This is a genomic window from Pseudomonas sp. QC2, from assembly GCF_002859085.1.
GTDB classification, from domain to species: Bacteria; Pseudomonadota; Gammaproteobacteria; order Pseudomonadales; family Pseudomonadaceae; genus Aquipseudomonas; species Aquipseudomonas petroselini.
The window spans coordinates 284470-337708 of record NZ_PKKS01000024.1 but is presented as its reverse complement, the minus strand read 5'-3'; the positions used below and the strand labels follow the sequence as shown (position 1 = coordinate 337708).

The 53239-nt window shown below is 60.3% G+C and carries 50 protein-coding genes (1 of these 50 cut by a window edge); 26 read left to right on the top strand and 24 right to left on the bottom strand.

Annotation, left to right across the window (positions count from 1 at the left end; genetic code table 11):
• Positions 1-276: 276 nt before the first annotated feature.
• Positions 277-1476 (bottom strand): tyrosine--tRNA ligase, encoded by a 1200-nt coding sequence (gene tyrS / locus QCBJ_RS26635; protein WP_102061918.1) that lies wholly within the window; start codon positions 1474-1476, stop codon positions 277-279.
• Between the two features lie 208 nt (positions 1477-1684).
• Here tyrS and QCBJ_RS26625 point away from each other — a divergent pair, with 208 nt between their 5' ends.
• Positions 1685-3103: a peptidoglycan DD-metalloendopeptidase family protein gene (locus QCBJ_RS26625; protein WP_102061917.1), complete on the top strand. Its 1419-nt coding sequence runs from the start codon at positions 1685-1687 to the stop codon at positions 3101-3103.
• Between the two features lie 3 nt (positions 3104-3106).
• The gene (locus QCBJ_RS26620) at positions 3107-4198 is read left to right on the top strand and encodes an anhydro-N-acetylmuramic acid kinase (protein ID WP_015886145.1); all 1092 of its coding nucleotides are present in this window, start codon (positions 3107-3109) and stop codon (positions 4196-4198) included.
• Between the two features lie 76 nt (positions 4199-4274).
• Here QCBJ_RS26620 and erpA read toward each other — a convergent pair whose 3' ends face one another.
• Complete coding sequence (erpA, locus tag QCBJ_RS26615; protein WP_003176443.1) at positions 4275-4625, bottom strand: iron-sulfur cluster insertion protein ErpA; 351 nt, start codon at positions 4623-4625, stop codon at positions 4275-4277.
• A gap of 165 nt (positions 4626-4790) precedes the next feature.
• A complete protein-coding gene (gene argC / locus QCBJ_RS26610) occupies positions 4791-5825 on the bottom strand; it encodes an N-acetyl-gamma-glutamyl-phosphate reductase (protein ID WP_046035025.1) in 1035 nt (344 codons plus the stop codon).
• Between the two features lie 136 nt (positions 5826-5961).
• On the opposite strand from argC, the gene hemJ reads away from it, so the two are divergent.
• From hemJ to coq7, 6 genes are all read left to right on the top strand, one after another.
• The gene (gene hemJ, locus QCBJ_RS26605; RefSeq protein ID WP_015886147.1) at positions 5962-6390 is read left to right on the top strand and encodes a protoporphyrinogen oxidase HemJ; all 429 of its coding nucleotides are present in this window, start codon (positions 5962-5964) and stop codon (positions 6388-6390) included.
• Between the two features lie 24 nt (positions 6391-6414).
• Positions 6415-7377, top strand: coding sequence for a nitronate monooxygenase family protein (locus tag QCBJ_RS26600; RefSeq protein ID WP_015886148.1), 963 nt, complete (start codon positions 6415-6417; stop codon positions 7375-7377).
• A gap of 68 nt (positions 7378-7445) precedes the next feature.
• Positions 7446-8408, top strand: coding sequence for a DUF805 domain-containing protein (locus QCBJ_RS26595; RefSeq protein WP_015886149.1), 963 nt, complete (start codon positions 7446-7448; stop codon positions 8406-8408).
• Positions 8409-8471: 63 nt separating this feature from the next.
• Positions 8472-9260: an SDR family oxidoreductase gene (locus QCBJ_RS26590; RefSeq protein WP_015886150.1), complete on the top strand. Its 789-nt coding sequence runs from the start codon at positions 8472-8474 to the stop codon at positions 9258-9260.
• A 46-nt stretch (positions 9261-9306) separates the two neighbouring features.
• Positions 9307-9645, top strand: coding sequence for a histidine triad nucleotide-binding protein (locus QCBJ_RS26585; protein ID WP_003194682.1), 339 nt, complete (start codon positions 9307-9309; stop codon positions 9643-9645).
• 117 nt (positions 9646-9762) lie between these two features.
• Positions 9763-10410 (top strand): 2-polyprenyl-3-methyl-6-methoxy-1,4-benzoquinone monooxygenase, encoded by a 648-nt coding sequence (gene coq7, locus QCBJ_RS26580; protein ID WP_015886151.1) that lies wholly within the window; start codon positions 9763-9765, stop codon positions 10408-10410.
• A 72-nt stretch (positions 10411-10482) separates the two neighbouring features.
• On the opposite strand, the gene QCBJ_RS26575 is transcribed toward coq7, so the two are convergent.
• Positions 10483-10905, bottom strand: coding sequence for an OsmC family protein (locus QCBJ_RS26575; protein ID WP_015886152.1), 423 nt, complete (start codon positions 10903-10905; stop codon positions 10483-10485).
• Between the two features lie 247 nt (positions 10906-11152).
• On the opposite strand from QCBJ_RS26575, the gene crp reads away from it, so the two are divergent.
• Positions 11153-11797, top strand: a complete 645-nt coding sequence (gene crp, locus QCBJ_RS26570; protein ID WP_015886153.1) for a cAMP-activated global transcriptional regulator CRP — start codon at positions 11153-11155, stop codon at positions 11795-11797.
• On the opposite strand, the gene QCBJ_RS26565 is transcribed toward crp, so the two are convergent.
• From QCBJ_RS26565 to QCBJ_RS26500, 14 genes are all read right to left on the bottom strand, one after another.
• A complete protein-coding gene (locus tag QCBJ_RS26565; protein WP_102061916.1) occupies positions 11794-12489 on the bottom strand; it encodes a lipoate--protein ligase family protein in 696 nt (231 codons plus the stop codon). The two genes, crp and QCBJ_RS26565, sit on opposite strands and share 4 nt — an antisense overlap.
• A 161-nt stretch (positions 12490-12650) precedes the next feature.
• Entirely contained in the window at positions 12651-13487 is an 837-nt protein-coding gene (trpC, locus tag QCBJ_RS26560; RefSeq protein ID WP_102061915.1) for an indole-3-glycerol phosphate synthase TrpC, read from the bottom strand.
• Complete coding sequence (gene trpD / locus QCBJ_RS26555) at positions 13484-14533, bottom strand: anthranilate phosphoribosyltransferase (RefSeq protein ID WP_015886156.1); 1050 nt, start codon at positions 14531-14533, stop codon at positions 13484-13486. The genes trpC and trpD overlap by 4 nt, the downstream gene beginning before the upstream one ends.
• A 9-nt stretch (positions 14534-14542) precedes the next feature.
• Positions 14543-15136 carry an aminodeoxychorismate/anthranilate synthase component II gene (locus tag QCBJ_RS26550; RefSeq protein WP_015886157.1) on the bottom strand — a complete coding sequence of 198 codons (594 nt, stop codon included), beginning with the start codon at positions 15134-15136 and terminating at the stop codon, positions 14543-14545.
• A gap of 10 nt (positions 15137-15146) precedes the next feature.
• Positions 15147-16628 carry an anthranilate synthase component I gene (gene trpE / locus QCBJ_RS26545; RefSeq protein WP_015886158.1) on the bottom strand — a complete coding sequence of 494 codons (1482 nt, stop codon included), beginning with the start codon at positions 16626-16628 and terminating at the stop codon, positions 15147-15149.
• Between the two features lie 70 nt (positions 16629-16698).
• Positions 16699-17517, bottom strand: coding sequence for a phosphoglycolate phosphatase (locus QCBJ_RS26540; protein WP_102061914.1), 819 nt, complete (start codon positions 17515-17517; stop codon positions 16699-16701).
• Complete coding sequence (gene rpe / locus QCBJ_RS26535; RefSeq protein ID WP_046035020.1) at positions 17514-18188, bottom strand: ribulose-phosphate 3-epimerase; 675 nt, start codon at positions 18186-18188, stop codon at positions 17514-17516. The genes QCBJ_RS26540 and rpe overlap by 4 nt, the downstream gene beginning before the upstream one ends.
• A gap of 84 nt (positions 18189-18272) precedes the next feature.
• Complete coding sequence (locus QCBJ_RS26530) at positions 18273-19421, bottom strand: iron-containing alcohol dehydrogenase (protein ID WP_102061913.1); 1149 nt, start codon at positions 19419-19421, stop codon at positions 18273-18275.
• A 217-nt stretch (positions 19422-19638) separates the two neighbouring features.
• A complete protein-coding gene (locus tag QCBJ_RS26525; protein ID WP_093542394.1) occupies positions 19639-20463 on the bottom strand; it encodes an ABC transporter permease in 825 nt (274 codons plus the stop codon).
• Between the two features lie 12 nt (positions 20464-20475).
• Positions 20476-21723 (bottom strand): ABC transporter permease, encoded by a 1248-nt coding sequence (locus QCBJ_RS26520; RefSeq protein WP_015886163.1) that lies wholly within the window; start codon positions 21721-21723, stop codon positions 20476-20478.
• 205 nt (positions 21724-21928) lie between these two features.
• Positions 21929-22969 (bottom strand): ABC transporter substrate-binding protein, encoded by a 1041-nt coding sequence (locus QCBJ_RS26515; protein WP_015886164.1) that lies wholly within the window; start codon positions 22967-22969, stop codon positions 21929-21931.
• A 43-nt stretch (positions 22970-23012) separates the two neighbouring features.
• Positions 23013-24125 carry an ABC transporter ATP-binding protein gene (locus QCBJ_RS26510; protein WP_015886165.1) on the bottom strand — a complete coding sequence of 371 codons (1113 nt, stop codon included), beginning with the start codon at positions 24123-24125 and terminating at the stop codon, positions 23013-23015.
• A gap of 214 nt (positions 24126-24339) precedes the next feature.
• A complete protein-coding gene (locus QCBJ_RS26505) occupies positions 24340-24969 on the bottom strand; it encodes a response regulator transcription factor (RefSeq protein ID WP_015886166.1) in 630 nt (209 codons plus the stop codon).
• Positions 24970-24987: 18 nt separating this feature from the next.
• The gene (locus QCBJ_RS26500; protein WP_102061912.1) at positions 24988-26982 is read right to left on the bottom strand and encodes a histidine kinase; all 1995 of its coding nucleotides are present in this window, start codon (positions 26980-26982) and stop codon (positions 24988-24990) included.
• Between the two features lie 77 nt (positions 26983-27059).
• On the opposite strand from QCBJ_RS26500, the gene QCBJ_RS26495 reads away from it, so the two are divergent.
• On the top strand, positions 27060-28034 hold the full coding sequence (locus tag QCBJ_RS26495) for an alpha/beta hydrolase family protein (protein ID WP_102061911.1): 975 nt from the start codon (positions 27060-27062) through the stop codon (positions 28032-28034).
• An 82-nt stretch (positions 28035-28116) separates the two neighbouring features.
• On the opposite strand, the gene QCBJ_RS26490 is transcribed toward QCBJ_RS26495, so the two are convergent.
• The 3 genes from QCBJ_RS26490 to QCBJ_RS26480 are packed head-to-tail and all read right to left on the bottom strand — an operon-like array spanning position 28117 to position 30582.
• Positions 28117-28884 (bottom strand): TerB family tellurite resistance protein, encoded by a 768-nt coding sequence (locus QCBJ_RS26490; protein ID WP_064054222.1) that lies wholly within the window; start codon positions 28882-28884, stop codon positions 28117-28119.
• Between the two features lies 1 nt (position 28885).
• Complete coding sequence (murU, locus tag QCBJ_RS26485; RefSeq protein WP_015886170.1) at positions 28886-29560, bottom strand: N-acetylmuramate alpha-1-phosphate uridylyltransferase MurU; 675 nt, start codon at positions 29558-29560, stop codon at positions 28886-28888.
• On the bottom strand, positions 29557-30582 hold the full coding sequence (locus tag QCBJ_RS26480) for an aminoglycoside phosphotransferase family protein (RefSeq protein WP_015886171.1): 1026 nt from the start codon (positions 30580-30582) through the stop codon (positions 29557-29559). The genes murU and QCBJ_RS26480 overlap by 4 nt, the downstream gene beginning before the upstream one ends.
• A gap of 130 nt (positions 30583-30712) precedes the next feature.
• Here QCBJ_RS26480 and QCBJ_RS26475 point away from each other — a divergent pair, with 130 nt between their 5' ends.
• From QCBJ_RS26475 to QCBJ_RS26425, 11 genes are all read left to right on the top strand, one after another.
• The gene (locus tag QCBJ_RS26475; protein ID WP_015886172.1) at positions 30713-33523 is read left to right on the top strand and encodes an LPS-assembly protein LptD; all 2811 of its coding nucleotides are present in this window, start codon (positions 30713-30715) and stop codon (positions 33521-33523) included.
• Entirely contained in the window at positions 33498-34838 is a 1341-nt protein-coding gene (locus QCBJ_RS26470) for a peptidylprolyl isomerase (protein ID WP_043205983.1), read from the top strand. The genes QCBJ_RS26475 and QCBJ_RS26470 overlap by 26 nt, the downstream gene beginning before the upstream one ends.
• On the top strand, positions 34835-35824 hold the full coding sequence (gene pdxA / locus QCBJ_RS26465; RefSeq protein WP_046035017.1) for a 4-hydroxythreonine-4-phosphate dehydrogenase PdxA: 990 nt from the start codon (positions 34835-34837) through the stop codon (positions 35822-35824). The genes QCBJ_RS26470 and pdxA overlap by 4 nt, the downstream gene beginning before the upstream one ends.
• Positions 35821-36633, top strand: coding sequence for a 16S rRNA (adenine(1518)-N(6)/adenine(1519)-N(6))-dimethyltransferase RsmA (rsmA, locus tag QCBJ_RS26460; protein WP_015886175.1), 813 nt, complete (start codon positions 35821-35823; stop codon positions 36631-36633). Before pdxA ends, rsmA begins: the two co-directional genes overlap by 4 nt.
• Before the next feature lie 106 nt (positions 36634-36739).
• A complete protein-coding gene (gene apaG, locus QCBJ_RS26455; protein ID WP_015886176.1) occupies positions 36740-37120 on the top strand; it encodes a Co2+/Mg2+ efflux protein ApaG in 381 nt (126 codons plus the stop codon).
• Positions 37120-37971, top strand: coding sequence for a symmetrical bis(5'-nucleosyl)-tetraphosphatase (locus QCBJ_RS26450; protein WP_015886177.1), 852 nt, complete (start codon positions 37120-37122; stop codon positions 37969-37971). Before apaG ends, QCBJ_RS26450 begins: the two co-directional genes overlap by 1 nt.
• 9 nt (positions 37972-37980) lie before the next feature.
• Positions 37981-38310: a thiosulfate sulfurtransferase GlpE gene (gene glpE / locus QCBJ_RS26445; protein ID WP_046035015.1), complete on the top strand. Its 330-nt coding sequence runs from the start codon at positions 37981-37983 to the stop codon at positions 38308-38310.
• Positions 38311-38594: 284 nt separating this feature from the next.
• Positions 38595-40517 carry a PrkA family serine protein kinase gene (locus QCBJ_RS26440; RefSeq protein WP_003194732.1) on the top strand — a complete coding sequence of 641 codons (1923 nt, stop codon included), beginning with the start codon at positions 38595-38597 and terminating at the stop codon, positions 40515-40517.
• A 113-nt stretch (positions 40518-40630) separates the two neighbouring features.
• Positions 40631-41902, top strand: a complete 1272-nt coding sequence (locus QCBJ_RS26435; RefSeq protein WP_015886179.1) for a YeaH/YhbH family protein — start codon at positions 40631-40633, stop codon at positions 41900-41902.
• A complete protein-coding gene (locus tag QCBJ_RS26430) occupies positions 41899-43464 on the top strand; it encodes a SpoVR family protein (protein ID WP_015886180.1) in 1566 nt (521 codons plus the stop codon). The genes QCBJ_RS26435 and QCBJ_RS26430 overlap by 4 nt, the downstream gene beginning before the upstream one ends.
• 63 nt (positions 43465-43527) lie before the next feature.
• A complete protein-coding gene (locus QCBJ_RS26425; protein ID WP_102061910.1) occupies positions 43528-44757 on the top strand; it encodes a multifunctional CCA addition/repair protein in 1230 nt (409 codons plus the stop codon).
• Positions 44758-44914: 157 nt separating this feature from the next.
• Here the strand turns inward: QCBJ_RS26425 and folK are convergent, their stop codons facing one another.
• Together folK and folB are read right to left on the bottom strand one after the other, a co-directional pair.
• Positions 44915-45433: a 2-amino-4-hydroxy-6-hydroxymethyldihydropteridine diphosphokinase gene (folK, locus tag QCBJ_RS26415; RefSeq protein WP_064054226.1), complete on the bottom strand. Its 519-nt coding sequence runs from the start codon at positions 45431-45433 to the stop codon at positions 44915-44917.
• On the bottom strand, positions 45424-45777 hold the full coding sequence (gene folB, locus QCBJ_RS26410) for a dihydroneopterin aldolase (RefSeq protein WP_015886183.1): 354 nt from the start codon (positions 45775-45777) through the stop codon (positions 45424-45426). Before folB ends, folK begins: the two co-directional genes overlap by 10 nt.
• A gap of 74 nt (positions 45778-45851) precedes the next feature.
• Between folB and plsY the strand changes: the two genes are divergently transcribed.
• The gene (gene plsY / locus QCBJ_RS26405) at positions 45852-46421 is read left to right on the top strand and encodes a glycerol-3-phosphate 1-O-acyltransferase PlsY (RefSeq protein WP_015886184.1); all 570 of its coding nucleotides are present in this window, start codon (positions 45852-45854) and stop codon (positions 46419-46421) included.
• 33 nt (positions 46422-46454) lie between these two features.
• On the opposite strand, the gene tsaD is transcribed toward plsY, so the two are convergent.
• A complete protein-coding gene (gene tsaD, locus QCBJ_RS26400; protein WP_015886185.1) occupies positions 46455-47480 on the bottom strand; it encodes a tRNA (adenosine(37)-N6)-threonylcarbamoyltransferase complex transferase subunit TsaD in 1026 nt (341 codons plus the stop codon).
• Between the two features lie 202 nt (positions 47481-47682).
• On the opposite strand from tsaD, the gene rpsU reads away from it, so the two are divergent.
• The 4 genes from rpsU to QCBJ_RS26380 form a co-directional block, all read left to right on the top strand.
• Positions 47683-47898, top strand: coding sequence for a 30S ribosomal protein S21 (rpsU, locus tag QCBJ_RS26395; protein ID WP_002551877.1), 216 nt, complete (start codon positions 47683-47685; stop codon positions 47896-47898).
• A 441-nt stretch (positions 47899-48339) separates the two neighbouring features.
• Entirely contained in the window at positions 48340-50310 is a 1971-nt protein-coding gene (gene dnaG / locus QCBJ_RS26390) for a DNA primase (protein WP_093542407.1), read from the top strand.
• 67 nt (positions 50311-50377) lie between these two features.
• Entirely contained in the window at positions 50378-52228 is a 1851-nt protein-coding gene (rpoD, locus tag QCBJ_RS26385; protein WP_015886188.1) for an RNA polymerase sigma factor RpoD, read from the top strand.
• 121 nt (positions 52229-52349) lie between these two features.
• On the top strand, positions 52350-53239 hold the 5' portion of the coding sequence (locus QCBJ_RS26380) for an EAL domain-containing protein (protein ID WP_015886189.1). Its footprint extends 2854 nt past the window's final position; only the first 890 of its 3744 coding nucleotides appear in the window; it begins with the start codon at positions 52350-52352; its stop codon lies beyond the right edge, outside the window.

The following is a 53239-nucleotide window of genomic DNA, read 5'->3' as shown; positions in this document are numbered from 1 at the left end:
CGCTTCCGATCTCTCGTTAGCGGGAGGCGAATTCTACAGCGTTACACGCTGCTGTCAACACCTCTTTTTCTCCGCTTTCGACCGAGAGGATCGAAACGTTAATAGAGCCAAACAACACTGCCCTACCAACTCCTTCTGGGCTTCGATGAACTGAAGCAACTCGCTGTCGAATCCTGCGTAACTCTTTGTTTACCAAGGAGTTTTGCGTTTCGACTGCGCCGGAAGTGGGGCGAATTATAGACAGATATAATTCGCCGTCAACACTTAATTTCGGGTTTATTCGGATTTGAGCGTAATACGCGCAAATGCCTTCTTCCCCGCCTGGCAAACGTGGGTGCTACCCAGCTCGCATATAAAGGTACGATCTACGACCTCGCCATCTACACGCACACCACCCGAACCCAACAGGTCACGTGCTACCGCCGAGTTCTTCACCAAACCTGCTTTATTAAGGACGGCAGCGATTGGCATCGCTTCAGCAGCAGACAGCTCGATCTCCGGCAAATCATCCGGCAACTCGCCGTCCTTCATGCGATTGCCCGCAGCACGGTGAGCATTAGCCGCTGCTTCTTCGCCATGGAAGCGCGCAACAATCTCTTCCGCCAGCTTGATCTTCACGTCACGCGGATTGGCGCCTGCCTCTACATCAGCACGCAGCGCATTGATCTCATCCATCGAGCGGAAGCTCAGCAACTCGAAGTAACGCCACATCAGCGCATCAGGAATCGAAACCAGCTTGCCGTACATCACGCCCGGGGCTTCCTGGATACCAACATAGTTACCCAGAGACTTGGACATCTTCTTGACGCCATCCAACCCCTCCAGCAACGGCATAGTCAGAATGCACTGGGCCTCCTGTCCATACGCACGCTGCAGCTCACGCCCCATCAGCAGGTTGAACTTCTGATCGGTACCGCCGAGTTCAACATCCGCACGCAACGCCACCGAGTCGTAACCCTGAACCAGCGGATAGAGGAACTCATGAATGGCGATCGGCTGATTGGTGGAGTAGCGCTTGTCGAAGTCATCACGCTCAAGCATGCGTGCGACGGTGTACTGGGAGGTCAGGCGAATAAAATCCGCCGGCCCCATCTGATCCATCCAAGTGGAGTTGAACGCCACCTCGGTCTTGGCCGGATCAAGGATCTTGAATACCTGCGTCTTGTAGGTCTCGGCGTTATCGAGAACCTGCTCGCGAGTCAGCGGAGGGCGCGTGGCACTCTTGCCGCTCGGATCGCCGATCATCCCGGTGAAATCACCTATAAGGAAGATGACCTGATGCCCCAGCTCCTGGAACTGGCGCAGCTTATTAATAAGCACGGTATGGCCCAGGTGCAAATCCGGCGCAGTCGGATCAAAGCCAGCCTTAATACGCAGGGGTTGGCCACGCTTGAGCTTTTCGATCAGCTCGGCCTCGACCAACAGTTCTTCCGCACCACGTTTTATCAGCGCTAGCTGCTCTTCAACCGACTTCATAACAGACCCGCAAGGCTCAGATTCAAAAGGGAACCAACCATACAAGATCAGGGACTAATTACAAGTTTTGCCCTGCGAACGGACACCGTTCAGCAAGCCCAGCGTTCGCGAGCTTGCGCCACAGATGATTTGGTTATATTTTATACAGTTATTTCATCTTCATCATGTCATTCATCTTTTCCATTTCATCTTCAAAGTCAAATTACCTATGACCACTGAACCGTCTAAAGCGCCGCCGCTTTACCCGAAGACCCACCTGCTCGCCGCAAGTGGTATCGCCGCCCTTCTCAGCCTGGCACTCCTGGTATTCCCTTCCAGTGACGTAGAAGCCAAACGAACATCCCTGAGCCTTGACTTGGAAAGTCCGGTTGAACAACTGACACAAGATCAAGACGCTTCCGACGCACAACAAGCCACAAATGCTCCAGTGGACTCACCGTTCGCCCAGATAGAAAATAGCCCGGAAGACACACAGCAAGCCGCTCAGACCCAGGCCGCGCCGACTGTAGACACAGCCAAGAATCCCCAGCACCGCGAAGTCATCGTTGGCAAGGGCGATACGCTCTCGACGCTATTCGAGAAAGTCGGTATCCCCGCAGCCACCGTCAACGAAGTACTCGCCAGCGACAAACAAGCCAAGCAGTTCACCCAGCTCAAACGCGGTCAAAAGCTGGAATTCGAACTGACACCCGACGGACAGCTCAACAACCTGCACAGCAATGTCAGCGACCTCGAAAGCATCACCCTGACTAAAGGCGCCAAAGGCTTTGCCTTCAACCGCGTCACCACCAAGCCGGTGATGCGCTCCGCCTATGTACACGGCGTAATCAACAGCTCGCTGTCGCAATCCGCGGCCCGCGCCGGCCTGTCCCACAGCATGACCATGGACATGGCCAGCGTGTTCGGCTACGACATCGACTTCGCCCAGGACATCCGCCAAGGCGACGAATTCGATGTGATCTATGAGCAGAAAGTCGCGAATGGCAAAGTGGTCGGCACCGGTAATATTCTCTCCGCACGCTTTACCAACCGTGGCAAGACCTACACCGCCGTGCGCTACACCAACAAACAAGGCAACAGCAGCTACTACACCGCCGACGGCAATAGCATGCGCAAAGCCTTCATCCGCACGCCGGTAGACTTCGCTCGCATTAGCTCGCGTTTCTCCATGGGTCGCAAGCATCCAATTCTGAACAAAATCCGCGCCCACAAAGGCGTCGACTACGCTGCCCCGCGCGGCACGCCAATCAAGGCGGCCGGCGACGGTAAAGTGCTGTTGGCCGGACGCCGTGGTGGTTACGGTAATACCGTGATCATCCAGCATGGGAACACCTACCGCACCCTGTATGGGCACATGCAAGGCTTCGCCAAGGGCGTGCAAACCGGCGGCACCGTCAAGCAAGGCCAGGTGATCGGCTACATCGGCACTACCGGCCTGTCCACCGGCCCGCACTTGCACTACGAATTCCAGGTTAATGGTGTGCACGTCGACCCGCTGGGCCAAAAACTGCCAATGGCCGATCCGATCGCCAAGGCCGAGCGCGCTCGATTCATGCAACAGAGCCAGCCGTTGATGGCGCGCATGGACCAAGAGCGCTCCACCCTGCTGGCTTCGGCGAAGCGTTAAGGTATGTCGCTCTATATAGGCGTGATGTCCGGGACCAGTCTCGATGGCCTGGACATCGCTTTGATCGAACAGGCCCCGGCGATCAAACTGATCGCCACGCACTACCTCCCCATGCCGGATACCCTGCGCACCGAGCTGCTCGCCCTGTGCGCCAGCGGCCCGGATGAGATCGCCCGCTCAGCAATCGCCCAACAGAAATGGGTGAACCTGGCAGCACAGGGCATTCACGCATTACTCGTTCAGCAACACCTCAAGCCCCAGGACATCCGCGCGATCGGCAGCCATGGCCAGACCATCCGCCATGAACCCGCCCGGGGCTTTACCGTGCAGATCGGCAATCCGGCCTTGCTCACCGAGCTGACCAACATCACCGTGGTCAGCGACTTCCGCAGCCGCGATGTCGCCGCCGGCGGCCAGGGCGCCCCGCTGGTCCCGGCATTCCATGAAGCACTGTTTGGTGAACGCACCGGCAACCGTGCCGTATTGAATGTGGGCGGTTTCAGCAATCTCAGCCTGATCGAGACCGGTAAACCTGTAGCCGGATTCGATTGCGGCCCAGGCAATGTGCTGTTGGATGCCTGGATTCACCAACAACGCAGCGAGCACTTTGATCGCGATGGTCAGTGGGCTGCCAGCGGCAAGGTTGAGCCCCAACTGCTCAATGCCCTGCTCAGCGATCCATTCTTCGTGGCCAAGGGCCCCAAGAGCACTGGGCGCGAAGTGTTCAACCTGGAATGGCTGCATCAACACCTTGGCCGTCTCCCCGCATTCGAACCTCAAGATGTGCAGGCCACGCTGCTGGAGCTGACCGCGCTCACCATCGTCGAGTCGTTGCAGTCCGCCCAACCCCAGACAGAAACACTGCTGGTGTGTGGCGGTGGCGCTCACAACGCCACGCTGATGAATCGCCTGGCAGCCCTGCTACCGTCAACCCACGTCAGCAGCACCGCCACCTATGGCGTAGACCCCGACTGGGTCGAGGCAATGGCCTTCGCGTGGCTGGCCCATTGCTGCCTCGAAGGCATCGCGGCCAACCGCCCGAGCGTCACCGGCTCACGCGGGCTTCGGGTGCTGGGCGCGATATATCCCGCCTGACCGCCCCCATAATCCGTAGACAGCAAAACGCCGCTTGGCCTATCAAAGCCAAGCGGCGTTTATGTACTGCTATAGATCAGATCGAGAACGAAGACCCACAACCACAGGTGGTCGTAGCATTAGGGTTCTTGATCACGAAACGTGAACCCTCCAGACCTTCCTGGTAATCCACCTCGGCACCTGCCAAGTACTGGAAACTCATTGGGTCCACGACCAGGCTTACGCCCTCGCGCTCAACGATGGTGTCATCATCGGCCACATCTTCATCGAAGGTAAAACCGTACTGAAACCCTGAACAACCGCCGCCCGTAACGAATACGCGCAGCTTCAAGCGATCATTACCCTCTTCATCGACCAGGCTCTTCACCTTGTGCGCAGCACCGTGGGTGAATTGCAAAGCCGTGGGGGTGAAGGATTCAACGCTCATGCTGATAATCTCCCGGCGTAGCGCCGCCATATGCGTAATGACGGGCATTATCCGCTTCTCCTAGAAAAGCGGTCAACTATTGTTACGGTATATCAATCTGCCTAGCCGCCATCAAAAACACAAAAGGCCCGATCATCGGGCCTTTTGCGCAACCACCTGAAAACCTTAAGGCAGCATGCCCGCGTGGGACAGGCCCAGCTTCTCGTCCAGGCCAAACAGGATGTTCATGTTCTGCACCGCCTGGCCCGACGCGCCCTTGACCAAGTTATCAATCACCGACAACACCACGACCAAGTCGCCATCTTGTGGACGGTGCACCGCAATCCGGCACACGTTGGCACCGCGCACGCTGCGGGTTTCCGGATGGCTGCCGGCAGGCATTACGTCGACGAACGGTTCGTTGGCATAACGCTTTTCGAACAGCGCCTGCAGGTCTACCGAGCGATCAACCACTGTGGCGTACAACGTGGAATGAATGCCACGGATCATCGGCGTCAGGTGCGGCACGAACGTCAGGCCCACGTCCTGACCGGCGGCACGCCGCAGCCCCTGGCGGATTTCCGGCAAGTGGCGATGCCCTTTTACCGCATAGGCTTTCATGCTTTCCGACGTCTCGGAGTACAGCGAACCCACCGCTGCACCACGACCGGCGCCGCTCACACCGGACTTGCAGTCCGCGATCAAGCGCGAGGCATCTGCCAACCCGGCTTCGAGCAACGGCAGGAAGCCCAGCTGTGTGGCCGTTGGATAGCAACCCGGCACCGCGATCAGGCGCGCCTGCTTGATCTGCTCACGATTGACCTCCGGCAGGCCATACACCGCTTCTTCCAACAGCTCTGGCGCACCGTGAGGCTGGCCATACCACTTGGCCCACTCATCAGCATCCTGCAAACGGAAATCCGCCGACAGGTCGATCACCTTGGTACCAGCAGCCAGCAGTTCACCGGCCAATGCATGGGCCACACCATGAGGCGTGGCAAAGAACACCACGTCGCATGCACCCAGGGTGCTGATGTCAGGGACACTGAACGCCAGGCCGTCGTAATGGCCTCGCAGGTTCGGGTACATGTCGGCCACGGCCAGGCCGGCCTCAGATCGGGAGGTGATGACCACCACCTCAGCTTGCGGATGCTGAGCCAACAGACGCAGCAATTCGACACCGGTGTAACCCGTGCCGCCGACGATACCGACCTTGACCATAAACCTGCCCTCAACGAACCCACTGGAAAGCCGTCGATAATAGGGGCCGCATCGTCCTGCGACAACCGTCAACGTGACGTACGGGCGCATGAGCCACTACTATCTTCAGTTACCGTGAACCTGGGAATAACTAAAAATGCTTTATCTATGGGTCAAAGCCTTCCACATCGTCAGCATCGTCTGCTGGTTTGCCGGGCTGTTCTACCTGCCGCGCCTGTTCGTTTACCACGCCCAGAGCGAGGACGCCGTCAGCAAGGAGCGTTTCAGTGTCATGGAGCGTAAGCTGTACCGCGGCATCATGGGCCCGGCGATGCTGGCTTCGCTGGTATTCGGTATCTGGCTGATCGCACTCAACCCCGGCATCTTTCAATCGGGCGCCTGGATCCACGCCAAGTTGACCCTGGTGGTGTTCCTGATCGGCTACCACCATATGTGCGGCGCACAGGTAAAACGTTTTGCCCGTGGCGAAAACACCCGCAGCCATGTCTTTTATCGCTGGTTCAATGAAGTGCCCGTTCTGATATTGCTGGCTATCGTAATTTTGGTCGTGGTCAAACCGTTCTAACTTCAATGACTCGGGGTACCTCCAATGTCGCTGCCCGCTCTGCTTGAACACCGTCTGCGCCTGCCCGTCGTGGCTGCGCCGATGTTCCTTATCTCCAACCCGCAATTGGTCCTGGCGTGCTGCCGCAACGGGGTGGTAGGGAGTTTCCCGGCGCTTAACCAACGCGAAAGCAGCGGGTTCAAGGCCTGGCTTGAAGAAATCGAAGCGGGCCTGGCACAACTGGATAATCCCGCGCCCTACGCCGTCAACCTGATCGTGCACAACAGCAACCCGCGCCTGGAGGCGGACCTGGCGATTTGCGTCGAACACAAAGTGCCGATCGTCATTACCAGTCTGGGCGCCGTGAAGGAGTTGGTGGACGCCGTGCACAGTTACGGTGGCCTGGTGTTCCACGACGTCACCACCCGCCGCCACGCCGAGAAGGCCGCCGAAGCCGGCGTGGATGGCCTGATCGCCGTTGCGGCCGGCGCCGGTGGCCACGCCGGCACCTGGAGCCCTTTCTCGCTGATTGCCGAGATCCGCCAATTCTTCGACAAAACCCTGCTGCTGGCCGGCTGCCTCAACCATGGGCACGAGATTCTCGCCGCCCAGTTGCTCGGCGCAGACTTGGCCTATTTCGGCACGCGGTTCATCGGCACCACCGAAAGCCACGCCCCGGATGCGTATAAAGAGATGCTGCTCACATCGCGCGCCGCCGACATCGTGCACACTCCTGCTGTCTCCGGCGTGCCCGCGAGCTTTATGCGCCAGAGCCTGGAAAACGCCGGTTTCGATCTCGCCGCCCTGCAAGGCAAGGGCGAGGTCAACTTTGGCTCCAAGCTCAAGCCGTTGAGCGACGAGGCCAAGGCGTGGAAGACTGTATGGTCTGCCGGCCAAGGTGTCGGTGAGATTGATGATTTACCCAGCGTCGATGAACTGGTTGCTCGCCTGGATGCCGAATACCGCAAGGCACGCGAACAAGCCGCTCAACTGCGCTGGCCACGCTGACCCAACCGCAAGGCCTGCCAATTACACAGGCCTGCCCTCCTCCCTGAATAAGTGACAAGGAAGCCCGCATGAGCGACAACCGTTTCAAGATTGTGTTTGATGGAGCCTTGCTCCCGGGTGTCGAAAGCACCACGGCCAAACTGAACCTGGCCGAGCTGTTCAAGAGCGAAGTCGAAGCCATCGAGAAGCTCTTCACCGGCCGCACGGTCGCGCTCAAACGCGACCTGTCCCGACCGGACGCCGAAACCTACCTCACTGCGCTGAAAAACGCTGGGGTCGATGCACGTATCGAAGCCGAACAGCCCGTGGCCTTCAGCCTCGCCGAAACCCATGAAACGGATTCCGGCGCTTCCGACTTCTCCCGCCCGGCCGCCTCCCCCTACGCACCGCCGCGTGCCGCGGTAGGTGAGCACCTGCCGGAATACGCCACCCTCAAGGTTTTCACTATCCACGGGCGTATTGGCCGTCTGCGCTACCTGGCCTGGACCCTGGTGTTGACCCTGGCGATGCTGGTTGCGGGTGGCATCATCAGTACCGTGAGCTTTGCCGTGGCCACCGCATCGCCGACGGCAGGCACTATCCTCGGGGTACTGCTGGGTCTCGCGCTGTTTGTGGCGCTTGTCTGGGTCAGCGTACAGATCGGTGTGCAGCGCCTGCACGACCTGGGTTGGTCCGGCTGGCTGTACTTCCTCAACCTCGTCCCACTGGTGAACAGCGTTTTCCCGATCCTGTTGCTGGTATTGCCGGGGAACGCGGGCGCCAACCAATATGGCGCACCACCACCCCGCAACTCCACGGCGGTAAAAGTCCTGGCCACGCTGTGGCTGGCGTTTATTCCGATCATGCTGGCCATCGTGGTCACCCTGGGCATGAACGGTTACCTGAACCAACTCGAAGCCAACATGGACAGCGGCTACGAAAGCAGTTCCATCACCTCCGATGAAGACGCTGACCAAAGCGCGACCGTAGAAGAAGACGAAGCGCAGAGTGCTGACGAAGCGGGCGAACCTGTAGACTCTCCAGAACAGTAAAGAAACACCACCGGCCTGCGATGCCTCTGTCGCAGGCTCGGCGGTGTTGCGATGGAGAAAGGCATGACCCGTTACGCTCTGATCACCGGTGCCTCCAGCGGCATCGGCCTGGCCTTGGCCGAAGCACTGGCCCGGCGCGGCCGCAGCTTGATTCTGGTGGCCCGCCAGCGTGATCAGTTGGAAAGCATTGCTATCGAATTGACCCAACGGTTTGGCGTCGAGGTGCTGTTCCGGGCCTGCGACCTGGGCGAGCCACTGCGCTTGTCCGGGTTCCTGCTGGAGCTTGAAGAAGGTGAGCGGCAGATCGACCTGCTGGTCAACTGTGCCGGCATTGGTACCAGCGGGCCGTTCCTGGCCCAGGACTGGATGACCGAACAAGACCTCATGGAGGTCAACATCCTCGCTCTGACCCGCATGTGCCACGCACTTGGCAACACCATGGCGCTGCACGGTGGCGGGCAGATTCTCAATGTGGCGTCCATCGCGGCGTTTCAGCCGGGCCCGTGGATGAGCACCTACTACGCCAGCAAGGCCTACGTACTGCACTTTTCCGAAGGCCTGCGCGAAGAGTTGAAAACCTGCGGCATCAAGGTCTCGGTCCTTTGCCCCGGCCCGACCCGCACCGCGTTCTTCGGCACCGCGCAAATGGACACCGCCAAGCTCGACCGCAGCCAACAACTGATGAGCCCCGAAGAAGTGGCGCTCTACACCGTGCGTGCCCTGGAAAAGAACAAAGCCATCATCATTCCCGGCCGACGCAACCGCTGGATAGCCTTCAGCCCGCGCTTCAGCCCTCGCTGGCTGACCCGCAAGATCGCCGGCGCCATCAACAAGGCCTATTGCCCGCGCTGACCGGCTGGGTACACTCACCCTGCATACTCATAATGGAGAAACAGCTGTGGATACTCTGTTCACCAAGATCATCAACAGAGAAATACCCGCGAAGATTATCTACGAAGACGACCAGGTTCTGGCCTTCCACGATATCGCGCCGCAGGCCCCCGTGCATTTCCTGGTCATTCCGAAGAAACCGATCCGGACCTTGAATGACCTGACGGAAGACGATAAAGCCCTTGCCGGCCATATCCTGTTCACCGCCCAGCGCCTGGCCGTTGAACAAGGCTGTGAAAAAGGGTTTCGTGTGGTGATGAACTGCAATGAAGACGGCGGGCAAACCGTTTATCACATCCATATGCATGTGCTGGGTCAGCGCCAGATGAACTGGCCGCCGGGCTGATTCCCCTCGGAACAAGGGTCACGGCCTCGGGCTGCGACCCTATGCCCCTGACTCAGCGCAAACGCTTCCCCCTCTCTTGCGGTAAACTGGCCGCCGAGATTCTTCCCGGAGGTCAGCATGACTACCCAACGTCACTACTCGCCGATTGACCGTCTGTTGCTGCAAGCCGACATGGCCATGCGCACGCTGCTGCCCTTCAGCGGCCAACCGTATCGCCCGTCGCCCGCCATCGTGCAGCCCGACGCACAGATGAGCGAGACCGAGACCCGACACGTCGCCGGCCTGATGCGCATCAACCATACCGGCGAAGTCTGTGCCCAGGCGCTGTATCAAGGCCAGGCCCTGACCGCCAAGCTGCCGCAGGTTCGCGCAGCCATGGAGCATGCCGCCGAGGAAGAAATCGATCACCTAGCCTGGTGCGAGCAACGCATTCGCCAACTCGGCAGCCACCCGAGCGTGCTGAACCCGCTGTTTTATGGCCTGTCGTTTGGGATCGGTGCCGCTGCCGGCCTGATTAGTGACAAAGTCAGCCTCGGTTTTGTCGCAGCCACCGAACATCAAGTGTGCAAGCACTTGGATGAGCATCTGGAACAACTGCCCGCCGAAGACGAAAAGTCCCGGGCGATTCTTGAGCAGATGCGCATCGATGAAGAACATCACGCCGAAAGCGCGCTGGATGCAGGCGGTTTCCGCTTCCCCGCGCCGGTCAGGTTTGGCATGAGCTTATTGGCCAAGGTCATGACCAAGAGCACCTACCGCATCTAAACGCATCAAATCCGAGCCACAAAAAAAGGGCGCCTCCAAAGCGCCCTTTCTTTTTGCCCGCCGATTGAGCGATCAACCGACCTCGATGATTTCGTAATCATGGGTGATGGCCACACCGGCCGCGCCGAGCATGATGGACGCCGAGCAGTACTTCTCAGCGGACAACTCGATGGCACGCTTGACCTGGGCTTCTTTCAGCGCCCGGCCCTTCACCACGAAATGCATGTGGATCTTGGTAAACACCTTGGGATCTTCAGTGGCACGCTCGGCTTCCAGGAAGGCTTCGCAGCTTTCCACGGCCTGACGGGATTTTTTCAGGATGCTGACCACGTCGAAATTGCTGCAACCGCCCACGCCAAGCAGGAGCATTTCCATCGGGCGTACGCCCAGGTTACGGCCACCGGCTTCCGGCGGGCCATCCATGACCACCACATGGCCACTGCCCGACTCACCGAGGAACATGGCTTCGCCCGCCCATTGGATGCGTGCCTTCATCGCCCAGACTCCACTGCTAAAAAAGGGTCGCCAGCTTAGCACAGCGCTCGCTGGCGTCAGCGTTTGCGACAAAAGTGATCAATTGCAGGGGCTACGCGGAAAAATTGCCTAATCGAGACAGAATGTGTCTGTTAAGCTGGCGCCAAATCGATGGCGTATTGCCACCCTTTATACAGCGTGTATCAATGCCGATACCGATGAATACAACAACTCCAACTACCTCGCGCAGTCTTTTCGGGATACAACCATGGTTGCTCTTACTCCCATACCCAAGATCAAGAATCTCGACAAACTGCTGATGCATTGCCAGCGCCGTCGCCACCCGGCCAAGCACAACATCATCTGCGCCGGCGAACGTTCCGATACGCTGTACTTCATTATCAAAGGCTCGGTCACCATCCTGATTGAGGATGAAGACGGCCGTGAAATGATCATCGCCTACCTGAACACCGGGGACTTCTTTGGGGAACTGGGGCTGTTCGAACAAGCCGGCAAGGAACAGGAACGCAGCGCCTGGGTGCGGGCCAAGGTCGAGTGCGAAGTGGCCGAGATCAGCTATGCCAAATTCCGCGAGCTGGCCCAGCAGGATCCCGACATCCTCTACGCCCTCAGCGGCCAGATTGCCCAGCGGCTGCGCGACACCACGCGCAAGGTCGGCGACCTGGCATTCTTTGACGTCACCGGCCGCGTCGCCCGCTGCCTCTTGGACTTGTGCAAGCAACCTGACGCCATGACCCACCCCGATGGCATGCAGATCAAGGTCACACGCCAGGAAATCGGGCGCATTGTCGGCTGTTCACGGGAGATGGTCGGCCGCGTGCTCAAAGACTTGGAAGAACGCAACCTGGTGCACGTCAAAGGCAAGACGATGGTGGTGTTCGGTACCCGTTAAACCGGCAGGAAGCTGACCAACATTTGACGGTACAAGGTATCCAGCCGGCTGATCGCATCCGGCGCCGGGAAGGCTTCATGCAGGGCGATATGGCTGTCGGCACGCACCCGCTGGTCGAGACCGCAGGCTTCATTGAAGCGGTTGACCGCTGCAATCAGCGCTTCGCGATCGTTATCCAACAACAAAGCCCCGTGCACCAGCCCCACCGGGCGGCCACCACTTTGTCGCCAACGTTGAGCCGTACCGACCATTTTGCGGCCATCGAGGTTGACGTTGTAGCGACCGTCGCAAAACGCACCATCGATCTCGCCGACGGAGGCATCGCCCCCCAGCTCGATCAAAAAATCGCAGATGGGCTGACACAGCCGCTGGTAACCGGTTTCGATGCGCCCCTGATCGCCTTCGCTGCGCGGCGGGGCGTAGACCAGGGCGATGTTGACCGTGGCGCTCGATTGCGGCACTGGCTCACCGCCGGTTTCACGCAGCAATACCGGCCAGCCGGCGTCGGATGATACCTGGCTGGCGGTTTCGAACGCCGGTAGCCGACTCAGACGACGCGGCATCACCAACGCTTGATCGCTGGGTTGCCAGAACAGCAGGCCGAATTCCTGCTCGCCGGCGCACACAGCCGCCAGCAGCGCCTGCTCGGCAGCCAGGCCCGCTTCAACCGTCATCGACACCGGCTTAACCATCAAACACTTACCTATCTGAATAAACACAAAACCCAATGTGAAGGGGGCTTGCCCCCGATAGCTTTAGATCAGTCAGTACAGGTATTGACTGACACCCCGCTATCGGGAGCAAGCCCCCTCACACATGCTCGATTGCATTTCAAATCGTGACTGTGTTCAAGTCAGTCTAATGTCGAACCACTGACCGCCACGCCACGCTCCGGGAAGAACAAGCGCTGCAGCTCCGCCCCCGGGTTTTCAGCGCGCATGAAGGTCTCGCCCACCAGGAACGAATACACGCCGCTGATTTCCATCAGTTCCACATCGGCACGGTTGACGATGCCACTCTCGGTAATCACCAGACGGTCACGCGGAATACGCGGCAGCAGGTCGAGGGTGTTTTCCAGGCTGACTTCGAAGGTGTGCAGGTTACGGTTGTTGACCCCCACCAGCGGTGTGTCGAGGGTTTTCAGGGCGAGTTCCAGCTCATCGCCATCGTGCACCTCCACCAGTACGTCCAGGCCGACGCTTTTGGCGACGGCAGCCAGTTCGGCCATCTTCACGTCATCCAACGCGGAAACGATCAACAGCACGCAGTCGGCGCCCAGGGCACGGGCTTCGACGATCTGGTACGGGTCAACCATGAAATCCTTGCGGATCACCGGCAACTTGCACGCAGCGCGGGCTTGCTGCAGGAACAGGTCGGAACCCTGGAAGTAGTCGATATCGGTCAGCACCGAGAGGCAGGTCGCCCCGCCCTTCTCATAGCTCTTGGCAATGTCTTCAGGAATGAAGATCTCGCGAATCACACCTTTGCTCGGCGAAGCTTTCTTGACCTCGGCAATGACCGCAGGCTGCTTGAGCTTGGCCTGGGCGATCAAGGCATTGGCAAAGCCACGCGGTGCATCAGCGACCTTCGCCTGGGCTTCAAGCTCGGCCAGGCTGACACGGGCGCGACGCTCGGCGACTTCTTCAGCTTTGCGGGCCAGGATTTTTTCCAGAACGGTCGGCACACTCATCCTTCATTCTCCATCTTGAATACTGCGGTGAATGCCCCGAGTTCTTCGAGCTTCTCGCGAGCCAGACCGGTGTGCAGTGCATCGTGGGCCAAGGCGACACCTTCCTTAAGACTATAGGCATGGTCCGCCGCATAAAGTGCCGCGCCAGCATTCAGAACAATCATCTCAGCAGCTTTTTGGCCGTTCTCGGTCTTGCGACGCCCCAACGCATCGCGAATCAACTCCAGGGACGCCGCCGGGCTTTCCACCGCCAAGCCATGCAGGCTCTGGCTCTTCATACCCAAATCTTCCGGCTCGACCCAGTATTCGGTGATTTGGTCGTTCTTCAGTTCCGCCACGAACGTCGGTGCCGCCAGGCTGAACTCGTCCAAGCCGTCTTTGGAATGCACCACCAGCACATGCTTGCTGCCCATGCGCTGCAGCACTTCGGCCAAAGGCCGGCACAGCGCCTGGCTGAACACGCCTACCACCTGGTGCTTCACACCGGCCGGATTCGTAAGCGGGCCGAGCATGTTGAACAGGGTGCGTAGGCCGAGGTCTTTGCGCGGGCCGGCGGCATGCTTCATTGCACCATGATGGGATTGGGCAAACATGAAGCCGATGCCGACGTTATCAATACAACGCGCCACTTGAACCGGGGTCAGGTTCAGGTAGATGCCCGCCGCTTCGAGCAAATCGGCACTGCCGCTCTTGCCAGACACCGCACGGTTACCGTGCTTGGCCACGGTGCAACCCGCCGCAGCAACAACAAAAGACGACGCCGTCGAGACGTTGAAGATGTTCGCACCGTCACCGCCGGTGCCGACCACGTCGACCACGCCGTCGAGGGTCTTGAGCTCAACCTTGTCCGCCAGCTCGCGCATGACCGATACCGCGCCGACGATCTCGTCGATGCTCTCGCTCTTCATGCGCATCGCCATCATGAACGCGCCGATCTGCGCATCGGTGCACTGACCGGTCATGATTTCGCGCATCACATCGCTCATTTCAGCGGTGCTCAGGTCCAGATGGCCGACGATACGGCTCAGGGCAGTCTTGATATCCATGGAAAGTCCTTAGCGCGTGCCGCCGCTCTGCTTGAGAAAGTTGGCGAACAGCTCGTAGCCCTGCTCGGTCAGGATCGACTCAGGGTGAAATTGCACCCCTTCGATATTCAGTGTCTTGTGGCGCAGGCCCATGATCTCATCGACCGAGCCGTCTTCCAGCTGTGTCCAAGCGGTAAGTTCCAGGCACTCCGGCAAGGTTTCGCGCTTGACCACCAGCGAGTGGTAGCGGGTCACCGTCACCGGCAGGTTGAGGCCATGAAACACGCCTAGATCATGATGGAACACCGGGCTGGTCTTGCCGTGCATCACCTGGCGCGCCCGCACCACGTCACCGCCAAAGGCCTGGCCGATGGACTGGTGGCCCAGGCATACGCCCAGGATCGGCAGCTTGCCGGCGAAATACTTGATCGCCTCCAGCGAGACACCCGCCTCGGTCGGCGTGCACGGGCCTGGCGAAACCACGATGCGCTCCGGGTTCAGGGCAGCGATCTCGGCCACGGTCAGTTCATCGTTGCGCACCACCTTGACCTCGGCGCCCAGCTCGCCCAGGTACTGCACAACGTTGTAAGTAAAGGAATCGTAGTTATCAATCATCAGCAACATGGGGGAAACCTCAAGAATTGGGGGTCTGTTCAGCCAGCGCAACGGCGCGGAACATCGCGCGGCGCTTGTTCAGGGTTTCTTCCCATTCGAGGGCCGGCACCGAGTCGGCGACAATCCCGCCACCGGCCTGCACGTGCAACTCTCCGTCCTTGATCACGGCGGTGCGAATCGCAATGGCCGTGTCCATGTTGCCGTTCCAGGCGAAATAGCCCACGGCACCGCCGTAGACACCGCGCTTGACCGGCTCCAGCTCGTCGATGATTTCCATCGCACGGATCTTCGGCGCACCCGACAAGGTGCCCGCCGGCAGAATCGCGCGCAGCGCGTCCATCGCCGTCAAGCCGGCTTTCAGCTCGCCGGTGACGTTGGACACAATGTGCATCACGTTGGAATACCGCTCGATCACCATCTTTTCGGTGAGCTTCACCGAACCGATTTCCGAGACACGCCCGGTATCGTTACGACCCAGGTCGATGAGCATCAGGTGCTCGGCGATTTCCTTGTCGTCGCTCAGCAGGTCCTTTTCCAGCGCCAGGTCGGCCTCTTCGGTCGCACCCCGTGGGCGAGTACCGGCGATCGGGCGCACGGTGATCAGGTTGTCTTCGACGCGCACCAGCACTTCCGGCGAACTGCCCACCACGTGGAAGTCACCAAAGTTGAAGAAGTACATGTACGGCGTCGGGTTGAAGCAGCGCAATGCGCGATACAGATCGATCGGCGCGGCCTTGAAGTCGATGGACATACGTTGCGACGGCACCACCTGCATGCAGTCACCGGCGAGGATGTATTCCTTGATGGTGTCGACCGCACGCTCGTAGTCATCCTGGGTAAAGCTGGAGCGGAACACCGGGTCGGCCGCCGGCGGACGGCTGAGGTCCAGGCCGCGACGCGGGGTGATCGGCTGGCGCAGTTTTTCCATGAGGGCTTCGAGGCTGGCCAGGCCTTGCTCGAACGCGTCGACCTGGGACGGGTCAGCGAGCACAATCGCGTGCATCTTGCCGGCGAGGTTGTCGAACACCACCACCGCATCGGAGACCATCAACAGAATGTCCGGCACCCCCAGCGGATCCGGGTTCGGGCATTTGCCCAGGCGTTTTTCCACGTAGCGCACGCAGTCGTAGCCGAAGTAACCCACCAGGCCGCCGTTGAAGCGTGGCAGCCCAGCAATGGTCGGCACGTTGTAGCGCGCCTTGAACGCCTCGACGAACGCCAACGGGTCTTCGACATCGTGGCTTTCGATCTCGACGCCATCATGGCTAATGCTCACATGATGGTCGTGTACCCGCAGCACCGTGCGGCACGGCAGGCCGATGATCGAGTAACGGCCCCACTTCTCGCCGCCCTGGACCGACTCGAGCAGGTAGGAGTTGGGCTCGTCGGCCAGTTTCAGGTAGATCGACAACGGGGTGTCGAAATCGGCCAGGGTTTCGCAGGCCAGGGGGATACGGTTATAGCCGGCAGCGGCCAAACGCAGGAATTCTTCGCGGGTCATGATATGCCTCGTGGCTTGAGGATCTAACAGTCAGGTATGCAAACGTGCCGCAGAGCGCGGCCAGGATCAGTCAGGCGCGCCAACGCCAACGGGCCAGGGCCTTGATAACTTTCATCCAGAGTTTGCGAGTGACCACCACGATGGAATTTCCAGAAGGGGACGGATCGGTGTCGGGCAACGTTATCTCAGCGCCAGCTCCCAAGCAACCGGGGATTAGCAGGCGCAGGTCATCAATGACCATTGCCGGCGACTCTTCGGCAATCGGCCGGCCATGGTTATAGCCGTAACTGAGGGCTACACACTGCACACCCGCGGCCTTTGCCGCCTGCACATCACTGCGCGAATCGCCGACAAACAACGACTGCGAGGCCGGGATATTGGCCATTTTCATCACGAAAAAAAGCGCCGCCGGGTCCGGCTTTTTCTGCGGCAGGGTATCGCCACCGATGATCCAGCGGAAATAACGGCCGATTTTCATCTGATCCAACAGCGGTGCGACAAAGCGTTCCGGCTTGTTGGTGATCAGGGCCATTTCCACGCCCTGCTTGCTCAGCCACTTGAGGGTGTCGCGCACGCCCGGGTAAACCACGGTCAGTTCGTGGCCGTCTTCATAGGCGGCGTTGAACAGTTCCAGGGCGTGCTCAGCCTCCACCTCATCCACGCCTTCGGCATCGATGTGGTCGGCCAAGGCCCGGCGCACCAGCATCTGCACGCCGTTGCCAACCCATTCGCGCACCGAGCCGACCCCGGCCGGCTTGCGCCCCAGCTTGAGCAGCATCTCGTCCACCGCCGCCGCCAGGTCGGGCACCGAGTCGATCAAGGTACCGTCAAGATCGAACATCACCAGCCGTGGCAATTTGCCGGGGAACAGCTGCTCAAAGCCGCTCATGGACGCGCCAGCGCCAGTTCGGCGCGCATCTTATCGATGACCTCCTGGTAGTCCGGCGCGTTGAAGATCGCCGAGCCGGCCACGAAGGTGTCGGCGCCCGCCGCGGCGATTTCGCGGATGTTGTTGACGTTGACCCCGCCGTCGATTTCCAGGCGGATGTCACGGCCCGAGGCGTCGATCAACGCGCGGGCTTCGCGCAGCTTGTTCAGCGTACCGGGGATGAACTTCTGCCCGCCGAAGCCCGGGTTAACGCTCATCAGCAGGATCATGTCGACCTTGTCCATCACGTACTCAAGCACGCTCAGTGGAGTGGCCGGGTTGAACACCAGGCCCGCCTTGCAGCCGCCTTCGCGGATCAGTTGCAGGGTGCGGTCGACGTGCAGCGAGGCTTCCGGGTGGAAGGTGATGTAGGTCGCGCCGGCGTCAACGAAGTCGCCGATGATGCGATCCACCGGGCTGACCATCAGGTGCGCATCGATCGGCGCAGTGATGCCGTACTTGCGCAACGCGGCGCAAACCATCGGGCCGATGGTCAGGTTGGGTACGTAGTGGTTGTCCATGACATCGAAGTGCACGAAGTCGGCACCGGCGGCCAACACCTTGTCCACTTCCTCACCCAGGCGGGCGAAGTCGGCGGAGAGAATCGATGGAGCAATGACGAAGGGCTGCATGACGCACCTTTTTTGAGCTAAATCACGATGGCGCGCATTGTATACCTCATGCTTTGCCGCGCGCACCGTGACCTGGCTCAATGGCTAGTACGCAGCCCGATAGATTTTCTCGATATCCGCCGCGCTGAGCTTGCGCGGATTGTTGCGCATCAACCGTTCAATGCCCGCCGCCTCCACGGCCATGGCGGGGATCGCGTCCTCGGGCACCCCGAAACTACGCAGGCCCGCCGGGATCTCCACTGCGGCACACAGTCGCGTCATGGCCTCGACAGCTTGGTCGGCGGCATCATTGACGCTCAAGCCGGCGACATTCACCCCCATGGCCTGCGCAATATCCTGCATACGCTCCACACAGGCCAGCTTGTTCCAGTGCATCACATAGGGCAGCAACAGCGCGTTGCTCACACCATGGGCAATATTGAAACGCCCACCCAGCGGGTACGCCAACGCATGCACCGCGCCCACCCCGGCATTCCCGAACGCCATACCGGCCATCAGGCTGGCGGTGGCCATATCGTCTCGCGCCTGCAGGTTCGCGGGGTTCGCGTAGGCCTTGGGCAACGCCTTGGCGATCAGTTTGATAGCGCCGATGGCCAGCGCGTCGGTGATCGGCGAAGCATTCAGCGACAGGTAGGATTCGATGGCATGCACCAGCGCATCCACGCCGCTGGCGGCGGTGACGCTGCGCGGGCAGGTCAGGGTCATTTGCGGGCTGATCAGCGCGACGTCCGGCAGCAGGTAGTCGCTGACAATGCCTTTTTTCAGCTGCGCGGCCTTGTCGGAGAGGATCGCCACATTGGTCACTTCCGAGCCGGTGCCCGCCGTGGTCGGGATGGCAATCAGCGGCGGGCCCTTGCGCGGCACCTGGTCGACGCCGAACAAATCCGCCAGCGCGCCGTGGTATCCGGCATAGGCGGCAACGCTTTTGGCGATATCGATGGCGCTGCCGCCGCCCAGGCCGATCAAGCCGTCATGCCCACCCTCGCGGTAGACACGCATGCAGTCCTCGACGATGGCGATTTCCGGGTCAGGCAGGACGCGGTCGAAAATCTCGTAGCTGCGTTCGCCCAGGTGCTCGAGTGCCAGCGCCACGGTGCCGGACTTGACCAGCGCGGCGTCGGTGACGATCAGCGGGTTGTCCACATCCAGGCGGGTGAGCTCAAAGTCCAGTTGTTCGATGGCGCCAGCGCCGGTGAGCAGTTTGTGGGCGATCTTGAATGAGGAGGTACTCATGTGCGCGGCCTCTTATCAGGGATGGGCTGGCACAAGAGTAGCTCGGAAAATGGGGTTGCCCAGCATTCAGGGCCTGAATGGTTATTTCCAAGACAACACAAAACCAATGTGGGAGGGGGCTTGCCCCCGATGGCTGAGTGTCAAGCTACACCAATGCTGGCTGACCCACCGCTATCGGGGGCAAGCCCCCTCCCACACTTGAATCTCCAGCAGGCCGTTAGACCGCCGCAGTACGCAGCTTCTCACTGCGGCCACGCAACCATTCCAGGGTCAGCAACAGCAACACCGAGAAGGCAATCAACAGCGTTGCCGCCGCCGCAATCGTCGGGCTGAGGTTTTCGCGGATGCCGCTGAACATCTGGCGCGGCAGGGTCGCTTGCTCCGGGCCGGCGAGGAACAGCGTCACCACCACTTCATCGAACGACGTGGCGAAGGCAAACAACGCCCCGGAAATCACGCCTGGCGCAATCAACGGCAAGGTCACTCGGCGAAACGCAGTCAACGGCGATGCGCCAAGACTGGCCGCCGCCCGCACCAGATTGTGGTTGAAGCCCTGCAAGGTCGCCGACACGGTGATGATCACAAACGGCACGCCCAGCACCGCATGCACCACGATCAACGAGAAAAAGCTGTTGCCCAGGCCCAGCGGTGCAAAGAACAGGTAACTGGCCACGCCGATAATCACCACCGGCACCACCATCGGCGAAATCACCAGCGCCATGACCAACGCCTTGCCGGGGAAATTACCGCGCGTCAGGCCGATCGCCGCCAGGGTGCCGAACACCATGGCCAGCACCGTGGCCGCCGGGGCGACGATGATGCTGTTCTTCAGCGCACGCATCCATTCGGCGGAGGCGAAGAAGTCCTGGTACCAGTGCAGCGAAAAACCTTGCAGCGGGTACACCAGGAAACTGCCGCTGTTGAACGACAGCGGAATGATCACCAGCACGGGCAATATCAGGAACAACAGGATCAAGCCGCAGAGGATCCGCAAGCTGTAGAACCACACCCGCTCAACGGGCGACTTATAAGGGCTCAGCATCGCAGGGCCTCCTTAGCTCAGGCGCAGGCGGCTGGCGCCCACCAGCCGGTTGTAGATCAGGTACAGCACCACGGTCGCCAGCAGCAGCAAGCCGCCCAACGCCGTCGCCATGCCCCAGTTGATACTGGTGTTGGTGTAGAACGCCACGAAGTAGCTGACCATCTGGTCGTTCGGGCTGCCCAGCAGGGCCGGGGTGATGTAGTAACCAATTGCCAGGATGAACACCAGCAGGCAACCGGCGCCCACTCCGGCGTAGGTCTGCGGGAAATACACGCGCCAGAAGCTGGCGAACGGGTGACAACCCAGGGAAATCGCGGCGCGCATGTAGGTCGGCGAGATGCCTTTCATCACGCTGTAGATCGGCAGAATCATGAACGGCAGCAGGATGTGCACCATGGAGATGTAGACACCGGTACGGTTGAACACCAGTTCCACCGGTTTGTCGATCAGTCCCAAGCTCATCATTGCGCTGTTGATCAGGCCGCCGGACTGCAGCAACACAATCCACGCGGCTACCCGCACCAGGATCGAGGTCCAGAACGGCAGCAACACTAGAATCATCAACAGATTGCTTTTGCGCGCCGGCAGGTTGGCCAGCAGGTACGCCAGGGGATAGGCCAGCAGCAGGCAGATAGCCGTGATCACCAGGCCCATCCAGAAAGTGCGGGCAAAAATGTCCAGGTAGATCGCCTGGTCTGGCGTGGCCGGCGCTACTTCGCCGAGGTCGTCGATGCGGTGATCGACAGCCGCCAGCAGGTAGAACGGTGTCAGGCTGCTGGTATTGCGCCGGATCGCCTGCCAGTACGCCGGGTCGCCCCAGCGTTCGTCGAGGTTTTCCAACGCTTCCTTATAAGAGGCAGGCGCTTCACTGAACGGCAGCGCCCGCGCGGTTTTGGTCAGCAGGCTGCGGTAGCCGGCCAGTTCCATGTTCAGGCGCTTGGACAGATCGCCCAGGGTCTGGTTTTTGCGCGCTTCGCCCAGGTCTTCACTGAGGGCCTGGTACACCGGCTCGCCCGGCAAGCCACGACCGTCCCAGGCCGTCACCGCCACCACGGTGCGCGGCAGACCGCCCACCACTTCCGGGTTGCCCACGCTTTTGTAGAGCAGCGCAACGATCGGCACCAGGAACACCAGCAGCAAAAACAGCACCAGCGGCGCAATCAAGGCCTGGGCCTTCCAGCGATTAAGCCGCTCGGCGCGCGCCAGGCGCTGCTTGAGGGTGGGGCTGTTGACCTCGTTCGAGGGAACGGCGATAGCCATGGCTGACTCCGGATCTTGAAAATGACGACACATCTATGGCTGGGCTCTAACCCGTAGTGAGCGGGCTTGCCCCGCGCTGGGTGGCGAAGCCGCCCTGAAACCAGGCACCTGGATTCTGTCTGGAAGAATGCGGCGCCTGGCTTGGGGCGGCTTCGCCACCCAGCGCGGGGCAAGCCCGCTCACTACAAAGTCCGATCCAGAAGGGTTACTTGGCAGCCCAGGAATTGAAGCGCTGCTCCAGCTGCTCACCGTTGTCCGCCCAGAAGCTCACATCGATCTGCACTTGGTTGGCGATGTTTTCCGGGGTGGTCGGCATGTCCTTGAGGATGTCCTTGGCCAGCAACGGGACGGCTTGGGTATTGGCTGGGCCGTAGGCGATGTTTTCCGAGTAGGTCTTCTGCTGCTGCGGCTGCACCGAGAAAGCGATGAATTTCTTCGCCGCTTCCGCACGATCCTTGGCCAGGCCTTTAGGAATGGCCCACGCGTCGAAGTCGTAGATACCGCCGTTCCATACCACTTTCAGGTTGCTTTCTTTCTGCACGGCGGCAATGCGGCCGTTGTAGGCCGAGCTCATCACCACGTCACCCGAGGCCAGGTACTGCGGCGGTTGTGCGCCGGCTTCCCACCACTGGATCGACGGCTTGAGTTCATCGAGTTTCTTGAATGCGCGGTCCTGGCCATCTTTGCCGGCCAGCACTTTGTATACGTCCTTCGGCGCTACGCCGTCGGCCATCAAGGCGAATTCCAGGGTGTACTTGGCGCCTTTGCGCAAACCGCGCTTGCCCGGGAATTTCTTGGTGTCCCAGAAATCCGCCCAGCTGGTCGGCGCGGACGCCAACTTATCGGCGTTGTAGGCCAGCACCGTCGACCATACGAAGAAGCCCACGCCGCACGGCTGGATCGCCCCCTTCACGTAATCGGCAGCGTTGCCGAACAGTTTCGGGTCCAGCGGCTCGAACATGTCTTCGTCGCAGCCACGGGACAGTTCCGGCGACTCCACCTCCACCAGGTCCCAAGACACGCTCTTGGTGTCGACCATGGCTTTCACCTTGGCCATTTCGCCGTTGTACTCGCCGGCGACGATCTTGCCGTTGCCCGCGCTTTCCCACGGTGCGTAGAAGGCTTTGACCTGAGCCGCCTTGTTCGCGCCACCAAAGGACACGACGGTCAGGTCCGGGCCGGCCATGGCCTGTGTCGCGCCCATCAAACTCAATGCCAGGACGGAATACTTCAAGGAACTCAACATTGTTGTTCTCTCCACGTGCAGGGTTGGTGAAGCCATGGGGCGATCAATTCGCCTCTAGAAGTGGGTCGAGTGCGCGAACGTGCTCGACTTGCCAGCCAATCGGTACCACGTCGCCGACCGCCAGGGCTGGGTCCAGCTCGGCAATCGGTTGTTTCACAAAAAAATCGGCCTTGCCGCAGACTTCCAGGCGCACGCGCACGTGGTCGCCCAGGTAGATGAATTCCGCCACCCGCCCGGAGAAGCGGTTGACGCAGCTTTCGCTGGAGCCATTGAGGCTCACACGTTCCGGACGCACCGAAAGCGTTACCGGGCCACCGACCTGGCCGACGTTCACGGCCAGCGCCTCGACTTTCTCGCCGCGCGCCAGCTCGACGACACAGCGGTCGCCGGTGTGGCTGTGCAGGCGGCCATTGAGACGGTTGTTTTCACCGATGAAGTTGGCGACGAAGGTGTTCTTGGGTTCTTCGTACAACGTGCGCGGTGCGGCGATCTGTTGGATCTCGCCCTGGTGGAACACTGCCACCCGGTCGGACATGGTCAACGCTTCGCCCTGGTCGTGGGTCACGTACACCACGGTCACGCCGAGGCGCTGATGCAGGTGCTTGATCTCCATCTGCATGTGTTCGCGCAGTTGCTTGTCGAGGGCGCCGAGGGGTTCGTCCATCAGCACCAGTTGCGGTTCGAACACCAACGCTCGGGCCAGCGCCACACGCTGTTGCTGGCCGCCGGACAGTTGCGCCGGGTAGCGTTGGGCGAACGCGTCGAGCTGGACCATGCTCAGCACGCGTTTGACCCGCTCGCTGATATCGGTCTTGCTCAGGCCACGCACAGAGAGGGGAAACCCCAGGTTTTCGGCCACGGTCATGTGCGGGAACAGCGCGTAGTTCTGGAACACCATGCCGATGTCGCGCTTGTGCGGCGGTACGTTGTTGATGGAGCGCCCGGCCAGCTGGATTTCACCGGCGGTCGGCGTTTCAAAGCCGGCGAGCATCATCAGGCTGGTGGTCTTGCCCGAACCGGAAGGCCCGAGCAGGGTAAGGAACTCGCCCTTGCGAATCTCCAGGTTGAGGTCTTTGACGATCAGGTTCTCGCCGTCGTAGCTCTTCTGCACGCCACGAAAGCTGACCAGCACATCATTTGTATCCACCTCGCTCATACCCGCACCTTTGTATTTTGGACTGCTGTGGAACAAGCGTAGTCCAGGCACGAGCCCCCGGAAATCGGGGGCCAGGAGAGAATTGCATCAGCCGGATGGAAGGTTCGGGGTAGGGATCGCCCTACACGCATGGCGGGGATAGAACAGTGCCGCAGCGCACTGCGCCAGCCATCAGCTCAGCGCCGCTCAAAGGGCGTCGTAAACAGGCATGTGGTTAAAGCAGCTTGTGCTCCATCGCGTACTTCACCAGTTCAGCCAGGGAGGTGATATTGAGCTTTTGCATCAACCGCGCCTTGTGCGTGCTGATGGTCTTGCTGCTCAGCGCCAGTTGCTGGGCGATATCGTTGACGTTGGCGCCCTGGGCCAGACGCTCGAACACCGAGAACTCGCGCTCCGAGAGCAATGAATGCAGCGGCCGGGTATCGGTAAGGCCGACTTCGAAGACCATGCGGTCGGCCAGGTCCGGGTCGATGTAACGCCCGCCGGCCGCGACCTTGCGGATCGCCGTGAGCAACAGCGCCGGGTCGCTGTCCTTGGTCGCATAACCCGCCGCCCCCACTTTCAAGGCTCGGGCGGCCATTTGCGCTTCATCGTGCATCGACAGCACCAGGATCGCCGGCGGATTGTTCAACGCACGAATGCGCGCAATCGCTTCCAGGCCATTGACGCCGGGCATCGAGATGTCCAGCAACACCACCTCGCACGGCACATGGCGCAAGGTCTCGAGCAGTTGCTCGCCATTGCTCGCTTCCCCAACCACCAGCAGGTCTTTGGCCAGGCCGATCAATTGCTTGATACCTTCACGAACAATGGTGTGGTCTTCGGCTACCAGTACGCGGATCACAAGGACTTCCTCTTGGTGTTATGCATCCAACGGCACCGTCACACTCAGGGTGGTGCCCTCCCCCCGTTCGCTGTCCAGGCGCAGTTGCCCGCCCATGATCAGCACCCGCTCACGCATGCCCACCAGGCCGAATGATACCGGTCGGCCCTGGGCCTGGATGAAACCGACGCCATCGTCGCTGATGGTCAGCCGTAAATCCGTCCCTTCCACCGCCAGGGTCAGCTCGACAGTATGCGCCTGGGCGTGGCGCATCACATTGGTCAGCGCTTCCTGCAGGATGCGAAACAGGCCGATCGCCTTGGCATCGCTCAGCGCCGGCAGGTTATCCGGCACCTGCACCAGGCAAGGAATGTGTGTGCGCGCTTCAAAGCGTCGCGCCTGCCATTCGATGGCCGAGGCAATGCCGGCATCCAGAATCGGCGGGCGCAGTGCCGTCGCCACATCCCGCACCAGCTGGAACAGCTGGGCGATCAGGCGTTTCATGCTGTTCAAACGCTCGTGCAAACCGGGGTCGAGTTGCGCATAGGCCAGCTCGCACATGGAAGTTTCGAGCTTGAGCACGGTGAGCATTTGCCCGAGTTCGTCGTGCACCTCACGGGCAATACGGGCTTTTTCTTCTTCGCGCACGGTTTCCAGGTGGGCGGACAGCTCGCGCAGTTGCGCTTCACTTTGCAGCAAGGCGGCCAGCGTTCGGCGCAACTCGGTGACGTCGTTGAGGTAGACCACCAGGTATTCGGCCTCGGCAAAGCGCAGAAAGCTCAAGGACACGTTGGTCGGCAGGATGCTGCCATCTGCACGCCGGCAATCGGTGGCAAAGTTCTGTGGGCCCTCTTCGCTGGCCCGCGCGCGCTTCCACAGGTTGAGCCAGCGGTCCATATCCAAGGTGGGGTCGAGGTCAATAAGCGGCCGCTCGATCAACGCACCGGGGCCGTAGCCAAGCATGTTTTCGGCCGCACGGTTGGCGTAGCGCACATGGCTGTCCCAGTTGACCCAAAGGATACCGACCGTGCTTTGATCGATGGAGAATTGCGTCAGCCGTAGTGCTTCGGCGCCGGCTGCACGGGCCTCGCTCTCTTCGCGGGCAGCCAGTAAGCCGTGCTCCAACACGCGCTGCTGGCGACGCTGCCAGAACACCACCGCCAGGCTGGCAAGCAGGAGCAGGCCCAGCAACAGGCTGACGTTTTGCCACAGGCCCGGTGATTCCGTCAGCCGTGGGTACTTGGGCTGCAGCCAGCGGCTGTGCAGTTGGTCCAGGTCGCGGGCGGGGATGGCGCGCAAGGCGCTTTCCATGATGCCGGCCAGCTCCGGCCATTCCCGACGTGTAGCCACCCGCAGCAATTGCGGCAGGCCGATATCGCCCACGACCGCCAGCCCGGCGAACTCCGCCTCGCCGGACAAACGGCTAAGTTGCGCCTCATCCACCACGGCGTAGCGCGCTTGCTGGCTGACCAGCAATTGCAGGGCCTGGCGCTCCATGGGCACGCCTTGCAGGTTCAGGCTCGGATAGGTACTGCGCAGGTAATCGGCCACGGAGCTGGGCATGCGCACGGCGACGCGGGATTGGTCATCGAGTTTTTCCAACTCCACCGCGCCGCCGCCCTCCCGGATGCCGACGATGTGCTGCGGCACACGCATGTAGGGATCGGAGAACAACCACAGGCGCAAACCGGCCGGGGTTTGCTGCAGGCCAGGGGCGATGTCCACTTCGCCCTCGCGTACGGCCGCTTCCAGTTGCTCCTGGCTGGGGAAGTTGCGCCAGGTCAGCTCGATGCCCAGCGCCTTGGCCAGCCACTGCATCAAGTCGACATTTGCCCCGGACAACCGCTGCAAACGCCGATCGTATTGCGCGTATGGCGCCTGCAACACCAGGCCCACCCGCAGCTCCGGGTGCTGGGCCAGCCATTCGCGTTGTTGCACAGTGAGCTGCGCCTGGGGTGCGGCGGGCGCAGGGGCGGCATTTGCCATCAAGGCAAGGCACAAACAGCCGATAACCAGCAGACAGCGAAAACCCATGATCCACGTCTCACATCACTGACAAATACTGACCAACCCATTAGGCTGCTGGAATCACTTCTGGCCGGGAATTAACGATGCCCTTTCTCCACCGTTCGGCACTGCCAGCATTGTGCCTGTCGCTGCTTATTACCAGTGCCTTTTCTGTACAGGCCGCTGACGCGCCTGAGCCTGCCGTCGAAAAACCCGTCGAACGCCAGCCCTTGCCCGAGCGCAGCAAGGAAGAGGCCAGCGCCCTGGAACGTAAAATCCCGCAACAGGAACAGCAACAATTGCAGGCCGGCAGCGATACCTTTCTCGCGCTGTGGAAACCGGCCAACAGCGCCGAGCCCGAAGGCGTGGTGATTATCGTACCCGGCGCCGGCGAAAATGCTGACTGGCCGCAAGCAATCAGCCCGTTGCGGCATAAATTGCCGGATGCCAATTGGGGCAGTCTCAGCCTGTCATTGCCGGACGTGAGCGTAGATACCCTGCCGCCGCGCGTCATGGAAGCGCCCAAGGCCACCGTCGACACCAGCAGTAAAGAAGCGAGCACCGCCGACAAACCCATCGAGCAGGCCGCCAGCGCCGAAGCCGAAGGCACCGACCCTGCGGTGGTGCCTGGCGCAGACGAGCAAGACAAGACTGACGCCTCGCGCATCTTCGATCGCATCGATGCCGCCGTGGCCTTCGCCCAGACCCAGAGCGCACGCAGCGTCGTGCTGCTCGGCCACGGCACCGGCGCGTGGTGGGCCGCACGTTATGTGAGCGAGAAGCAACCGTCCCAGGTGCAGAGGCTCGTCATGGTCGCGGCGCAGACGCCCACCGGGCGCCATCCGGATGTGCAGCAACTGGCGCCCGGCCTGAAACTGCCGACCGCCGATGTCTTCTATCAAGACGACGCCCAATCACGCAAAAACGCCCTGGCACGTGCCCAGGCGGCCAAGCGCTTGAAGAATGAGGGTTATAAACAGGTGTCGCTGAAGACCCTGCCCGGCAACAGTGCTGCAGAGCAGGAACAGTTGTATCGCAGGGTTCGTGGCTGGTTGAGCCCGCAGGCGACTTCAGACTGATCACCGGCTTCAACACCACCCTGGATCCAATGTGAGAGGGGGCTTGCTCCCACATGTGGATTGGATTGCCACTTCCCGATCGTTAACGGAAATCCCGGCGCTCGCGGATCAACGTGTAGGCATTGTGCAATTCCCGAGTGCGCTCCGTGGCCTCACGCACTTGCGCAGGACTCGCGCCGGTACCGGCAATCTTGTCCGGATGATGGCGGCTGAGCAGTCGGCGATAGGCACGCTTGATCGCCGACGGTTCGGTGGTCGCCGTCACACCCAGCAAGCGCAACGCATCCTGATAGGTGCCGCCCCGACTCACCAACGGTTTGCGCTCCGGCGTGTAGTCACCCGCCAATGCCTGGAGTTGTTGCGGCGTCCAGCCCAGCCACTTGCCCCATTGATCAATCAGGTCACGCTCGGCGTCACCGGCCTTGCCGTCCGCCCAGGCCATGCGCCAGCACGCACGCAATACCCCTTCTGCCGCATGGGGTTGAGCCTTGAGCACACGCAGATAGCTGCGCACCCGGTCGGCGCCGGACTTGCCGCGATTAAACGCCGCAATCGCACGGCGTTGCGCTGAGTCGCTCATGTCCAGCCCACGCATTTCCTGGCGCGCCTGCTGGATATGTCCATCCACCACTCGCCCATTGCTCTTGGCCAGACGCCCCAGCAACACAAACAACAACTCGTCATTGCGCAACACCGGGCGCCCGCCCAGGCGCTCGCGCAACTGCGCCCAGCTGTGCAGTTGCAGACGGCGGTCCAGCGCCTGCCCCAACAGCGCACCCAACAAAGCCCCCGGAATACTGGCAATCGCAAAGCCAGCCCCGGCGCCGATCAGCGTCCCTGGCCACAGCATGTTACTGCCCCGCTGCCAGCAGGGTTTCGACTTGCGCCAGGCGCTCCAGCGTGCCGACATCAATCCAGCGTCCTGCCATGTGTTCCCCCGTTACCAGACCTTTGGCCATGGCTGCCCGCAAAAGCGGCGCCAGCTTGAAGGCACCCGCGCTGCAACCCGCGAACAGCTTGGGGTCGAGTACGGAAATGCCACTGAAGGTCAGGTTATCGGCACCGGGCGCGGCATCATGAAGCAAACCCTGATCAAGGTAGAAATCACCGCCCGAGGGGTGATGCGCCGGGTTATCGACCATCACCAGGTGAGCCAAGCCCTTGAGCGGTTGCTTGAGCCGGGCGAAGTTGTAATCGGTCCAGATATCGCCATTGACCACCAGGAACGGCTCATCCCCCAGTAACGGCAGTGCCTGGAAAATCCCGCCGCCGGTTTCCAGCGGCTCACCCTCAGGCGAATAACGGATGCGCAAGCCAAACTGCGCGCCGTCCCCCAGATAGCTTTCGATCTGCTGGCCGAGCCAGGCATGGTTGATCACGATCTCGGTGAAGCCGGCCTTAGCCAGCGCCTCCAGGTGATACTCGATCAGGCGCTTGCCGCCGGCCTGCACCAGCGGCTTGGGCGTGTGCAAGGTCAGCGGACGCATCCGCTCGCCTTTGCCGGCGGCCAGGATCATGGCCTTCATACGCTCGCCTCGGCGGGTTGACGCAGGCTGGCCAGCAATTCACCCAGTTCGCTCAGTTCCGGACGGTCCGCCAGTACCGCTTCTATATAAGCAAAGAAGCGCGGTACATCGGCCAGGTAGCGTGGCTTGCCGTCGCGATGACAGATGCGCGCAAAAATGCCGATGACCTTGAGGTGACGCTGCACGCCCATCAAGTCGCTGGCACGCAGGAATTCTTCGACATCCGCCTGCACCGGAATGCCCAATTGCCCGGCACGCTGCCAATAACCGCGCTGCCAATCCCGCACGCGGGCCTTGGGCCAGCTGAGGAAGGCATCTTTGAACAGGCAAGTGATGTCATAGGTGACAGGCCCGTAGACCGCATCCTGGAAGTCCAGCACGCCAGGGTTCGGTTCGCTGATCATCAGGTTGCGCGGCATGTAGTCGCGGTGTACCAGCACCTTTGGCTGGGCCAGGGCGCTGTCGATCAGGTGATCGCTGACACGCTGCCAAAGCGCTTGCTGCTGCGTATCGAGTTCGATACCCAGATGCCGGCGCACGTACCACTCGGGAAACAATTCGAGCTCGCGGCGCAGCAAGGCTACGTCATAGCTGGGCAGTGGCGCGTCCATCGGTAATTGCTGAAAAGCCAGCAAGGCGTCGATGGCATCGGCAAACAATTGATCGGCATTCTGCTCGTCAATCACGTCCAAATAGGTTTTTGTGCCCAGGTCATTGAGCAAAAGAAAGCCTCGCGGCAAATCTTCTGCATAAATTTTTGGCACATTTATTCCCGACTTCGCTAACAAATGCGCGATATCGACGAAAGGTTTGCAGTTTTCCTGGGGGGGTGGGGCGTCCATCACCACGAATGTCCGGCCACCGCCTTCCCAACGGAAATAGCGCCTGAAACTCGCGTCGCTGCTGGCCGCGGTCAATGTGGCCGGGGGTACGGCACCCCAGCCTTGAGCGTTGAAAAGGATCGGCAACTGCTCATCCAGCCAGACTTCCAGCTGTTGTAAACGTAGATCGTGCTCGGGCATTACAAGGGTCTCCGACGGCGCTAGCCGTCAAGCGGGGCATGCTTTATTATCACGCATCTTTTTCAGACCATCGAGAGGCGTGCGGCCCAAACCGCGGGCAGATGGCACGCAGGAAGCCCGGACTAATAAGATGGCATTGAAATCCCCCGCGTTTCGTAGAAAATTTCCGTTGCTGGTAACCGGCAGTCTGCTGGCCCTGCAACCCTTCGCCACCTCATTCGTGGTCGCCGCGGAACAGTATGACTGCTCAGTCTCTGCTTCGGGTGCCTGGGATTGCGCGCCGAAAACCGCCGCAGCCCCGTTGCCACCACGCCCGGTGCATGATGGCGCAGCCATCAGCTCTGCCAACAGCACGGCGCAAGCCGATGCCGGCGGCAAAGCCGAGGCCGTGCCGCAGACCGCACTGGTCACCGAATCCAAGGGCCGTGGCCTGCGCTCGCGCAGCGCCGACTACAGCCACCTGGACTGGGTACCGCGCGACAAGCTGACCGCAGCGCAACTGGCCGAAACCGGCCCTTACTGCGGCGGTGCGTACATCGAGCCGACTCGTCCTGGCATGAACGACAAGACGAACAAGAGCGATGCGCCCACCTTCATCGGCGCCAAGGCCTCGCGTTACGAGCAGGAACAACAGGTCGCGACCCTGGCCGGTGACGTCGTCATGCGCCAAGGCAGCATGCAGCTGGAATCGGAAGAAGCCAGCCTGTACCAGGCCGAGAACCGTGGCGAGCTGAACGGCAAAGTCCGTCTGCGCGACAACGGCGCACTGATCGTGGGCGACCACGCCGAAGTGCAACTCGATACCGGCGCGGCCCAGATCGACAACGCCGAATACGTGCTGCACAAGTCGCGTATCCGCGGTAACGCGCTGTACGCCAAGCGTGCCGAGAACGCGATCATCCGTCTCAAGGACGGTACGTACACAACGTGCGAGCCAGACAGCAACGCCTGGCAGCTCAAGGGCAACAACATCACGTTGAACCCGGCCACCGGTTTCGGTACGGCCACCAACGCGACGTTGCGGATCAAGAACATCCCGATCCTCTATACCCCTTACATCTACTTCCCGATCGACGACCGTCGTCAATCCGGCTTCCTGCCGCCAAGCTTCAGCACCGGCAGCGAAACCGGCTTCACCCTGGTTACGCCGTACTACTTCAACCTGGCGCCAAACTACGACGCCACGTTGTACCCGCAATACATGACCAAGCGCGGTTTGTTGATGGAAGGCGAATTCCGCTACCTCACCAAGTCCAGCGAAGGCCAGTTCGGCGGCGCGTACCTGAACGACGACAACGACGAGCGCAGCAAGCAGACCGATTACGAAAAAACCCGCTACATGCTCAACTGGCAACACAAGGGTGGGCTGGATTCGCGTGTACTGACCCAGGTCGACTACACCCGGATCAGCGATCCTTACTACTTCCAGGATCTGAAGTCGTTCCAGGAAGGCGTTGAAAGCCGGGATGCCCTTAATCAACAGGGTTCCGTGACCTACCGGGGCGACTCTTACCAGGCGCGCCTGAACGTCCAGGCTTACCAGTTGGCGACGATCTCCCAGATCACACCGTATGACCGGTTGCCGCAAATCACCTTCAATGGTGCGCTCCCGTATCATCCGGGCGGGCTGGACTTTACCTACGAGACTGAAGCTGTTCGCTTTGAACGCAGCCTGGAGAACGGTACCTTTACCGATCAGGACGGCCTCGTGTCGCCTCGCCTGGACACCTACGTCAGAGGCCTGACCCGTGCAAACGGTACTCGACTCAACGTAGCCCCAGCTGTTGAATATCCGATGAACTGGACCTATGGCTTTGTGACGCCAAAGCTCAAGTACGTCTACACCAAGTACGACCTGGACCTGGACAGCACCGGCAAGAACCAGATTATTGCTGACCAAGCTGCAGCAACCGCCGCCAACCCTTACGCGGGTGGCACGTTCAAGAGCTCCCAGGACCGTGCGGTTCCGGTGGCGAGTGTCGACAGCGGCCTGTACTTTGATCGCAACACCAACTGGTTCGGCAAAGATTATCGCCAGACCCTTGAGCCGCGTGCGTTCTACCTCTACGTACCGAACAAGGACCAGGCTGATATCCCGGTCTTCGACACCAGCGAATACTCGTTCAGCTACGCCTCGCTGTTCCGCGACAACCGCTTCAGCGGCGCTGACCGGATCGGTGACGAGAACAAGCTGTCCCTGGGCTTGACCAGCCGCTGGATCGAAGACAACGGCTTCGAGCGTCAGCGCGTCTCCGTGGGCCAGGCGCTGTACTTCAAGGATCGTGAAGTCCAACTGCCGGGCATCCTGGCTTCCGACCGTGCCGATGCAAACTCGGATGTATCACCAGTCGCCCTGGACTACGAGTTCCGCTTCAACCGCGACTGGCGCGCCACCGCTGATTACAACTGGGACACCGAGGAACACAGTCCTCGTTCCGGCAGCGCGATGCTTCACTACCAGCCGGAAGACAACCCGAACAAGATCATCAACGTCGGTTACCGTTATCGTAACGACCAGGTGGTCTACAACCAGCTGACCGGCAAATGGCAGTTCGGTGGTGACTACGGGCAGCCAGGCGATCCGAACTTCGTGAAGGATTACTACAAAATCCAACAACACGACTTCTCGATGATGTGGCCGATCATTCCTCAGTGGAACCTGATCACCCGCTGGCAGTATGACTACGCCCGCAACCGCACCCTGGAAGCCTTCGGTGGTTTCGAGTACGACAACTGCTGCTGGAAACTGCGCGTCATCAACCGTTACTGGGTTTCCAACGACGAATACAGCCAGATCGCCCCGCTTAACGAAAAGGGTGACCACGGGCTCTTCTTCCAGATCGTCCTCAAAGGACTCGGCGGCCTGACCGGCGCCAAGGTAGAGAGCTTCCTCGACAAAGGCATTGAAGGTTATCGTGAACGTGAAGACCAAGCTTTCTGATTGTCTGCGCCCGCTAGTGCTGGGCGCACTGCTCCTGGGGACCGCATCGGCTCACGCTGCGGTTCAACAACTGGACAAGGTCGTGGCCATCGTCGATAACGACGTGATCATGCAGAGCCAACTGGACCAACGCGTCAAGGAAGTCCAGCAAACCATCGCCAAGCGTGGCGGTGGCGTGCCACCTACCAGCGTCCTGGACCAACAGGTACTGGAACGCCTGATCGTCGAAAACCTGCAACTGCAGATCGGTGATCGTTCCGGCATCCGTATTTCGGACGAAGAACTGAACCAGGCCGTGGGCACTATCGCCCAGCGCAACAACATGAGCATTGACCAGTTCCGTGCAGCCCTGGCCCACGACGGTTTGTCCTATGAGGACGCCCGTGACCAGATTCGCCGTGAAATGATCATCAGCCGTGTGCGTCAGCGCCGTGTCGCCGAGCGGGTTCAGGTGTCCGAGCAGGAAGTGAAGAACTTCCTGGCGTCCGACTTGGGCAAGATGCAGCTTTCCGAAGAACTGCACTTGGCCAATATCCTGATCCCAACCCCGGACAGCGCCAACTCCGAGCAGCTCAATGCAGCCGCCGCCAAGACCCAGGCTATCTATGATCGCCTCAAGGCTGGTGCTGATTTTGCCCAGATGGCCATTGCCCAGTCCGGCAGCGACAACGCCCTCGAAGGCGGTGACATGGGCTGGCGTAAAGCCGCTCAACTGCCACCTCCGTTCGACCGTGAACTGAGCGCCATGGAAGTGGGTGGTATCACCCAGCCTGCGCGTACGCCGGGTGGCTTCATCATCCTCAAACTCCTGGAAAAACGCGGCGGTGAAACCTCGCTCAAGGATGAGGTGCATGTTCGCCACATCCTGGTCAAACCGAGTGAAATCCGCACCGAAGCCCAAACCAAGGAATTGGCCCAGAAGATCTATGACCGCATCGAAAGCGGTGAAGACTTCGCCACCTTGGCCAAAAGCTTCTCGGAAGACCCAGGTTCCGCCCTCAACGGCGGCGATTTGAACTGGATCGACCCGAAGGCCCTGGTGCCTGAGTTCCAGCAGGTGATGGCCGATACTCCGCAAGGCGTACTGTCCAAGCCGTTCAAGACCCAATATGGCTGGCATGTGCTGGAAGTCCTTGGCCGTCGCGCCACCGACAACACCAACCAAGCCCGCGAGCAACAAGCGTTGAACGTACTGCGTAACCGCAAGTACGACGAAGAGCTGCAAACCTGGCTGCGTCAGATCCGTGACGAAGCCTACGTGGAAAACAAGCTGCCAGGCGCCCCGCAAACAGGCACCGACCAGGCCGCTCAGTGAAACCCCAGCGTTTCGCGGTGACACCCGGCGAGCCGGCCGGCATTGGTCCTGACCTGTGCCTGCTGCTCGCCTCGCAACCTCAGCCACACCCCCTGATTGCTATTACCAGCCGCGACCTGCTCCTTGAGCGGGCCGCGCAGCTGGGTGTGGCTGTCACTTTGCTGGACGTGGCGCCAGGCAACTGGCCCGACTTGCCCGCCCCCGCCGGTAGCTTGTATGTGTGGGACACCCCGCTACAGGCCAAGGTGGTTGCCGGGCAACTGGACAAGGCCAACGCGGCGTTCGTGCTGGAAACCCTGACGCGCGCAGGGCAAGGCTGCATCGATGGCGATTTCGCCGGCATGATCACGGCCCCGGTGCACAAGGGCGTGATCAACGAATCCGGCATCGCCTTTTCCGGCCACACCGAGTTCCTCGCCGAACTGACCCACACCGCTCAAGTCGTGATGATGCTGGCCACACGCGGCCTGCGGGTCGCCCTGGTGACCACGCACCTGCCGCTGCGTGAGATTGCCGATGCCATCACCGTCGAGCGACTGGAGCGCGTGACACGCATCCTGCACGCCGACCTGCAACAGAAATTCGGCATCGCCCAACCGCGCATCCTGGTCTGTGGGCTTAACCCCCACGCCGGTGAAGGCGGCCACCTGGGCCATGAAGAAATCGACATCATCGAACCCACCCTGGAGCGTCTGCGCCAAGAAGGCATGGACCTGCGCGGCCCACTGCCAGCGGACACTCTGTTTACCCCCAAATATCTGGAGCACTGCGACGCAGTGCTGGCGATGTACCACGACCAGGGGCTGCCGGTGCTTAAATACAAAGGCTTCGGCGCCGCCGTCAACGTGACACTGGGCCTGCCGATCATCCGTACCTCCGTCGACCATGGCACTGCCCTGGACCTGGCGGGCAGCGGCAAGATCGATACCGGCAGCCTGCACGTGGCCCTGGAAACCGCCTATCAGATGGCCGAGACCCGTATATGACTGAGCATTACCAACACCGGGCGCGTAAGCGCTTCGGGCAAAACTTCCTGCACGACGCCGGCGTGATCGACCGCATCCTGCGCTCGATCCATGCCAAGCCCGAAGACCGTCTGCTGGAAATCGGCCCGGGCCAGGGCGCATTGACCCAGGGCCTGCTGGCCAGCGGCGGCCAACTGGACGTGGTGGAACTGGACAAGGACCTGATCCCGATCCTCAACCAGCAGTTCGCCGGCATGCCCAACTTCAACCTGCATCAGGGGGATGCACTGAAGTTCGACTTCAATACCCTCAATGCAGCGCCCAACAGCCTGCGGGTGGTAGGTAACCTGCCGTACAACATCTCCACGCCGCTGATTTTCCACCTGCTGAACAACGCCGGGATCATCCGCGACATGCACTTCATGCTGCAAAAGGAAGTGGTGGAACGCCTGGCTGCCGGGCCGGGGGGTGGTGATTGGGGTCGGCTGTCGATCATGGTCCAGTACCACTGCCGCGTCGAACACCTGTTCAACGTCGGCCCCGGTGCGTTCAACCCGCCGCCGAAGGTCGACTCGGCCATCGTGCGCCTGGTGCCACACGCCGTGCTGCCGCATCCGGCCAAGGATCACAAATTGCTTGAGCGCGTGGTGCGTGAAGCCTTCAACCAGCGCCGCAAAACCCTGCGCAACACGCTCAAGGCGCTGTTGAGCCAGGCCGAAATCGAAGCCGCCGGCGTCGATGGCAGCCTGCGGCCCGAGCAGTTGGACCTGGCCGCATTCGTGCGCTTGGCCGACCAGCTTGCCATCCAGCCTGCGCCCACTGCGGACTGAAGCCTGTAGTGCCTGGGCCGGACAGCATGTCTGGCCTAGTGCCCGCTTCTTGGCCTAGACTGACCCGCATCTGCTGTCCTCCGCTTTTGCTTTTAAGGCCTCTTGCATGTCCGATCCTCGCTACCAGATCGACGTCAGCGTCGTCACCCGCTTCCTCGCGGACCAATCGCAACCTGAACAGAACCGCTTCGCCTTTGCCTACACCATCACGGTGAAAAACAACGGGCTGGTGCCGGCCAAGTTGCTGTCACGCCACTGGGTCATCACCGACGGTGACGGCCAGGTCGAAGAAGTGCGCGGCGCGGGCGTGGTAGGCCAGCAGCCGCTGATCGACATAGGCGCCAGCCACACCTACAGCAGCGGCACGGTGATGACCTCCAAGGTCGGCACCATGCAGGGTTCGTATCAGATGAAAGCCACTGACGGTAAATTGTTCGACGCCATCATTGCGCCCTTCCGCCTCGCGGTGCCGGGAGCCCTGCACTGATGGCGACCTATGCGGTCGGCGACCTGCAAGGTTGTCTGGAGCCCCTCAAGTGCCTGCTTGATCGCGTAGCCTTCGACCCGGCAAAGGATCGACTGTGGCTGGTGGGTGATGTGGTCAACCGGGGCCCTGAGTCCCTGGAGACCCTGCGCTACTTATATAGCCTGCGTGACTCCCTGGTGTGCGTGCTGGGCAACCACGACCTGCACCTGCTGGCGGCCAGCAACACGATCGAGCGCCTGAAAAAGGGCGACACCCTGCGGGAAATCCTCGAAGCGCCGGATCGCGCCGAGTTGCTCGACTGGCTGCGCCGGCAAAAAATCATGCATTACGACCAAGGCCGCAACATGGCCCTGGTCCATGCTGGCATCCCGCCCCAGTGGACACTGAAGAAAGCCCTCAAGTGTGCCGCTGAAGTCGAAAGTGCACTGGCCGATGACACCCTGTACACCGCCTATCTCGACGGCATGTACGGCAACGATCCCGTCAAGTGGGACAACGACCTGACCGGCGTCGCCCGCCTACGAGTGATCACCAACTATTTCACCCGCATGCGCTTCTGCACCGCTGAAGGCAAACTGGACCTCAAGAGCAAAGAAGGCGCCGACACCGCGCTGCCGGGTTACAAACCGTGGTTTGCTCACAAGGAGCGCAAGACCCGTGACACCAAGATCGTTTTTGGTCATTGGGCAGCGCTTGAAGGCAAGTGCGATGAGCCCGGCGTCTTCGCCCTCGACACCGGTTGCGTGTGGGGCGGCGCCATGACCCTGATGAATATCGACACCGGCGAGCGTTATAGCTGCCAGTGCGAATCTCCCCTTCCCGTTACACTGCCGGCTACGGCCAAGCCATAGGAGCCCGCCATGAGCGAATTCAAACGTATCCCTCCCGAACACGCCCAGGCCCTGCGCGAGCAAGGTGCCGTGGTGGTCGACATCCGTGACCAGCCGACGTATGCGGCCGGCCACATCACCGGTGCCCAGCACTTGGACAACGTCAACATCGCCGACTTCATCCGCGCCGCCGACCTTGACGCACCCGTGATCGTGGCGTGCTACCACGGCAATTCCAGTCAGAGCGCGGCGGCCTACCTGGTCAGCCAGGGTTTCTCCGATGTCTATAGCCTGGACGGTGGCTTTGAGCTTTGGCGTACGACTTATCCTGCGGAAATTTCTTCAGGCAATTCGCAATAATTTTTTTCACACCCCGCTACCCCGCGTGACGCTTGGGCTAGCGCCGTTTCTGACGAACGGCGCAGCCAAACTAATTACGTATCGCGCCTTGACCTCTCCGATTCCGAACTATCCTTAAGCGCAGGCCATCCGAATCAGGGGAGAGCCGGTACACCGGCGTGCGGGTCATCGGTAGCGTTTCAGGGTGTTTGGGGGGAAAACGGCCATTGGTGTTCGCCAATGTCTGCCAGCATCGACTGATTGATCCGGCGTCGGCTCCACGTATCGAGCGAGGTGACGACGTCATGAGTATCTTTAGCCACTTCCAACAACGCTTCGCGTCCACACAGCAGGAAGAACTCACGCTGCAAGAGTATCTCGAGCTGTGCAAACAAGACCGTAGCACCTACGCATCTGCCGCCGAACGCCTGCTCTTGGCGATTGGCGAGCCGGAGCTGGTGGAAACCGCCAACAATTCGCGGCTGTCGCGAATATTCTCCAACAAGGTGATCCGCCGCTACCCGGCCTTTGAAGACTTCCACGGAATGGAAGAATGCATTGACCAGATCGTCTCCTACTTCCGCCATGCCGCCCAAGGCCTGGAAGAGAAGAAACAGATCCTCTACCTGCTCGGCCCCGTCGGCGGCGGTAAATCGTCCCTGGCCGAAAAACTCAAACAACTGATCGAGAAGGTGCCCTTCTACGCCATCAAGGGCTCACCGGTCTTCGAGTCGCCCCTGGGCTTGTTCAACGCCACGGAAGATGGCGCGATCCTCGAAGAAGACTTCGGCATCCCACGGCGCTACCTCAACACCATCATGTCACCCTGGGCCACCAAGCGCCTGGCCGAGTTCGGCGGTGACATCAGCCAGTTCCGCGTGGTGAAACTCTACCCGTCGATCCTCAACCAGATCGGCGTGGCCAAGACCGAGCCGGGCGACGAGAACAACCAGGACATATCGGCGCTGGTGGGTAAGGTCGATATCCGCAAACTCGAGGAATTCCCGCAGAACGACGCCGATGCTTACAGCTACTCGGGCGCACTGTGCCGGGCCAACCAGGGCCTGATGGAGTTCGTGGAGATGTTCAAGGCACCGATCAAGGTGCTGCACCCCCTGCTCACCGCGACTCAGGAAGGCAACTACAACAGTACCGAAGGCCTGGGCGCGATTCCGTTCACCGGGATCCTGCTGGCCCACTCCAACGAATCGGAATGGCACACCTTCCGTAACAACAAGAACAACGAAGCCTTCATCGACCGGATCTATATCGTCAAGGTGCCGTACTGCCTGCGGGTCAGCGATGAGATCAAGATTTACGACAAACTGCTGTTCAACAGCTCGCTGGCCAAGGCCCACTGCGCACCCGACACCCTGAAGATGCTCGCCCAGTTCACCGTGCTGTCACGCCTCAAGGAGCCGGAAAACTCGAACATCTACTCGAAGATGCGTGTGTACGACGGCGAAAACCTCAAGGACACCGACCCCAAGGCCAAGTCGATCCAGGAATACCGCGACACGGCGGGTGTGGATGAGGGCATGAACGGCCTGTCGACGCGCTTTGCGTTCAAGATCCTGTCCAAGGTCTTCAACTTCGACCCCCACGAGATCGCCGCCAACCCGGTACATCTGCTCTACGTGCTGGAACAGCAGATCGAACAGGAGCAATTCCAGGCAGAAACCCGCGAGCGCTACCTGCGCTTCCTCAAGGAATACCTGGCGCCGCGCTACATCGAGTTCATCGGCAAGGAAATCCAGACCGCGTACCTGGAGTCCTACAGCGAATATGGCCAGAACATCTTCGACCGCTACGTGCTGTACGCCGACTTCTGGATCCAGGACCAGGAATACCGGGATCCGGAAACCGGTGAGATCCTCAATCGCGTAGCCCTCAACGAAGAACTGGAGAAAATCGAAAAACCAGCCGGCATCAGTAATCCGAAAGATTTCCGCAACGAAATCGTCAACTTCGTGCTGCGCGCACGGGCCAACAACAACGGCAAGAACCCGACCTGGCTCAGCTACGAGAAGCTGCGGGTGGTCATCGAGAAGAAAATGTTCTCCAACACCGAGGACCTGCTGCCGGTCATCAGCTTCAACGCCAAGGCCAGCAAGGAGGATCAGCAAAAGCACAACGACTTCGTCACACGAATGGTCGAGCGCGGCTACACAGACAAACAGGTACGGCTGCTCTCCGAGTGGTACCTGCGGGTTCGCAAATCGCAGTAAGGCAGCGACAGGCGTGCGCTGCCGGGCTTCTGGCCTGGCAGCCGACCGCTTGTCTCTAAGCTTCCAGCTCGCTGCCTGAAGCTTGTAACGTGAAGCTGCCCGGAGGGCTCCCCATGAGCTATGTGATCGACCGACGCCTCAATGGCAAGAACAAGAGCACGGTAAACCGCCAGCGTTTCCTGCGGCGTTACCGTGACCACATCAAAAAGGCCGTTGAAGAGGCCGTCAGCCGCCGCTCTATCACCGATATGGAGCATGGCGAACAAATCAGCATTCCTGGACGGGACATCGACGAACCGGTGCTGCACCACGGCCGGGGCGGTAAACAGACCGTCGTGCACCCCGGCAACAAGGAATTCACCACCGGCGAACATATCCAGCGCCCCCAAGGCGGTGGCGGCGGCAAGGGCCCCGGCAAGGCGGGTAATTCCGGCGAAGGCATGGATGAGTTCGTGTTCCAGATCACCCAGGAAGAATTCCTCGAGTTCATGTTCGAGGACCTGGAGTTGCCCAACCTGGTCAAGCGCAACCTGACCGGCACCGACACCTTCAAGACCGTCCGCGCCGGGATCAGTAACGAGGGCAACCCGTCACGCATCAACATCATCCGCACCCTGCGCTCGGCCCATGCCCGGCGTATCGCCCTGTCGGGCAGCAGCCGCGCCAAACTGAGGGATGCCAAGGAAGAGTTGGCGCGTTTGAAACGTGAAGAGCCGGACAACTTCGGCGATATTCAGGAAATAGAGGCGGAAATAGAGAAACTCAGCGCACGCATTCATCGTGTGCCATTTCTCGACACCTTTGACTTGAAATACAACCTGCTGGTCAAACAACCCAATCCCAGTTCCAAGGCGGTGATGTTCTGCCTGATGGACGTTTCCGGCTCCATGACCCAGGCCACCAAGGACATCGCCAAGCGCTTCTTTATCCTGCTGTACCTGTTTCTCAAGCGGAACTACGACAAGATCGATGTGGTGTTCATTCGCCACCACACCAGCGCCCGGGAAGTAGACGAAGAAGAGTTCTTCTACTCGCGAGAAACCGGCGGCACCATCGTCTCCAGCGCGTTGAAGTTGATGCAGGAGATCATGGCCGAGCGCTACCCAGCCAACGAGTGGAATATCTACGCCGCCCAAGCCTCGGACGGCGACAACTGGAACGACGACTCGCCTATCTGCCGCGACATCCTGATCAACCAGATCATGCCGTTCGTGCAGTACTACACTTACGTTGAAATCACCCCCCGTGAGCACCAGGCCCTGTGGTTCGAATATGAACGCATCGGCGAAGCCTTTGCCGACACCTTCGCCCAGCAGCAACTGGTCTCGGCCGGCGATATCTACCCGGTCTTCCGTGAACTCTTCCAGCGCAGGTTAGTGACATGACCGCCAAAAAAGAGCAAAAGCGCCAACCCATTTCCACGGGGTCTGAGTGGACCTTTGAACTGATCCAGGCCTATGACCGGGAAATCAGCCGCATTGCGGCGGGTTATGCCCTGGACACCTACCCCAACCAGATCGAAGTGATCACCGCCGAACAGATGATGGATGCCTATGCCTCCGTCGGCATGCCCCTGGGTTATCACCATTGGTCCTACGGCAAACACTTCCTCAGCACCGAAAAGTCCTACAGTCGTGGCCAGATGGGTTTGGCCTACGAGATCGTGATCAACTCCGACCCCTGCATCGCCTACCTGATGGAAGAGAACACCATCTGCATGCAAGCGCTGGTGGTGGCTCACGCATGCTACGGGCACAACAGCTTCTTCAAGGGTAATTACCTGTTCCGCACATGGACCGATGCCAGTTCGATCATCGATTACCTGGTGTTTGCCAAGCAGTACATCATGCAATGCGAGGAGCGCCACGGCATCGATGCGGTGGAAGACCTGCTCGACTCCTGCCATGCCCTGATGAACTACGGAGTCGACCGTTACAAACGCCCCTACCCGATTTCCGCCGAGGAAGAACGTCTGCGCCAGAAAGAGCGCGAAGAGCACCTGCAGAAACAGATCAACGACTTGTGGCGCACCATTCCCAAACGCGCCGGCAAGAACAGCGACAAGGACAATGCGCGCTTCCCCTCCGAACCTCAGGAAAACATCCTCTATTTCCTGGAAAAGCACGCACCGTTGCTGGAGCCGTGGCAGCGCGAAATCGTGCGCATTGTGCGCAAGATCGCCCAGTACTTTTATCCACAGCGTCAGACCCAGGTGATGAACGAAGGATGGGCGACGTTCTGGCACTACACCTTGATGAACGACCTGTACGACGAAGGCCTGGTCACTGACGGTTTCATGATGGAGTTTCTCACCTCCCATACCAGCGTGGTGTTCCAGCCAGGCTTCGACAGCCCTTACTACAACGGCATCAACCCTTACGCGCTGGGCTTCGCCATGTACCGCGATATCCGACGCATGTGCGAACACCCAACCGAGGAGGACCGCCGCTGGTTCCCCGAAATCGCCGGCAGTGACTGGCTGTCTACCATCAAGTTCGCCATGAGCAGCTTCAAGGATGAGAGCTTTATCCTTCAGTACCTGTCACCCCAAGTGATTCGTGACCTGAAGCTGTTCAGCATCCTCGATGACGACCTCAAGGATGACCTGCTGGTACCGGCCATCCATGATGAACCCGGCTACCGCACCATCCGCGAAACCTTGGCGGCGCAGTACAACCTGGGCAATCGCGAGCCTAATGTGCAGATCTACAGCATCGATGTGCGTGGCGACCGCTCGTTGACCCTGCGCCATCAGCAACACGACCGCAAACCTCTCGGCGAATCCACCGAGGAAGTGCTCAAGCACCTGCACCGGCTGTGGGGGTTCGACATCCACCTGGAAACCCTGCAAGGCGATCAGGTGATGAAAACCCATCACGTGCCACCGCGCAGCGATCATAACGACAACGACTACGGGCGCCTGGACCTCGCCGTCGTTCATCTCTGAAACAGCAAAGCCTCCATTGGCCAGGCACAGGCGGTATCCTGTGACGCTAATGGAGGCTTTTTCATGAAAATCTACAAAGTCGGCGGTGCCGTACGCGACCACTTGCTGGGCATCAAGGTCACCGACATCGACCGCGTCGTCGTGGGTGCAACCACAGAAGAGATGCTGGCCAAAGGCTTCAAACCTGTGGGTGCAGACTTCCCGGTATTCCTGGACCCAAAAAATGGCGATGAATACGCGCTGGCCCGCACCGAACGCAAGAGCGGCCGGGGTTACGGCGGCTTTGTGTTTCATGCCAGCCCAGAGGTTACGCTGGAAGAAGACCTGATCCGTCGCGACCTGACCATCAACGCGATGGCGGAAGACGATGACGGTAACTTGACTGACCCCTATCACGGCCTGCGCGACCTTGAAGCGCGCATTTTGCGCCATGTTTCCCCGGCATTCGCCGAAGATCCTCTACGGGTACTGCGAGTCGCGCGCTTTGCTGCGCGTTACGCGCACCTGGGTTTTACCGTCGCGCCCGAGACACTGGAACTGATGCGTCAACTCAGCGAGTCCGGTGAACTGGAAGCCCTGACACCGGAGCGCAGCTGGAAAGAAATCTCTCGGGCATTGATGGAAGACCAGCCACAGGTATTTATCCAGGTACTGCGCGACTGCGCTGCGTTGAAAACCTTGATGCCTGAGGTCGATGCACTGTTCGGCGTACCGCAGCCCGAAGCCCATCACCCGGAAATCGACACCGGCGTGCACACCTTGAGCGTGTTGGAACAGGCAGCCTTGCACAAACAGCCACTGACTGTGCGCTGGGCTTGCCTGCTCCACGACCTGGGCAAGGGCACGACGCCTGTGGATAAGTTGCCGCAGCATATTGCCCATGAACATCGGGGCTTGAAGCTGATCAAGGCCGTCAATGAACGCTTCAAAGTGCCAAGGGATTGTCAGGAACTGGCGTTGCTGGTGGGCCAATACCACACTCACGGCCATCGGGCGCTTGAGCTGAAAGCCTCGACATTGCTGGAGTTGCTGCAGAGTTTTGACGTGTACCGTCGGCCGCAGCGCTTTGAAGAGTTTGTGATCGCCTGCGAGATGGACGCCCGGGGCCGCAAGGGCCTGGAGCAACGCATTTATCCACAGGCGGATTATTTGCGTGGGGCGGCGAAGGCAGCCCGCGAAGTGGCCGTCGCGCCCTTGCTGGAGAAGGGCTACAAAGGCCCGGAACTGGGTGAGGCGTTGAAGCGCGAAAGGCTTAAGGCGTTGAAGGCCTACAAAGAACAGCCCATTCTCTAGACGCTGCCCACCCGTGGCGAGGGAGCTTGCTCCCGTTGGGCTGCGCAGCAGCCCTAAACCCGGCTGTTGAGTCTTGGCAGGGAGACTGTGGTGTGCTTATTGGGTCCGCTTCGCAGCCCAGCGGGAGCAAGCTCCCTCGCCACAGGAAGCTCGGCGCCTACAAAAGCGTGCCTGGCGTGAGTTGCTGGCCCCGCCATTCAAACCCGACAGGGGCCAACACCTGGTCAATCTGCGCATCGCGCCACAGTTCGGCCAGGGTCTTGCCCACCTCAGGGTGCACGCGATCGGGCGCCATCAACGACAGCGGCCACAGCACAAAGGCGTTCTTCAGGATCTCTGCACGGGGCAGGACCAGGCCCTCGAAATTACCCACCAGCTCGCCATACAGCAGCACGTCGATATCCAGCGGCAAGCCCTTACGGTCCGGCGCATAGCGGCCATTATCGGCCTCGATGAATTTCAACCGGCGATCCAGCTCCATCAACGGCAGGTCGGTATAGGCCGACACCACCAAGTTGAAGAAAGGCCCGCTCTTGATGCCCACCGGCTGGCTTTCGAACACCGCCGAGCAGCGCATATCGGTCAAAAAAACCGCCAACGCATCAAGGCCGGCGCGTAGATGGGACTCGCGCTCGATATTGCTGCCTAGGCCAAGGTAAACCTGAGTTAGCGACATCCGCGCTCGATCTCCACACCCACGCCCTTGGCAGCCGGCACGGCCCCCGGCTTGGTCAACTTGAGGTGCAACCAGGGAATCTGGAATTCACTCATGAGCACCTCGGCCAGGCGTTCAGCGAAGGTCTCCACCAATTGGTACTGGGACTGCTCGGCAAACGCCTGGATACGCGCGGATACACTGGCGTAATCCAACGCCAGGGTCAGGTCGTCACCGGCAGCGGCCGGGCGGTTATCCCAGGCGAAGCTCAGGTCCAGGCGCAGGCATTGGCGGATTCCGCGCTCCCAGTCGTAGGCCCCGATGACGGTGTCGACTTCCAGGCCTTCGATAAACACTCTGTCCAAGCACTCTTCTCCGCTGCACGACAAGGGCGCGATGCCCCGTTAGAATCAGGGCGTCCTCGCCCGGAATAGTTAGCATGTTTTGGTTACTGGCGATTCTCGCCTACCTGCTCGGCTCGCTGTCCTTCGCCATTTTGCTCAGCCGCCTGACGGGAAATCCCGACCCGCGAATGAGCGGCTCAGGCAATGCCGGCGCCACCAATATGTTGCGCCTGGCCGGTAAGAAGCTCGCCGTACTGACCCTGCTGGGCGACATGTGCAAGGGCTTGTTGCCCGTGCTGATCGCCAGCCTTGCCGGCCTTACCCTGCAACAACAGGCCTGGATCGGTGTATGTGCCGTCCTAGGCCATCTGTTTCCACTGTACTTCCGCTTTCGCGGTGGCAAAGGCGTCGCCACGGCAGCCGGCATGTTACTGGGGATCTACCCACCAGCGGCGTTGCTGGCCGTGCTCGCCTGGCTGCTGGCGTTCTACCTGACCCGTACCAGCTCACTTGCCGCGCTGATCGCCACCCCGCTCACCCTGCCGCTACTGGCCTGGCAGGAACCGGCGGCGCTGGTGCCGATGAGCGTGCTGACACTGCTGATCGTCTGGCGCCACCGAGGCAATTTACGCGACCTGTTTGCCGGGCGCGAACGGCATTTTTAAATACGTTCGCTGAGCCCGGCTCACGTTATGGCGTTACAACGGCGACAACTGCTCCATCGGCCAGCGCGCCTGCACGCTGATCGCCAGGCTTTCATGCTGCCCGGCCTGCAGGCGCTGGCAACCGGCATAGGCGATCATCGCGCCATTGTCGGTGCAGAACTCCGGTCGTGCGTAGAACACATCGCCTTTCATGTCGCCGAGCATTTTTTCCAGCGAGGTGCGCAAGGCCTTGTTGGCGCTGACGCCGCCTGCGATCACCAGGCGCTTCATGCCCGCCTGTTTCAAGGCACGCTTGCACTTGATGGTCAAAGTCTCCACCACGGCCTGCTGGAACGCCAGGGCGATGTCGCAACGGGCTTGCTCGCTGTCGTCCCCAGCGCTGACGCTTTGCTGCCAGGTGTTCAGCGCGGAGGTTTTCAGACCGCTGAAGCTGAACATCAGGCCTGGTCGATCACACATCGGACGCGGGAAGGTGTAGCGGCCGGCAACACCTTTTTCGGCGAGGCGGGCGATTTCCGGACCACCGGGATAATTGAGGCCCATCATCTTCGCGGTCTTGTCGAAAGCTTCGCCGGCGGCGTCATCCAGCGACTCACCCAAAAGGGTGTATTGGCCGATGCCATCCACCTGAACCAACTGCGTATGGCCGCCCGAAACCAACAAAGCGACGAACGGGAACTGCGGCGGTGTTTTTTCCAGCATAGGCGCCAATAAATGGCCTTCCATATGGTGCACGCCGAGTGCCGGAATGCCCCAGGCGAACGCCAGCGCCTGGGCGCAAGAGGCCCCAACCAGCAGGGCTCCGACCAATCCGGGGCCCGCGGTGTAGGCAATGGCGTCGATCTCGGTCGGCACGCAGCCGGCTTCATCCAGCACCTGACGAATCAGGGGCAGCATGCGTTTGACGTGATCACGGCTGGCCAGCTCCGGCACCACGCCGCCATAGGCGCGGTGCAGGTCGATCTGACTGAAGAGCGCATCGGCCAAGAGCCCGCGTTCACTGTCGTAAAGTGCGACACCGGTTTCGTCGCAGGAGGTTTCAAGTCCCAGTACTAGCATGGGTTTGCGCCTTGTAGAGGCTGAATTCGAAGGCGCGCATAATAGTCGCCACTCCCCCTCCCGACTAGCGGTTTTCGATCAGAGGCTTTGCATTCCGGGCAATGAGGGGTTAACATCCGCAACCCTTAAAAACCGACGACCTCAGCCGCGAATTTTTTGCGACGAGAACGTTGATCCCGGTAATGAAAGAAGGTAGCTCTGGATGCCAGCCGTCAAAGTTAAAGAGAACGAACCCTTCGACGTAGCTCTGCGTCGTTTCAAGCGCTCCTGCGAAAAAGCCGGTGTACTGGCTGAAGTTCGTAGCCGCGAATTTTACGAGAAGCCTACTTCTGAGCGTAAGCGTAAAGCAGCAGCCGCTGTTAAGCGTCACGCCAAGAAAGTTCAGCGCGAACAGCGCCGCGCCGTTCGTCTGTACTAATACACAGACGTTCGTAGCAAGCTTCTGCCAAGCCCGGCCCTCAGCCGGGCTATTGGCATTTGCGGATATCGCTTGATGCTTCACTGTCGACGCCGCACATGCGACCGAGACAACCGCTTCACACGTCAGGACTGGCTCTTTTGCCAGCGGTGCACGTCTCTTCTGACGAGCCTAACAAGGCTACTGACGAGCACACTCATTCTGTAAACAGGCGATCAAATCGGTCGACTGCACCCATCGAGCTCCGAGGCCCGCCGTTGGCCAATACCGGATGCCCGGGTAACATTTCCATGCCAAAGACTGAATAGAAATTAACGTCAGTGAATGTTCGGCAGATACACTTCCATGCAGCCCAAGCAGACGATAATGGTCGAGCCACTCAACCTGTGCGCTTGAGCTCTTCACGGGCCCTCATTTACACGCAGTGACGACGAGAACGCCATGGCCGGGCTGATTCCCCAGAGCTTTATTGACGACCTCCTGAACCGCACCGACATCGTCGATGTTGTCAGCTCGCGCGTGCAACTGAAAAAAGCCGGCAAGAACTACACCGCCTGCTGCCCGTTCCACAAAGAAAAGACCCCGTCGTTCAGCGTCAGCCCCGACAAACAGTTCTACTACTGCTTCGGTTGCGGCGCGGGCGGTAATGCCCTCGGCTTTCTCATGGACCACGACAACCTGGACTTCCCCCAGGCTATCGAGGACCTGGCCAAAGCCGCCGGCATGGAGATCCCCCGCGAAGAAAGTGGTCGCCCACACAAACCGCGACAACCCACCGATTCGCCGCTGTACCCGCTGCTGACCGCCGCTGCCGACTTTTACCGTCAGGCGCTTAAAAGCCATCCGCAGCGCAAGGCCGCCGTCGACTATCTCAAGGGGCGCGGCCTCACCGGTGAAATCGCCCGCGACTTCGGCCTCGGTTTCGCCCCTCCCGGGTGGGACAACCTGTACAAACACCTGAGCAGCGACACCCTCCAGCAAAAGGCCATGATCGACGCAGGCCTGCTGGTGGAAAACGCCGAGACGGGCAAACGCTATGACCGCTTCCGCGATCGCGTGATGTTCCCGATCCGCGACAGCCGAGGCCGCATCATCGCCTTTGGTGGCCGTGTCCTGGGGGACGACAAGCCCAAGTACCTGAACTCCCCGGAAACCCCGGTGTTCCACAAAGGCCAGGAACTCTACGGCCTGTTCGAAGCACGCAAAAACAACCGCAACCTCGATGAGATCATTGTGGTTGAAGGCTATATGGACGTGATCGCGCTCGCCCAACAGGGCCTGCGCAATGCCGTGGCCACCCTCGGCACGGCCACCAGCGAAGAACATTTGAAGCGTCTGTTTCGCGTAGTGCCCAGCGTGCTGTTCTGTTTCGACGGCGACCAGGCGGGCCGCAACGCCGCCTGGCGTGCACTTGAAGCAACGCTGTCGAGCTTGCAGGACGGGCGTCGCGCACGCTTTCTGTTCCTGCCCGAAGGCGAAGACCCGGATACCCTGGTGCGCTCCGAAGGCACCGATGCGTTCCGCGCGCGCATCAATCAACACGCACAGCCGCTGGCGGACTATTTCTTCCAGCAACTGACCGAAGAAGCCGACCCGCGCTCCCTCGAAGGCAAGGCCCACATGGCCACGCTCGCCGCACCGCTGATCGACAAAGTACCGGGTGCCAACCTGCGTACGCTGATGCGCCAGCGCTTGCTGGAAATCACCGGGTTGAGTGGCGAGGCCGTCAGCCAGCTGGCGCACAGTGCGCCGCAGGACGCCCCGCCCGCCTACGACCCAGGCATGGATTATGACGCCATGCCGGACTATTCCGACTTCCACCAACCGCAGGAGGCCTACACGCCCCAGCAAGCGTGGACACCGAAAAAGCCCGGCGCCGGCGGCAAGAAATGGGACAAGAAACCCTGGAGCAAGAACGGCAAGCGCGGCGACAACGATGAAGCCTATGCCCCACGCACCCCGGTTGCCGTAGAAGCGCCGACGCTGATTGCCCTGCGCACGCTCATCCATCACCCGCAATTGGCGGAAAAGGTTGAAAGCGCCGATCACTTTGCCAACGCGAGCAATACGTACGCCCAGGTCCTGATCGCCTTGATCGAGGCGGTCCAGAAAAATCCTAAGCTAAACTCAATTCAGTTGATGGCTCGCTGGCATGGCACCGAACAAGGCCGATTGTTGAAAGCACTCGCAGAAAAGGAGTGGCTAATTGACGGCGACAACCTTGAACAACAGTTTTTAGACACCATTACTAGGTTATCCGCGGGTCAGCACACGCAGACCCTCGATGAGCTCATAAAGCGAGCCAGGCAGCCGGATTTATCGGCTGAAGAGAAAATTCAGATAGCAAAACAGATGCGTGACCTCTTAAAACAGAATGTTTCCGCATCAAACCCGACCTCAGCTGGCGTGTGAGGTCATAGCTCGGGTATAATCCTCGGCTTGTTTTTTGCCCGCCAAGACCTTCAGTGGATAGGGTGTTATGTCCGGAAAAGCGCAACAGCAGTCTCGTATCAAAGAGTTGATCGTTCTCGGTCGTGAGCAGGGTTACCTGACTTACGCGGAGGTCAACGACCACCTGCCTGAGGATATTTCAGATCCAGAGCAGGTGGAAGACATCATCCGCATGATTAACGACATGGGGATCAACGTATTCGAAGCTGCGCCAGATAAGGATTCCCTTATGCTGGCGGACGCCGATACCGACGAGGCTGCCGCTGAAGAAGCTGCTGCCGCGCTGGCTGCTGTGGAGACCGATATCGGTCGTACCACCGACCCTGTGCGCATGTATATGCGTGAAATGGGTACCGTCGAGCTGCTGACACGCGAAGGCGAAATTGAAATCGCCAAGCGTATCGAAGAGGGTATCCGTGAAGTGATGGGCGCAATTGCGCACTTCCCCGGCACGGTTGACCACATTCTCTCCGAGTACACCCGCGTCACCACCGAAGGTGGCCGCCTGTCCGACGTGCTGAGTGGCTACATCGACCCGGACGACGGCATTGCGCCGCCCGCCGCCGAAGTGCCGCCGCCTGTGGATGCCAAGGCTGCGAAAGCCGACGACGACACCGAAGACGACGACGCTGAAGCCAGCGGCGACGATGAAGATGAAGTCGAAAGCGGTCCAGACCCGGTCATCGCTGCACAGCGTTTCGGTGCGGTTTCCGATCAAATGGAAATCACCCGCAAGGCCCTGAAAAAGCACGGTCGCTCCAATAAGCAGGCAATTGCCGAGCTGCTGGCGCTGGCTGAGCTGTTCATGCCAATCAAGCTGGTACCGAAGCAATTCGAAGGCCTGGTTGAGCGTGTTCGCAGTGCCCTGGAGCGTTTGCGTGCACAAGAGCGTGCGATCATGCAGCTCTGTGTCCGTGATGCGCGCATGCCGCGTACCGACTTCCTGCGCCAGTTCCCTGGCAACGAAGTAGACGAAAGCTGGACCGACGCACTGGCCAAGGGCAAGGCGAAATACGCCGAAGCCATTGGTCGCCTGCAGCCGGACATCATTCGCTGCCAGCAGAAGCTGACCGCGCTCGAGACCGAAACCGGTCTGACGATTGCCGAGATCAAGGACATCAACCGTCGCATGTCGATCGGTGAGGCCAAGGCCCGCCGCGCGAAGAAAGAGATGGTCGAAGCGAACTTGCGTCTGGTGATCTCCATCGCCAAGAAGTACACCAACCGTGGCCTGCAATTCCTCGATCTGATCCAGGAAGGCAACATCGGCTTGATGAAGGCTGTGGACAAGTTCGAATACCGTCGCGGGTACAAGTTCTCGACATATGCCACCTGGTGGATTCGTCAGGCGATCACTCGCTCGATCGCCGACCAGGCCCGCACCATCCGTATTCCGGTGCACATGATCGAGACGATCAACAAGCTCAACCGTATTTCCCGGCAGATGTTGCAGGAAATGGGTCGCGAACCGACCCCGGAAGAGCTGGGCGAACGCATGGAAATGCCAGAGGATAAGATCCGTAAGGTATTGAAGATCGCTAAAGAGCCGATCTCCATGGAAACCCCGATTGGTGATGACGAAGACTCCCACCTGGGTGACTTCATCGAAGACTCGACCATGCAGTCGCCAATCGATGTCGCCACCGTTGAGAGCCTTAAAGAAGCGACTCGCGACGTACTGTCCGGCCTCACTGCCCGTGAAGCCAAGGTACTGCGCATGCGTTTCGGCATCGACATGAATACCGACCACACCCTTGAGGAAGTCGGTAAGCAGTTTGACGTGACCCGTGAGCGGATCCGTCAGATCGAAGCCAAGGCGTTGCGCAAGTTGCGCCACCCGACGCGAAGCGAGCATCTGCGCTCCTTCCTCGACGAGTGATACCAGAACCCCCGGCCCAGGCCGGGGGTTTTGCTTTCTACAGATAAAATCCCAAGCGACACCCCTCCCCCGCAATGCCCGTCTACACTCGAAACATTCCCCGTGCCATAACGAGACCGTTATGCCCAGACTGTCGACTGTGCTACTGCTGTCGCTGCTGACCTGGACCGCAACGGCTGGCGCGTTGACTCTTACCGATGATGAGCGTGGCTGGCTGGCGGACCATCAGGAGCTGAGCCTCGGGGTGGACGCGTCATGGCCACCTTTTGAATACCGTGACGAAGACGGCCGCTACCAAGGCTTGGCGGCCGATTACGTGCGCCTGATCCAGGATCGTTTGGGCGTCAGGATCAAGGTGATCGAAACGCCGAACTGGAGTGCCGTCCTGGAACTGGCCCGAGCCAATCAGCTCGACCTTGTCCCCAGCGTTATGTCGACGCCCGAACGGCAGAATTATTTGGCGTTCACACGCCCCTATATCGACTTCCCGATGGTCATCCTTGCCCACGAAGGCGGCGTACGACCGCGCAATCTCAAGGACCTGTACGGGCTGAAGATCGCAGTGGTGGAAAACTACGCACCCCACGAATTACTGCGCACTCACCACCCCGACCTTAATCTGGTGGCCATGCCCAACGTCAGCTCAACCCTGCAGGCCCTGGCTACCGGCGAAGTGGACGCTGTGGTCAGCGACCTGGCCTCCAGTGTCTGGAGCTTGCGCGAACTCAAGCTGGACGGGTTGTATGTCAGCGGCGAAACCCCCTACCGCTATCAATTGGCGATGGGTGTACCGCGCGACGACAAGATGCTGGTCGGCATCCTCGACAAAGTCCTCGCCGACCTCAGCCCGGAAGAAACCAACACCATCCAGCAACACTGGGTGGGCAAGTTCACCGATAACCGTACGTTCTGGACCGATTTGCTGCTGTATGGCCTACCCGCGGTTCTGCTCTTGATTACCGTATTAGCCATTGTGATTCGGATCAATCGCCGACTCAGTTCGGAAATTTC

Excerpts from the sequence above, each read along its gene's own strand:
- QCBJ_RS26530 (WP_102061913.1), bottom strand. The coding sequence starts at position 19,421 with ATGAGTACCTCCTCATTCAAGATCGCCCACAAACTGCTCACCGGCGCT.
- QCBJ_RS26540 (WP_102061914.1), bottom strand. The coding sequence starts at position 17,517 with ATGAGCGGCTTTGAGCAGCTGTTCCCCGGCAAATTGCCACGGCTGGTG.
- hemJ (WP_015886147.1), top strand. The coding sequence starts at position 5,962 with ATGCTTTATCTATGGGTCAAAGCCTTCCACATCGTCAGCATCGTCTGC.
- QCBJ_RS26475 (WP_015886172.1), top strand. The coding sequence starts at position 30,713 with ATGGCATTGAAATCCCCCGCGTTTCGTAGAAAATTTCCGTTGCTGGTA.
- rpe (WP_046035020.1), bottom strand. The coding sequence starts at position 18,188 with ATGCAGCCCTTCGTCATTGCTCCATCGATTCTCTCCGCCGACTTCGCC.
- QCBJ_RS26550 (WP_015886157.1), bottom strand. The coding sequence starts at position 15,136 with ATGTTGCTGATGATTGATAACTACGATTCCTTTACTTACAACGTTGTG.
- rpsU (WP_002551877.1), top strand. The coding sequence starts at position 47,683 with ATGCCAGCCGTCAAAGTTAAAGAGAACGAACCCTTCGACGTAGCTCTG.
- QCBJ_RS26600 (WP_015886148.1), top strand. The coding sequence starts at position 6,415 with ATGTCGCTGCCCGCTCTGCTTGAACACCGTCTGCGCCTGCCCGTCGTG.
- QCBJ_RS26565 (WP_102061916.1), bottom strand. The coding sequence starts at position 12,489 with ATGGTTAAGCCGGTGTCGATGACGGTTGAAGCGGGCCTGGCTGCCGAG.
- QCBJ_RS26480 (WP_015886171.1), bottom strand. The coding sequence starts at position 30,582 with ATGCCCGAGCACGATCTACGTTTACAACAGCTGGAAGTCTGGCTGGAT.
- QCBJ_RS26425 (WP_102061910.1), top strand. The coding sequence starts at position 43,528 with ATGAAAATCTACAAAGTCGGCGGTGCCGTACGCGACCACTTGCTGGGC.
- QCBJ_RS26525 (WP_093542394.1), bottom strand. The coding sequence starts at position 20,463 with ATGCTGAGCCCTTATAAGTCGCCCGTTGAGCGGGTGTGGTTCTACAGC.
- murU (WP_015886170.1), bottom strand. The coding sequence starts at position 29,560 with ATGAAGGCCATGATCCTGGCCGCCGGCAAAGGCGAGCGGATGCGTCCG.
- crp (WP_015886153.1), top strand. The coding sequence starts at position 11,153 with ATGGTTGCTCTTACTCCCATACCCAAGATCAAGAATCTCGACAAACTG.
- QCBJ_RS26435 (WP_015886179.1), top strand. The coding sequence starts at position 40,631 with ATGAGCTATGTGATCGACCGACGCCTCAATGGCAAGAACAAGAGCACG.
- folK (WP_064054226.1), bottom strand. The coding sequence starts at position 45,433 with ATGTCGCTAACTCAGGTTTACCTTGGCCTAGGCAGCAATATCGAGCGC.
- trpD (WP_015886156.1), bottom strand. The coding sequence starts at position 14,533 with ATGGATATCAAGACTGCCCTGAGCCGTATCGTCGGCCATCTGGACCTG.
- tsaD (WP_015886185.1), bottom strand. The coding sequence starts at position 47,480 with ATGCTAGTACTGGGACTTGAAACCTCCTGCGACGAAACCGGTGTCGCA.
- apaG (WP_015886176.1), top strand. The coding sequence starts at position 36,740 with ATGTCCGATCCTCGCTACCAGATCGACGTCAGCGTCGTCACCCGCTTC.
- rsmA (WP_015886175.1), top strand. The coding sequence starts at position 35,821 with ATGACTGAGCATTACCAACACCGGGCGCGTAAGCGCTTCGGGCAAAAC.
- QCBJ_RS26625 (WP_102061917.1), top strand. The coding sequence starts at position 1,685 with ATGACCACTGAACCGTCTAAAGCGCCGCCGCTTTACCCGAAGACCCAC.
- QCBJ_RS26590 (WP_015886150.1), top strand. The coding sequence starts at position 8,472 with ATGACCCGTTACGCTCTGATCACCGGTGCCTCCAGCGGCATCGGCCTG.
- argC (WP_046035025.1), bottom strand. The coding sequence starts at position 5,825 with ATGGTCAAGGTCGGTATCGTCGGCGGCACGGGTTACACCGGTGTCGAA.
- QCBJ_RS26515 (WP_015886164.1), bottom strand. The coding sequence starts at position 22,969 with ATGTTGAGTTCCTTGAAGTATTCCGTCCTGGCATTGAGTTTGATGGGC.
- QCBJ_RS26495 (WP_102061911.1), top strand. The coding sequence starts at position 27,060 with ATGCCCTTTCTCCACCGTTCGGCACTGCCAGCATTGTGCCTGTCGCTG.
- coq7 (WP_015886151.1), top strand. The coding sequence starts at position 9,763 with ATGACTACCCAACGTCACTACTCGCCGATTGACCGTCTGTTGCTGCAA.
- QCBJ_RS26620 (WP_015886145.1), top strand. The coding sequence starts at position 3,107 with ATGTCGCTCTATATAGGCGTGATGTCCGGGACCAGTCTCGATGGCCTG.
- QCBJ_RS26520 (WP_015886163.1), bottom strand. The coding sequence starts at position 21,723 with ATGGCTATCGCCGTTCCCTCGAACGAGGTCAACAGCCCCACCCTCAAG.
- QCBJ_RS26490 (WP_064054222.1), bottom strand. The coding sequence starts at position 28,884 with ATGCTGTGGCCAGGGACGCTGATCGGCGCCGGGGCTGGCTTTGCGATT.
- QCBJ_RS26595 (WP_015886149.1), top strand. The coding sequence starts at position 7,446 with ATGAGCGACAACCGTTTCAAGATTGTGTTTGATGGAGCCTTGCTCCCG.
- trpE (WP_015886158.1), bottom strand. The coding sequence starts at position 16,628 with ATGACCCGCGAAGAATTCCTGCGTTTGGCCGCTGCCGGCTATAACCGT.
- plsY (WP_015886184.1), top strand. The coding sequence starts at position 45,852 with ATGTTTTGGTTACTGGCGATTCTCGCCTACCTGCTCGGCTCGCTGTCC.
- QCBJ_RS26430 (WP_015886180.1), top strand. The coding sequence starts at position 41,899 with ATGACCGCCAAAAAAGAGCAAAAGCGCCAACCCATTTCCACGGGGTCT.
- QCBJ_RS26500 (WP_102061912.1), bottom strand. The coding sequence starts at position 26,982 with ATGGGTTTTCGCTGTCTGCTGGTTATCGGCTGTTTGTGCCTTGCCTTG.
- QCBJ_RS26450 (WP_015886177.1), top strand. The coding sequence starts at position 37,120 with ATGGCGACCTATGCGGTCGGCGACCTGCAAGGTTGTCTGGAGCCCCTC.
- rpoD (WP_015886188.1), top strand. The coding sequence starts at position 50,378 with ATGTCCGGAAAAGCGCAACAGCAGTCTCGTATCAAAGAGTTGATCGTT.
- QCBJ_RS26440 (WP_003194732.1), top strand. The coding sequence starts at position 38,595 with ATGAGTATCTTTAGCCACTTCCAACAACGCTTCGCGTCCACACAGCAG.
- glpE (WP_046035015.1), top strand. The coding sequence starts at position 37,981 with ATGAGCGAATTCAAACGTATCCCTCCCGAACACGCCCAGGCCCTGCGC.
- trpC (WP_102061915.1), bottom strand. The coding sequence starts at position 13,487 with ATGAGTGTGCCGACCGTTCTGGAAAAAATCCTGGCCCGCAAAGCTGAA.
- dnaG (WP_093542407.1), top strand. The coding sequence starts at position 48,340 with ATGGCCGGGCTGATTCCCCAGAGCTTTATTGACGACCTCCTGAACCGC.
- QCBJ_RS26510 (WP_015886165.1), bottom strand. The coding sequence starts at position 24,125 with ATGAGCGAGGTGGATACAAATGATGTGCTGGTCAGCTTTCGTGGCGTG.
- tyrS (WP_102061918.1), bottom strand. The coding sequence starts at position 1,476 with ATGAAGTCGGTTGAAGAGCAGCTAGCGCTGATAAAACGTGGTGCGGAA.
- QCBJ_RS26575 (WP_015886152.1), bottom strand. The coding sequence starts at position 10,905 with ATGAAGGCACGCATCCAATGGGCGGGCGAAGCCATGTTCCTCGGTGAG.
- erpA (WP_003176443.1), bottom strand. The coding sequence starts at position 4,625 with ATGAGCGTTGAATCCTTCACCCCCACGGCTTTGCAATTCACCCACGGT.